The following is a 57,671-nucleotide window of genomic DNA, read 5'->3' on the forward strand; positions in this document are numbered from 1 at the left end:
CACCTTCACCGTTAACCGCCGAAAATAGCTGTGCGGTGTAACCACTTGGACATGAGCATGACCCCGTGAAGGGGTTAGCACCAACGCATCCATACACCCAGTAGTACATTCCCCCAAAACTCTGTGATTGATTCGGAATCACTCCAGCAGGAGCAAGTGGCGTACCGGTCAACCGATTTGTTCGCGTGAAATCCTGAATAACTCGCTCATGAGGAACACCTTGAGCAAATACTGAACTCATTAATGTTGTGAGTGCGAGTGCAATTCCAAATTTATAAAATTTCATGAAAATCTCCTTTGGTGGTTAAAAAATCAATACAAACAATACGTTTGTGCAACAAAATCCCCTGAAATAGCTACGCCTGAACCATTTCGCATATAGGCAATCCAACTTGTCCCAACATCTTGGACATACCTATTCATTGTCTGGATGTTTTGGGTTTCATTCCCTGCTAACAGATACGCAGCTGCACCAGTTGAACCAGATTGACAAATAGGCTTTGGAACTGTTCCACCATCACTAACCGTATAGGCTTCCATAGCAATAAATTTGCCCATTCGGTCTGTCAAATTGACATAGGAACCCCCAGAACAAATTAACTGGGCACCGGCTGACGAAACCGCTGGTGATCCATCGGGTGAGCACGCTGTTCCTAGCGTGGCAACGGCAAGGCCACCTGTAGAAGTCCAAACGCCTCCAGTGCATCGCACTAGCGTGTACCGTGTGCCTTGCAGTGCCCATGACATTGCCGCATCAGTGGGGCAGGCTACCCCAATGCTGGACGTGGCATTCAATGTGGCACCAGACAGAACAGCGTTGCTTGCGAAAACGGTTCCATCTGAACGAACCCCAGCAGTACCGGCGTTATTCGTGACGCTGTCCGCAAAAAACTCTGATTGAGCCGCCCCGTTGTACCGTAAGCCACCTCGGGTGGTACCGGAGGCATCCATGCTGCTCAAACTGCCATTGCTACCGTCCATGAGCACTCGCGTTGTTCCCGATGCATTGGCTACGCCAATTTGACCGGAAGTGCCATCTAACCAGGCTCGACTGACACAATTTGAAGCTCGGCTGATGATTTGGCCACTCGTCAAAATTTCACCTAACGCACAGCTCGTTGAACCACTCGACCCAGCCCCCACTTTTAGTCCACCGGCAATACTCACATTGCCTTGAAAATTTGGGTCCCTTGTATCGTTCATCTTTGCGAACTGGTCATAAAGCGCTGCATCTACCGCGTTTGAACCGCAAAGAACGCCCTCGACATTACCAAGTGGATTAGCCACGCTAAAACTCGCGCCTCTCACGATCGCGCCTGCATTGAGATGACTGCGTCCACCATGGCCACCCATGGATACCATGGCTTGGGTCACTAGGTCATCCCGATAAATGCCTCGGACCGTCATAGGTGCAGTCAGACATGCGGTCGCTGTCAATGTGCAACCAGAACCTGGGCAACTTGTGCGAACAATGTCAAATCGCAATTGCTGTTGATTTGGAGCAAATGACGGAAAAGTGGTTGGCAAGCGCCCCAGCGTTTTTAACTCTGCCATGCTTGGTTGAGTTGCAGTAGCAACACCAGATACGCTGGTGCCGTTTGAAAGCGAGGTGAAATTCATGATAACGAATCGCTCCAACCCCGCTGCTGCGCTGTTTACATAAGTGCCCGTTGCCGCAGCACTGGCATCGTCAGCATCATTGAGTATTTTTTTTGTTGCAATAACACTCAAAACAGCAATGATCAGCAGCGTGATTGATAACTCAATCAAGGTGAAGCCACGCTGCCGAGACACGCTCATCGAGGAGGCTCGCACATTAGTTCTTCGAGTCACAGGTGAACGTGTCTTAAACAACATGGCTATCTCTTAACGGAATGTGAATACGTAGGCGTTGGTGTCGTCAGCCGTACATGCAGCAGCTGCGGTTTGACCGTTGTAGACGGTGCCTGCGGGTACGCTTTTGACAACAGTGCCATTGATTGAGATGATTTCCGCACTGTTTTGCAATGAAGTGGCCAGTTCAGGACACGCTCCACTGTTCACAGTAGGAAATGTCAATGTGAAGCTGTCCCCCGCTGTCGTGATCGTTGCAGGTGCTGCTGTTACTTGAGATCCTGTAGCACCGAGTTTGTGCTGCAACGTTGCCGCATTTCCAACACCCGTTACGGTCAAAGCATTGGTGCGGTCACGCAAGGTATTTGCAATCGTATTCGTTGCAACGCCTGTATATGGCGTGTTGCCAGTACCTTCCGCGTTTGCACGGATTCGTGTCACCGCCAATGTCACATCATCGGCGGTTGGCTTCGTTTTGCCACTAACCAAAAATGTGCGGATCTTTGGATAGCTCAAAGTGCCTAAAACGGCGATGATCAACATCACGATGGAGAGCTCCACTAGGGTGAAGCCGCCTTGTTTTTTGCGAGCTAATTTCTGATTGGTCTTGGTGTTGGTTTCAATTGGTTTTTTCATGATCATTCCTTAAGTTTGAAGTGGGTAAATTTCTGTTTTTGAAGTTGGTAATTTTTTGTTCCATTACCTCCTCATCCGGCCATGTAGTTCATGGCTGCTGCTTTCATTTCGAATGTGGCGGTTTGAATCCATAAAACCATGCCTCCAGTGACAACCACCCCTGTGAATAGCAAGATCCAACGCCAAACAGTCAATCGTTTGATCAAACGTGGCACTAAATGAGCTGCAACATATTTGCTTGTAACGTCAAAGGCGGCAGCAAAACCACTGCCCTCCTCCACATCCCTGAGTCGCCAAAACATTTCTTGAGACAACAATCCAGAGTCAAATACATCACAAGTAGTGGCACCGGTTTCGCCAATTCGATCTAAGACCTGCTCAATTCGCCAGCGCATCCATGGAGAAGCGCTGCTATCAGCAAGGCTGAGCAATGCATCTTCGAGCGTGTGCATCACGTTGCCGCGTTTGCGCGTCAACGTGGACATGGCCATCAAAAATCGAACTGCGGATACTTCACGTAATGTGCGGTATAGGGTGACTGTTCGGTCAGCTGTTTCACGTGAATGCCCCACCCAGTTTTGAGCTGACCATATGAGCCAGGTCGTACCCATCAGCACAACGATTAAGACCGGAATAGCGTAAGCTTTAACCGTCTCATCCCATGCTGCCATTGCTCGACCGAACGGTCCCCAGTAAGACACAGGTATTTCTATTGACTCTTTCATCGTTGAGACGCTGAAGCCAGGCATTACGGTAATTGCCACTGTTGCAACAACAATCGCCAAAAACGCTACCGCTAGTGTGTTGATGGATTCAGAAATCACACGATCGGACAATCGCGCCATCACTGCAAGGTCATTCAGTGCTGAGGGGATGGCATCCTCCCCTGCATCCTGCTGAACGTACAAAATGGCCACTTCATCGGCTGGCAATGTTCCTTGCCACGCGGCAGCAAGGTTGGCACCGTTGTCAATAAATCTCTGTGCCCAAAGGGCAGACAACTGACCACGAGGGGTGTTTACATACCTTAGAGCATCTGCCTCAAGAATTGAGAGCATTTTTCGATTGGTCGTGCTCAACAGTGCGGCCAAATCTTCGTAATATTCCGCACGTTTACTTCGAAATTTTCTTGCCGCCTGCTTTTGGCCAAAAGTTAATTTATCGCTCATGTCGTAGCTCCAACGGTGCGCAAAACAGCGGCCATAGTTGATTTGGCTTTTCTGGTAACACGTTTATGCTCCACCGAGGCAAAGCTTTCAAATTGAAGTTCAATTTCGCGTGGGTCCACTTGGCCAAGAGACGCTTTGTAAATTGCCACATCCATGGCTGATTTACCAGTGAAATCAGGATCATCAAACTTCTGGTTTGACAGCTCACGCCAATAACGATGTAGTCCTACTTGATTGCCTGAGAGCAACAAATCGCACATGGCTTCATCTGGCTCAAGCATTTCTGCTGCAACTGTGCGACCAGCAAAACCATTAAGTTCAGAAAGTTCGGGCTTAACGCACTGGTCACACCCGTTGGAATCTCTCAATCGAAGTAGATTGCGATCAAAACCGTACAGGCGTTCAAAGCGATCAAGGTAATTCTGATGGTCAGTCAGCGCCGCCCCTCTTAAGTTGAAGGCAGACACGTAATCATCAGGAGACTTCGCACAATGTGGGCAGTTCCTTGGCAAGAGTGCTTGGTACACATTCAGCCTGACGTTGCCAGGCGTTGCAAGTACATCGAGTGGGATTCCAATTTGTGGACTGACGTACCTTGAAAAAATTCCTAGAACACCAGGTGCGTGCGTGGTTGTGTAAAGTGAGTGTCCTGATTCCAAAACAGCGCGTGCAACCCGCGCTGTTTCACGATCCCGAATTTCGCCAAGTAAAAATGTATCGAAGGCAGACCGAAATAGTGCACGCGTACCTGATGAAAATGCGGCATCGTCACCATCCCCAGTTTTGAGTAAATCGCGGCTGATTGTTTTTTGATACACATCAGGCATATCAATTTCAACGGGGTCTTCCATGCTCACTTTTTTAATATGAGTAGGAAGCAAGCCCATCAAAATTGCCAATGAAACAGATTTACCGCTACCAACGGTTCCGGCCATGGTTATCATGCCACCGCGTGTTGCGATTACGCGGTTGTAAACCTCCAAGTGCCACGGCAAATATCCAGCCCCCTCCAAGGTCTTCACGACCGATGACGCACCTAATTTTTGCAAACGCATGGTCACTACTGGGCCTGAATCAATAGCCATACCAGACCAGCGCAATCGAACCCGAACATCGTTTGCTAAATCAACCTCAATTCGACACTGTTGCTCGATGCGTTGCTGAAAAGTAGCATCGGAGCCTCCATCGCCCCGTTGCCAAGCAATACCAAGCATTTGAAGCATCGTGTCGGTGGGAAGTCGCCACCTCTGAGGCTTAAGGTATCGGCCATCAATCTTGAAGCAAATTTGCGACATTGAATCATGAATATTGACGGCGTAGTCAATGTCATTGGCCCCTTGATCAAATGCCCATTGAGCAACGTCAACGAAGGACTGCCACAACGCACTCTTGCCACTGTCTCTGTTGATGGATTGAACAGCGCTAATTTGATGGTGGCCAAGATGGCCTTGACTGACAGCGATGATGATGGATGGAGCGGCTCTCCAAACTTGGTAACCCTCACTTGGTAGCGACCAGCCCTGCTTGGTCAAAATCTCTTCGTATTCAGTCAAATCATCCGTTGTCACTGTTGGCGCAACGAGCAAGACAGCGGTTTTACCGGCTTTGGCCGCTTGCACAATCGCGACAGAAACAAATAGATGTGGAGAGAGCGAGAGCTTTGCGTTTATGCATTCGACAAACGGCACACTTGTCAAATCATCACTACGCTCAATAAATTCAGATGAGAACCTGTATCCACGGTCCTCATCCATTGCAATCGCCACGATAGGGATCGTTGCGACAGTTTCAGTAGCACTACTGGTGAGCGTTCGCACCATAGGGCTTGAATGCTTTTGTTTGGGTTTTAAAAAGTCAAACATAGTCACCCTTATCTAGGTGAGCCAGGAGGAACGACTAATGCCGCTGGCAGAGGTGCATTTGGGTAAAAACCTTGCATAGGCGTAGCTGGACTCATCGCCGCCGGTGCCGTGGCTTGTACTGGGGCGATCCAACAAAGCTGCGTCGGCTTGCCTTTGAGCTTTGGCTTGATAAATTCCTCACCTCCAGCAAGACTGGCTTGAATTAACGCGCTACGCGAACGTTCGCGTGCCGATCGCGCAGGATAAAGAGACACGCAGCGCCCCTCAATCAAGCCAATTTCATATTGACCAACCTTGTCACCAACAGACTGGCCTGCTTGCAGCTTGTCACCAATCATCAAATCAACACGCATGTTTGATTCAGAACCGTAAATTGATTGAACTGTCATATCCAATTTTTTCCGAACAGTTTGACGCGGCGGGTTCTCGCGCTCATAGACCGATTTGTTTTCAGCCTGAAGAAGTGCATCAACGGTTTGTGAGCTTGTTGGGGCAGCCTCTTGAGCAAATGCAGTTGCGAATGCACATGCGCCAGTGATACCAATCATTAGCTTTAAAAGATTAGTTTTTTGCATAAAAAATTCCATTAAGTTCGACTTGCAAGGCTGATGTGCGCAGGTTGACGGCCTCAGCTGAAATTTGTCCGAATGACAAAGTAAGACTGCGCCACTCTGCCGCCACACCTCGGTCAATAAGTGCATCAATCGTGCGTAACGGCCCTTTGAGACTGATGGAGGCCTCTGATGGCAAGTCAACATCAGATGGCATGGCGATTGCCGTGCCATCGAATCTACGGGGCGGTGTAACTGTCAACGGTGTAAATGTGATTTTTGGAGCATCAGTCAGTGCAGGCAAAAGCTCTTGAAGCTTTGATGCGGTGACCAACAAGTGATGCGCCCTAGGGGGGAGCGCAGCAACATCCAAGGGGCTAACCTGGCTCTCCACACTCCACTCTAAAGAGAGCGATTGAGTTGGAGCAAATTTGGCCGTAAATCCCTGTGGAATAGATGATTTCAACTCAACGTTTGTCGCCGTGTTGACTTTTCCATCTGACTCATAATTCGCGGAGCAAGACCATGCTTGTTTACCGGCATTGGGAGTTTGAGGCTTACATACAGCCGTTTTCAAATGCCAGCCTCGCCAATTTACAGGTAACTCACCAAGTGATTTACGCAATGGCCGCAAGTTATCAATAGATGGATTTAAACGCCCTCCACCAAGGCGATTTATTGATTCAAGCCAAACCTTCTTAGGGTCTTCATTCTGTTGTCTTTGCGCCATTTCTTCGGCTCTTTTTTGAGCCGTAACAGAGGCATTCCAGGCGTCATATCCCGTGTTGCAGACCCACAGCAACAAAACGGCACCGGCGACCTTTAAAAGCGGCATTGGCACCTTGATTTGTGCCAAGAAATTAGCAGCAGGCAACGCGAGCAACGCATCGGCAGGCATGGCCGGAATCGTCATGAGCGAAGCCAGAGACGACACATGCGACTTTGCGCCAGTGGTACTCACATCAATGTCTGTATAAACAACCGACGAAGAATTTTGAGCAAGTCGTTTAGACAGCCATGCGAGTGCAAGTTTGTCCACTTGGCCATTACGCTCTATGAGCACTTCATCTATGCCACTAGGGCGTCCACTTCGCGTCTGAGCAACCCAAATCTCCGTAGAGCTGAGAGATAAGGCAAAAAGTGCATCACCTGAATGTTGACGACCGGCCAACAGCGCCGCAGGGTATGACTGCTCAGGAAGTGTTTGCGTCTTGTCCTTTGGGACTAGCCCATAGCCGACTGTTTGTCCACCGACAACACAGTAGTGCGTTGCAGCCCCTTCTCTTGCGATCGTGATCGCAGCATTGGTTCCACCAGCTAACAAGATGGTGCGCCAGTTCAAACCTAATACCAATGCTCGACTAGCCGTTGAACTTTGAACGAACTGCAATGGACGAGCTGCATAACGAGTTACCTCGGTACGGCCCGATGACTTGTTGGTCAAGCCTTGTGGTTTTTTGCGGTTAAAAAGAGACATGGTCAACTTCTTAAATGCTGTCTTCTGCAACCGCAGTTACCAACAAAATGATTCGACGCGATGACTGATTGGTGGCATCAGAACCACCAAGAATTAGCGGAGCTTTTTCATCAAATCGACGTGAATTTGAGCCATTTACCGACTCATCAAGGCCACCAATCAGATGCGTGACGCCTGTACGCACAACAGTTCGCCCCGTTAAATTGGCCTCTTGGATGTTGCGTTGCTGAATCGTGGTTCCACTACCCTGCACCTGCACGGTATAGGGGGTAAGCGTGCCTGTACGGTCTGCTAGGTTCAATGCGACCAAAATCTGGCCATCATCTTGGGCTTCCGGTGTCACAGTCAAGAAAACACCATACTTGTCCTCTTTTTGAGTGATCGTGGGCGCACTCACGCTGCCAAGTGAGGATGTGGACGTATTGCTGGCCACGCTGGCCACGTAATCAAATACAGTTGGTAAGCCGATTGTTTGGGCATTTCCATTCAAGGTGGACACAGGGAAAGTTCGCCGTGTCACTGTCAACCCCATCTCATCCAATGCCTGCAAAATTGCCGTTGAACCGGTGTACTGACTAGTGCTCGATGCGCTAAACCCGAGAGAGCCTGGATTCGAGCTTGCAAGAGATTTAGGTGATGTGAACGACTCATTCATGCCATTAGCACGCTTATAAAGAAGGGTCCAGTCAATTGAGACTTCACGACCGTGTTTATTAGTCACGAACAGCTCTTCAACAATCAATGTAATGCGTCGTGTCAACCGTTTGTTTTCAGTCTCTAAATAGCTTTCGATGCGTGCAATTGCATCAGGTGTATCGGTCACAATGACTGACTTAGATTCAGGATTTATTTCAATTGAACCAGCAACAGTTCCCATTGCTAACAAAGAGGCCTTCATGCTTGTGAGCACATCGGTAGCCGTGTTTTCATAGGTAGTCTTTGACTCTTCTTTAAATCCAGAACTTGTAGTAATAACGTTCGGAATTTTTTGAGACAGTGCTTTTAAGCGCAATACACGTGTTTCAAGTCGAAAAATTTCGATTGTTCCGTTTTCCGTAACACGATGACTTACCCCCCACGTTGCATCAGCCATATCCAGCAACGTATTGAGATCCATATCCACAGGGGCAACACTCAACAGCTCTTGGGCTTGATTTTGGTTTTGTGCTGGCTGCGTAGAGGGAGGAGTTCCGCTCGATGCGGAGCGACGCAATGCAAACTGCGATGCTGGCAGCAAGGCATCAGGTTTAACTCGAACGGGAACGCCAATGAGTGCTGTTACGCAGCTGGCAAGACGTTGTAATGTGTAGGTGTTGGGGTTGCACTCTGGTGTGATGGCCGTCACCTTGGTGCGCCCAAGAGCATCCATAGAATTTTCAGACAAGCGCAGGCGTGTTCGCAGCACTGGTGGCAAAGATAAGTCACGTGCCAAAGGCACGCTTTTACCAGCTAACCAAGGCGCTTCAACATCTTGTTGACGAATCGCTTGATCTTTGTAATTTTTTGCGCGATTTTTTGCCACTTGTTGGTACTGATCAACACGATCGCTTGTTTTTTCGCCATCGCTACGAATGTCTCGGTCTGCAAAATACGTTCCGCATCCAGACAATGCAAGTGAGACAGCCAAAAATAATGTGTTGTGAAGTAATTTCATGATGATTGGCCTCGATTAGTTTTCAGAACGTGCGCACAATTCACTTGCTGGAATGACACGCAAGACGTTGTTTGAATAAAAGCATGGTTGAACGGGCAGATCAGTCAGCGTGGTGCTTTTCAGCAAGCGACGAACCGCAGTTTTAAAGTCAGTGATGACAGCATCAGAGCCACTGACTGGGATATCTCGTGCGACGGCCCAATGTTCAGGTTCAAATGTCCATCCAGAGTCCTTTGACCACTTCATCAAGACTTTTCTGAAGTTTTGATCTAAGGGTGAAACCTCAAACTTGGCCCCCTGTGGCTCAATGGCTGGTGCATTAATAGGCGCATTTGCTGCGACAGCCTGCACTGCTGATTCAGCTTGTTGCTTCTCTACCGTAGAAAGACCAGGAGCTTTTTCTGTAGTTTGAACAGCCATCTGTGTTTTTTCAAACTCAACTGGTTCGCTGACAGCGCCATAGGTGCGTGCCGGTGTGGCCATGCCAAAAGCTGCAGGGCGACCTTGGCGCTCAATTTCAATGGACCCGTTGTAACTTGCAACGACTTCACGCTTGCCACTCCAGCGCATCACCAGCTTTGTGTATGTGCCTTGAACTGACAGGTAGGGTGAGTCCTTTTTCAGATCAAGAAGTACATCACCGGCAGGTTCTTGAGACATCACAATTGGAATTGTCATACCTTCCGGCAATTGAATCCGCGTGACCTTCCCATCGTCAAAGACGGAAATTCGTTCATCTGACACGCGGTAATTGAAGTCATACTTTTGGGATGAACCTGTTTGTGCGTTTGCTGACACGGTCAACATCGCGCCCACAAAAACATGCACGATTTGTGAAAAGCATTTTTTAAATTTCATTGACGAACTCCTGTAATTTTTGGATCTAGAACCATGTCGTTTGTGACGACAACGCGAAGACGATCAGCGGGTTTGAGGCGAAGCTCAGGCTTGATGTTGATATTTCGCTCAAGAGACTTCTTAGCTACATCTGCAAGCGCTTGTGTTGCAGCACTGCCTAGAACGGCACCATTACTCACGTTGATAGTCGTACCGGTATTGGATGTATTTCTTTCAGCAAATGTGGCAATCGCGGCCACCATGAAACTGGTGCCAAAGGTCTTCCAAAACCGTGAATTCACCTCTGCTGGTGCCCCAATAGCGCCTTGTGGATCAGATCCAGGCATTCCACCCAAAATCACATGCGCTCCTGAAGGGAAGGTCATTTTTGTAAATGCCAGCAACATCGTTTCTTGGCCGTGAGCAACCTCGGCGTTGTACGTACACAGGATCGTGGTTCCGGCTGGAATTAGTTTTACGCGCTGCGTCACCGTGTCATATACGTCTTCTTCAACTTGCACACGACATGGTCCTGCTTTATCGCTGGAGACAGCGCCACGAACGCCAACAAGAATGGATGCACCTTCTAACAGGCTGTAAGGGCCAGGACCAGATTGAGCACGTAATGGCTGCGCAGGCTCTTTTCCTTTGTTTGCGGCCAAATGGTCCATAAACTGTTTGTCTTTGGCATCAGACGTTGTTGCCCCCTGCCCCTGCCCTTGGGTGCGCATGTAGGCCTCAACCAAGGGGTTGACAGCTGTAGAGGCAGGAGTTTTGGCTGATTCGTCCGCTTGTGGAGTAGTAGGAAGACCAGCGCTATTTCCAGTCATTGCTGCATATGCAGCCAACTGTTGAGTTAGCGCCTGATTAGGATTGGTTGCATTGGTAGTTTTTGCACCAGTATTTTTGAGAGCTTCGGATTCCCAAACACCCATTTTTCGTTGCGCATTGCGCATCATTTCCTGTTTACGAGCGTCGTACTCGCTATCCTTTGCGTCCTGACCAGTTGTGGAGCTGGGCGTGCCTTTGGGATAGCCAGTTTGATCACCGGAACCATTCGTTGCAATCTTGTGACCCACACCGCCCTCGGTGGTATTTTTTGCTTTTGAAGAATCCAATGGGCCGTCTTTTTTCTTGACCCCCTCCTCCTTGGCCATGTCTTCTTCCACTTCTTTACGACGCTGTTCAAGTCGAGTGCTGAATGCACCCGAATCTCCAGGTGTGGCAGCTGCAATCTTTTTGTCGTCTTTGACTTTTTGGGCTGCTATTTTTTGATCTTTGAGTGTGTTACCTGATAAGTTGCGCCAAATCAGAGACACGCCAATCAACAAGATCAGCAAACCTACGCCATAGGTAATCCACTTGCGACTTGCCGCACGTGAACCAACTGGAGACGTTTGAGGTTGACTCATTTGAGTTCACCTCCATCGTTGAAGTTCTTAACTGCTACGCCCCGACATGAGGAATCAAAAACACCGCACGAAGATGTTTTTTGATTGCGGATCTTGATTTCAGCGGCACCAGATTTCAACAATATTCCATGTTGAAAAATCTTTGCAGTAATGAAATATGGCCCGTGCACTGCGTATTCAACGTTTTCGGCCATGCCCTCAGGTGAAACCGCAAACATGATTGGCCGCATCGGTTGAGCGTCTTTGAACTTGATCCAAGTACGCTTGCCATCATCAAAAACCATGATTGGTTTGAAGTCAGCGTCCCCTGTAATGCTGTACTCCATGTTCAAGTTATCCAAGCTGACCAGAGGCATTGCATCTGAAGTTGCTTGCGGCTCACTCTCGCCATCGCCTGTTCGGGTTGCACCATTGCGCTTTTTGCCTGCAAGTTGGGAAATTAGCGCTCGATCTTCGTAAACACCCGAGTCGAATGATCGCCATGAAACACGTTGATGCCTGGCTTCTTTGAACGGGAGAACATCCACCAAATCAATTTGGTAGCGCCTCGCTGTCGTAATGATCAACATAGAACCCGAGGCTCCAGATTGCGTTGGTCGTACCGTTAAATCTGTTCCAGTGCCAAGTACACGGACCTCCCACTCTGATTCATCATTCACAACTGCCGACAAGATTTGTTCGTCAGATGCAAACTCAAAGTGTGTAAATCGTGAGAACCACGTTTTGACAGGGTAAATCGCGTCCTTGTTGTATGGAAAAACAACAAGTCGCGAATCAATTGAAGATGGTTTGGGCACTACCGCACCAGGTCGTGGGCCGATCTCTTTGCTCAACAGCAATAGCTCCTCAAGCGGAGACTTAGATGGTGCGGCTGGACGTCGGCTTGTGGCATCTTGTGCATTGACGTTGAGAGTGCTTGCCAACAAAGCAAACAAGCAAAAACGGTGCACCGACTTCATATGCAATAAATTCATTAACGTGCCTCCACCTGATCGTTCAAAGTCCAATGGGTAATACCCAGTCCCAACGGGTTATCAGGGTCTTGGTCATCATCTTTTGGAGGGGCTGCGCCGTACTCAACCGTGAGAAGTTTTCGGCGGCGCTCACGCTCAACACCAAGAACTTTTTCAATCCAGATGAAATCAATGAATGCCACTGTGCGGTCTTCGTTGAATGACACGTTTGGAACGCCCAAAATTTCACGTGTCAAACCTGGTGTTCTGGCAATACGTTCGGCGGTTTTATCGACCTTTTCAGTCCAGTCGTCCAATTCGCGAACTGCACCACCGCGAGTCCACTTATAGGCGCTTGGCAACCCTTCTTTGAGAGTCGCAGCATTGATGATGGTTAGTCGCGCAGTCCATAGACGCAAGAAGTAAGCGATGTTTTTGTCAGAAACTTTGAGTTCTTCCGCTACGCGATTGGTCATCGTCACACGACCGGTGGACGAGTCCGTTTCAAAGAAGTATGGAATTCGCTTGCGCAGTGGCAGCATGATCAGTACGCCAATGAGCAAAAGCAAGCCGACTAACTGCCAAATCGCTTTGTCACGACGCAAGTCCATAACCTGCTGCTTCAACCCATCAACAAGATCGTTGTAGACACCAGCGGCAGTCAGCCCCTCCTGAGTCCCTTTTGGGGGCATGCTGATTGCTTCTTCACTCATTTGAGACTCCAAGGTAAATTTGTTGTCAACCAACCAGTTGACACTTGCGTTTTAGGTAAAACAGTGCGAACATCTAAAGCGTGAGACTTCTGATTTCTTTTTTGTTGCCATGGTTGACCTTCTTCACGATTGGTCGTCCATTCGCAGGCCTTTTCTGTTTGGTGATGCAGCTCACGCTGATCGGCTGGATTCCAGCTGTCATTTGGTCGGTCTACGCCCTTGGGCAATACAAAACCGACAAGAAAATTGAAAAAGCCTTGGCTCAGGCCAAATAGGAGAACATCATGGAAAGTTTTATGCGTGAGTTTTTTTCGATCATTCTTGGCCTTGGAGCTAATGCTTTGATAATCTGGGTTATCTACAGCGTGTTTTTTCGCCGCCGAGAAGAAGATCCCGATTTGATTGCCTTGAAGCAAATTCAAGATCGTTCTTACCAGCGAGGAAAGCGCTCTGGATATGACGATGGGTTTGCGGATGGACAAGCATCCACTCATTGAGTTCGTCATTTCTTTGCCATCTGTGTAAGTTTCGATAACGCATCGGAGCCAATGGATCGCATCTTTCTTCCCATGAGCCCGTTGCCAAAGTTTTTGCTACTGGCACCACTGCCACCGCTAACCAGCGACTGCGCAATCCCCTGTACTTGCCACATCATGAATGCGGTAAGGGCACTGACCACGGCCATCATGAAAGCTGCAACAAGATCTACGGTGCTATAACCAGATGCACCGTCTACAGTGTTAGCCATGCTGCGAATCACCACAAAAATATCAGCAGTCATTGCAACCATGAGTGCAGCCACAATCTTGGTAAATGCAGCTGCAATCATGAATTTCAGCCAACCATCAAACAAAAACTCAGTGCGTTCCCAAATTAGCCAAGGCACCAAAATTGGTCCGAGTACGACACCAATACCGAACATGACTTGAGCCATCAAGATTGCAAGTACATAAGCAATCAAAGTTAAAGCAAGACAAAAAACTGCGGCAAGCTTCAATAGCATGGCCATGATGATTTTTGGAAAAAACCAAAGCATGTCGCTAACAGATGGCGCTGATTTAGCGCCGCATGGGTCCGCTTGATATCCTGGATCAATGCCTGCTTCAACCTGAATAGGTGCTGACTGTGCGCATTTTGGATCTTGCTCACCTTTGAAAAGTTGTGCAGCTGCTTGGAACAGTAGATTTGATGAAGCTCCTACATCAGAAGTTCCCGCCACTTTTTGAGCGATTTGGTTTATGTTCGATTGAAAAAAACTTGTTGTGAATGTGGCCCAACTTGTGAGCATCAACGCCACGATTGAATACCGCACAAAGGTTTTTGTTACTTGCTGCAATGCGGTCATACCATCGCTAGAAAGCATCCACATCAAGACAGCCCAAGTCACAGTAATGAGCAATAAAACAATTGCCAGGTCTAACCCTTCATCCACAAGCAATGTGGACCTAGAACTCAACGCACCAGTGGCCGCGTTGTACATGCAGGTGAATGCGTCACCGAACGTGACATCTTGGGGATTAATGCAAGTAGCCATGGTTAATCTCTCTCAGGCAAAAAGTCGATACAACCATTTACAGATGGTCAGTAAGAAAACATAAATTGCGAACGGCATTGCGACAAAGCCCAACGAGGTCAAGAACGGTTCTTCAATCAATAGACGAAGTACGGCCAATAAAAATAGCAGTTTGAATGATCTATTCACCAGCCTCGGAATTACGAATTCATCGTCTCGCTCACCCCTAAACCGTTGTCGATAATGTTTTTCGGCTTTAAGTAGCCAACACGTTTCGCGACGGGTCAGAGCTTTGCGATGCAAAAGTGTGATGAGAATTCTTTTCTGAATAGTCATCATGGGGATACTCCATCTGTCCAAGGTGTGGGTGCTTTAACGCTAGAACCACCATTTCTGGTATTCAAAGCTGTACCGACTGCCCCTGCGTTTTGAAGAGTCGTGGCATGAGCAGCATTGGAGTTTTGCTTGTTGATGGAATCTGAATTTCTCTCCGCGCTTTGGGTCAACAATGCGGTTTTGATTTCCACAAGTTCACCGGCCATCATGGTGCTTTGCTGGTTGAGCAATTGAAGACCTTCAACGTTTCCCGTGATGGCCTGTGTTTGCTCTGAAACAGCACGCAACTGTGCTGCACGATCTTGAGCGTTGCTGATCGTCGAAATGTCTTGATCAAGACGCTCTTTGTAATAGCCACCCTTTGTGCTGGCCATCTTTTGCTCGTAGCCCATGTAGGTGGCCACATCCATACCCATTTTTCCGGCCTCTGAAATACGAGCCGTCATTGCTCGTTCAACGTCAGCGGAAGCACTGCCAACCCGTTTAACGCTGCCAAGCAATGTATTGAGCGCATTGAGCTGTCCGAAATACGGTTGCCTAGCCTGTTGCAACATCGTTGCAGGCAAATTTTTCAGATTGGTGAGCATTGCAAGATACTGATTCACCATGGTGATGTTTCCTTGGATTTGCATTGCGACCATGTTGGCTTGCTTGACGTTAGATGCCGCAAGTTCAACGTTGTTCATCAGCTGTGTACCTTCTGATGCCGCAGTACCAGCGGAGCCACTGGCGTATGAGAAGTTACTGAAGAGAACGATGCAAATCAGTACGCACTTTGACCTCATATGGACACCTCCAAGTCTTCGTCTTCATCATCTAAAACGGGGGTATTGACCATCAAATCAATGTATTTAGAGCGCCAATCGCCGCCCTGTTCAATACAGCGATTCAGAGTAACTTGTGCCAATTTGTCAGAGCGCAAATACACCATTTGTCCAGGCGTCAGACTCAAAGAAATTCGTTTGAAATTCCCCTCATCACTTTGAGAGATGAAGAAGTCTTTCTTGGGCACCCCTTCTGCGATGTGCGTGAGTGCCTCTTCAGACAACATGAATTCACGACGCAGGAGGCTTCCTAACGATTCAGAACGTGCCCTGGTATTGGGTGTCAAAACAATCGTTGGAACGTTGTCTCGAATGGCAGAGTAGATTGCTGACTCCACCAATTTATCTGGTGACTGCGTATCCATCCAAATGCAAGCGCCAAGCTTGCGCAAAGTCACTAACCACTCCATGAACTCTGTCATGAATATGGGGTTCTTCAAAAAATACCAAACTTCGGGGATGAATATGAATGTTGGTGCGATTGAGAAATCGCCAACAAGGCTACGCATTTGTGTTGCTATGCGATAAAAGGCGTAGCTCATGTAAGGTGGCGCGACCTCATCGTTTTCAAGAATGCTGCCGTTCTCAATCGCAGTAAGTGACTCAAGATCAATGTCATCATGGTCATTGTCAAAATAGCTACCGAGTGAGTGGCCCTGCGTCCATTGAACGAGTGCCCGTGCAAGCCCCAAGCTCATATCGAGCTTGGACACCAAGGTGGCCAAGCGCAACATGCTCGGATCTGATTTACCCAATTCAGCAGTCGAAATCAAAGCACGTTCAATGCTGCTCAAGTCATCTGTAGTGGGTGTGTACCCAACCATTTGGGCAAGAAGTTTTACCCAGCCTTTTAGGTAGCCAACGTGTTCTAAATTGCCACCTTTGAGAAGCGCAGAAAGCGGTCCCATGCGGTAGCGGTTTGAGCCTTGATTTTGCGTGTCTGGGTTGAGGTCGATGTACTTGCCACCTTGAAGCAACACGGCAGGACGTGTAGAGTAGTTCTTGTCAAAAACGAGTACGCGTGAACTTGGATACTTTCTAAAGTTTGTCCATCCCAAATTTGCAAATGTGGTTTTCCCGCGTCCAGTTGGCCCAAGAATGAGAACGTGCCCCACATCTCCAACATAGCCTGTGAAGTGATAGAGCGTTTTAAACCGTGTAGGCAAAACCATCAAAGCACGGCATGGTTTTTTTAACGCTTCAGACAAATACTTGTTGAAGCGATTTCCTTCATCAATCGTTCTAAGTGGTAGCAGATCTGCGAAATTTTCTGTTTGAATCGTTTGCCATGTTGCGATTTCTTCGTGTGAGCCAGGAATTGTGGCCGTCCAAGTTGAAAGTTTGTGAAGGGTTTCTCGCATTGGCAGCAAGCGAGCGCCACTTAGCAATTCCTCGACACGCTGGCAACTATTTTGAAGTTCAGAGGCGCTTTGTGCATGGACGACAAGACCTCCGTAGTAATAACCGGCACCGTTACTACTCATTTCAATTTGACTTGCGAAATTTTCAGCCTCAGCTTCAGCTTCAACTCGCCCTTCGTTAATTTTTGCACCACTAAAATCGCCGCCATTTAGTAAGCCGAATGCCCATGCCGCAGGTGACATTTTTCTATCACCATGGTGCCTGGCCATCGCTTTGACGACATTCATACCTTTTTTACGCGGTAAGAATTTATAAACATGCGTCAACGTGAATTCAACTCGGTCAGCTAGCAACTTGTCGAACAAGTCCAGTGACAGGCGTTTACGCTTGATTAATCGAAATGAATAACTTGCAGAGAAGATCTTCTCTTGCCCTTCAAAGATCAACTCATCAGACGAAAAATTATTTAAATAGTCAGCGCATAGTGCCGTGTCCCAAAAGTACTCAGGGTCAGGAAATGCAACACGTGAAATCTTGCGAGTTGGATTTGCACACGAACATAAATAACCAGAAAAAGCGTCTCCTGTTAGCTGAGTGATGCCTAGTGCACTTGTTGCAGCTAAAAATTGACTGATGTACTTTTCAAATTGTTTGCCTGCATCAATCAAATCTTCTGAGTTTGTGTGCGGGAAATCGCTACGCCCTTGAAGAATGTCGCCAATACCAGTCATTGAGGCTTTCAATGCGCCCCATAAGCTGTCGTCGCCCAACTCAGATGCACGGCGTAACCGGTTAAGAAAACGAGTACTGTCTGCCGGAGGCAGCATCACAATGGAAAAAGCAGGAACATTTACAAACTGCTTGTTCGCCATTAGTGTTTCACAATGCAATTCGTCAATACGTTGACTTACTGGGTCAGGAAACTTTGAATTTGGATAGCTTGTTGTCTCACGACGACGCATTTGCCAATTCATCATGATTGGCTGCTCTTGCAGTTGATCTAAGGCGTAAAGCACTTGCCTTCTTGCTGAATTGATATCGGCATTCGATGTTGAATCAATGTCCAATCCCTTGAATACAAAAGAAGCCAGCAATGAACCATCTTTCTGCACCACGATTTTGGGTGACAGCGGAAACAACCACGGCAAAAGTTCTGCAATTGGTTGCCCAGCATTCTGAGAGTAGATAGCTGTTTTTTCAGCAATTGAAAGCGTTTTCATATCTGCACGTCTCGTCCATACCCAAGTGGGCGTAAACCTCGTTTTTGTGTGACCATTGGCCACGGCGTGTAGCGGTCTGCTTGTTTCATATGTTTGAGATATTTCTCTAACAATTGAGGGGAGATTTGAGTGACGAGCATCAATACAAAATGCATGATCAATGAAAGAATTAAAAAGCGTGGAAAGCGCAAAATTACTGAGACAAGGATTGCCGTACACAAATTGATCACGAACAACCAGTCATCTACACCTAACGTGGTGAGCTGACTTAACAGTGACTGTTTGACTTCTGAGCTATCTAGTTCTTCCATACCCGAATCCTCAGCAGAAGATGCCAACACCAGTAGCGGTTTGAATGATGTTTTCAATGTTCAAGCCAATGAAAAGTGCAGCCAATAGACCAATGCCACTTTGAATTGCTTTGGAGCCTGTACCAGCCAATTTCCAACCAATGACCAAGACCACAGCCATGATTGCTGAGACAACGACAAACAGTTCGTTATCTACAAGTTGTCGATATGGACGACAGATGCCAGATGACAAAATTCCTGCATTTGCAGTGCTCGGTAGCATCAATAAATAAGCGGCTATTGCAATAGACGCGTTGATTGCGACAATTTTTTCGATGATTTTTTGGATCAATGCTTGGGGTTTTTTCATGGGTAGACCTTCTTGGTTAGTAATATTCAACGGTTCGTTTAAAAAGTGATTTGGTGTGATAGCCATCCTCAGTTGCACCAATGACTTCAATCACCTCATTGAGAGCACGCCATCCATGCAGGACACCTGCATGCACGACAAATGGGAAAGTTAAAGCGATCTGGCGACGTAAATCTGCGAGTGGCCATCCCGAGGCTTCAGGAGCCATTCGGACCATGTTCTCCAAGCGATACAAGCCAGATTCAGCGGAGTCTGAGTGGAATGAGACAGCCGAGCCAGGATGGCCCGTGTTGTATGCATCAAGCATGTCAAACGCTTCACCACCACGTACTTCACCCACAAAAATTCTGTGTGGTCGATATCGCAACGTGTGCTTCACCAATGAGCGAATGTCTACGCCATACGTTGGGTTTGCCTCAAATCCAATGTGGTTTGGCACACTAATTTGCAACTCTGCGGTATCTTCAATCGTTGCAACACGATCGGTGGCGGGTATTTCTTGAGCGATTGCATTTAGCAAGCTGGTTTTACCTGCCGAAGTTGCACCAGTGACCGCTAAGTTTTGGCGAGTGCTAACGATCCAGCGAAACAAATCAGCGATGGCTTGACCGCCTTGGGCGATTGATTCATCACTTGGTCGCTCGACGATCTTTTGAGTTTTTGCTGAGTCAAATCGCCACACGGGATCGAATGCCCCTTGCTCCACGTAGGTATCCAATTTACGCACCTGTGAGCTGTGTCGACGAATACACATTGAGGCACCGGATGTCGCCACTGGCGGCATCGTTGCAGCTACACGTAAGCCAGGTAGTCTTGCATCAAGTAAGGGCGACTTCGTGCTGCTTTTGGTGTTGATGTTTGCAACAGTGGTAATTGCCGAAATCAAAGTTGAGCTTGGAATGCTCAACTCAAGACGTTCAAACTGTCCAGCGCGTTCAATCCAGATGTTTTCAGGTCCATTGATCATGATCTCTTGAACACTTGGATCGTCAAAGTATTGGTACAAGCTACCAAGATCGCCGCGAAGCACCCTCTCGCAATGAGCGAGCATGGCTTTTGATCCATCGAAATGAGCTGATGCACTCATTCCATTGCCACCTGTTCAACTGGACGCTCCCAGACGCCTAAGCGACCACCAGTGGACTTAGGAACAATGCGCTGTTGATCAAGCACGACTGTGCTTGTGGACCTGTTTAAGCGTTGATAAACCGCCCATGCATACTTTGTACGCTTGGCTTCTGATGCTGCGTTGTATGCACCTACGGCAGTCCAGTTCACCCCCAAACGTCGAAAGTTTTGAGAAAGAATCCACGCCCCTACATGAGCGTTTACGCAGGGGTCAAACAGGGAGTGCTTTGTGATGCCCCATGCACTCAACTTAGGCAACCAACTTGAATTGATTTGCATCAGCCCGTAATCAACAGAGCCATCCTTGTTGGTGTTACTGACGGTTGAACTAAACCCAGACTCTTGCTCGGCAATAGCTCGCAGTAGTGGATAGGCAACCCGATGGAATTGCGCGGCTTGCTGCAAGCACTGATCAATGTACGCACTCGGCTGTGCCGCCTGTAAGGGCAGCACGTTTGCGCACAAGCTAAGAAATGCTACTTTGACAAGTAAGCAATGCGGTTTCACACGACACCTTAAAAAGTGGGGTGAGATCCAAGGACCTCACCCCGAGGTCATGGACTGAAAGGAGCTTCAATCCGTGCGGTGGTCAGCCGCACGTATGCATTGCACTAAAAGTCAAGCTTTTTGTCTGATTTCGCTTGAACAACGTGATTTCAAATATTTCAAGCGAAACGAGATTTTTTTCGTGATATAGTGTAAATAGAGCCATTATTTTTCAAAGCTCAAAAACCGCTTAATTAATAAGCACTGTCAACGTTATTTACAACACATCAATAAAATAATCCTTCTGAATCAATAACTTGGAAAAGACCAAGGATTTCAAAGGGGTAATGGGCTTATCAAAAGGATTGAGCCAGCTTTTTACAAACGCTGGCTCCTGCAAATGACTTAAGGGCTAACGGCAAAAAAGCCTAAAAGGGTAATGGAATCAAGGATTTAGAACGGATAAATGACTTTAATTCGCAAGGATGGCTGTTTTGAGAAACAGTATCTCCACTAGCTAATTTACCAGAAAAAATCCGGTTTCGCTTGAAATATTTGAAATCACATTGTTCAAGCGAAACCGCGTGTTGAAGTGTCAATTTCGGCATCCTTGGTGCTATGAACAAATCGCCCTTAAACACGCCAGTCATTGGAATGCCGCGCTTGATAGACCTTCTTTTTGATCGGTACGCCGGTTGGCGAGAGGACTACCTAGGGCTGGAGCAGCTTCCCATGTCTATTGATGCGAAAGTTGCATTAGAGCAACAAGTAGTCGATGTTGGCTTGTCCTCAAGCGTCATGTATGACTTGACTTATGCAGCGCAAAAGCTATCAGCACTAGAGCAATGGAATTGGCAATGCATCAGCGCAGCTGGGGAGCAATGGAAGCCACTGGAGCAAAGCTATTTGGACTTTACCAAGGAGCACGCTGTAGTCATCCCATTTATAAAAGCAGCATCATCTGATCTTTGCGAAGCTTTTATTCATCGGTGCGCTGAATGAACACGACTGAGGCAATCCTAGGTGTGTTCTTAGTTTGTGCTGGTGGTGGTTTGGTTTGTTGGCAAACCAAACGTCAGGATGAAAAAACTGGACCAACAGTAAAGCATACGCTGCCACAAACGGCGGCACCGTCAACGCCCGTTGCACGGCGTCCGGCAAGGCAGATGCCAATTCAAACATCAGCACAGCTACTTGCCCAAGCTGAATGTCAAGGGATGGTTGAACAAATACGCACCCGACTTGGTTTGACACCCGAAAATTATGCGCGGGATGTAGCGCCCCTGATCGCAAATTTTGTCGAATTTGTTCAGCTGTTACCTGCATCTCAGTCTCATCACCACGCACAACCAGGTGGGCTGCTGCAACACACACTGGAAGTCGCCAGTCATAGTTTGGCATTGCGAGAAGGCTACAAACTACCCAAGGGCACAGTCCCTGAAGAACAGATCAGACTTGGTCCAGTTTGGACTTTTGGATTGCTTGTAGCGGCCCTATTGCACGACATTGGCAAACCTGTGGCCGACGTCGTAGTCACGCTGTATGGGTCTGACCCCAATAAACCAATAAAAACTTGGTCAGGGTTGGCAGGCAGCATGAGGCTAACGCAAGACGCGACGCACTACACGGTGGACTTTCCCGATACGTCTGACTATGGAGCGCATCAACGACTGCCTACGAGCCTGCTGCACGCTATGGTGCCTGCTGGAGCATTGCAATGGCTCTCCACCGACCCTTTGCTGTTCAAGGAACTTCTCAATTATCTTGACGGTGGAGCAACTGATGGCGTCCTCAAAGAGATCATCACAAAAGCTGATCAGCTTTCAGTGACTGAAAACCTCAAATCTGGCACACGCATTCGTTTTGCTGCATCTAACAGCACCCCACTGATTGAGCGATTAATGGCGGGTCTACGCGCAGTGCTTGCAGAGGGGCATATGGCCATCAATCGCCCTGGTGCTGCTGCGTTTGTTGACCCCGATGGTCAGCATATTTGGCTTGTTGCTGGAGCAGCCGCAGATCAAGTACGACAACTCTTGAGCAGTCGTGAAGTTAAGCCAGGTAAATCTGCCGGTATTCCAACAGACAACACTCGCTTGTTTGACACCTGGAACGAATACGGAGCTTTGATTCAGCCCCCTAAAGAGTTCGGGAAGGGTTCCGTTTGGTGGGCACGCATTGAAATTGACGACTGGAATCATGTTCTCACGTTACTGAAATTTCCAATTGAGCTGGTTTACCCAGCGGAGGCGAAGCGCCCTGCCCCGTTGGTTGGCTCAATCACCCCTGTAGAGCCAAGCACGCCACGATCAGATCAAGAAGCATCGACGCAAGTGGTTGAGCAGCAAGATCCATTGACTATGGAGCAATCTGTTGCCGGTGCTGCCATTCAAACACCACCTACAGCTGTTGATGATTCTGAATCTTGGATGACCATTGCCTCTGACACGCCGAATGAACAGGTCGGTGCGCCTGAAATCTCCCCTCCTCCATCACCAAGTCCATCGACAGCAACGACCGATGAATCTGAATTTTTAGATGAGGGAGAAAGTGCTGGAGCAGCAATTGAAACAAAGGGCCGTCAGCCGACAAAAGCAGTTCAAGCCCTAACGCCTACGAACAAACAACCCAAGGCGTTGTATCGAATGCCTGGAGCAATTGCACGCCCTAACGCAGACAAATTTGTTGCATGGATTCAGCAAGGCTTAGGCACTGGTAGCCTGAGCTACAACGAGGCTGATTCGTTGGTCCACTTTGTCCCTGAAGGTATGGCGATTTTGACTCCGAAGGCCTTTAAGGTCTATTTGGAAGAAAACAGTTTTGAAGGTTCAACTGGCACCTCCATAGATCCTTTGCGTGCACTTCAAAACGAAATACAAAAAGCTGGCTACCTAGCTGTGAACAAAGAGGTGTCACCGCCTTCAAAGTTTCACTACTACCAAACACAACGTGCCGACGGCAAACGTGGTGCCGTCATCACTACCTACTTAATTCCCAACCCGCAGGCGTATGTGCGTCCTGTACCTGCCCAAAACCCGCTTCTAGCTAAAGCAGATAAACCTGAGGCAAAGTGATATGGCCTACCCTATTGACAATCCGTTTCGCCCCCCTGTTGAGTTCATTTCGTCCATAGCAGCCACTGGTTCAATCGTTGGCATTGCGTTTTATCAACAGTTCTTTGGGCTTGATTTGGCAACATCGTTTGCGATCAGTGCGCCATTGTTAGCGTTGGCTGTTTGGCGCGGTCGTCAAGGCTACAAAATTTTGCTTTTTCACACAAAGCTTCGTTGGCTTCCTAAGTACGAGCTTAAAAGTGAAGAAATCCCCGTGTCCACCAAAGAGTTGTTCTTGGGCATGGGCTTTTGGTGGGGTGAAAAACATTCACAGCGCTTATTCACGGCGCGGTTGCCCAAGTATGAACACTTGAGGGCTCGCAACAAACGCTATGAATGGGCACGTCAGTTTGAACGTGATCACCCTGGGCACTGGCTCAATCGGATTTTCGGCTATGAGCATCCAATAAACCCCGTGTCACCGCTGCCACCAGTTGGAGGTGATCCAGCAATTCACGGCGTTGAACCCGATGAAAGAGAAATTTGGACATCACTAGCAGAACGTGTTGGTCACCTGCTGGTGCTTGGCACAACCCGTGTCGGCAAAACCCGACTGGCTGAGCTGCTAGTGACCCAAGACATTCGCCGTGGCGAAGTTGTTATCGTCTTTGACCCCAAGGGAGACGTTGCTCTCTTGAAGCGCATGTATGCAGAAGCCTCGCGTTGTGGCCGAGAAAAAGACTTTTGGTTTTTCCATCTTGGCTATCCCGAGTTATCTGACCGATACAGCCCAATTTCTTCGATTGGTCGCATCACAGAAGTGGCTACTCGTATTGCAAATCAGCTTCCAGGCGAAGGACAGAGCCAAGCCTTTAAAGAGTTTGTGTGGCTATTCATCAACGTGATATCCCGAGCGATTTCGGCGCTCGGCATGAATCCAACGTACACCTTGATTTATCAATACGCAGTGGACGTTGATGCTTTAGGGGAGAAGTATTTTGAGTATTGGCTCAACAAAGTGCACCCCGAATGGGTTGATGAAATTGAGAACATTTCATCCAAAGAAATTGAAGCCATGCAGAAGAAAACTGGGCGTTCACTCAAAACAGTTGAGTTCATTGCGTTGCTGCGTGAGAAGGACTGGCATGACCCTGTCGCTGATGGCCTTGTGTCCATCTTGTCGAACGACAAGACGCGATTTCAGATGCTCATCAACTCGCTGTACCCGTTGCTGGAAAAACTCACCACCGGCAAGGTGAGTGAGTTGCTATCACCGACTTGGGACAACCCGACTGAGAAGCGACGTGTGTTCGATTGGGACAAGATCATGAACACTGGTGGCATTGTTTATGTGGGTCTTGATTCCCTCAGTGACGCTGAAGTTGCTGCAGCTGTTGGTAATGCGATGTTCGCTGACCTCACCTCCACGGCTGGTCGACGTTACAAATTCGGCACCGCTTTTGGCCAAAGCCAAGGTTTGGACGTTAAAGACTCAAAAAAAGTGGCCATACATGCCGACGAATTCAACGAACTCATTGGCGATGAGTTCGTTCCGCTTCTGAACAAAGCTGGCGGTGCCGGTTACCAAGTCACGGTCTACACGCAGACGTGGAGTGACGTTGAGGCAAAAATTGGTAACCGCGCAAAAGCGGCACAAATCGGCGGCAACCTGAACTCACTCATCATGCTTCGAGTGAAAACGACTGACACCGCAGAAATTTTGACTGAGCAGCTACCAGAAGTCGAGGTTTCAAAAATAGCATCTGATTCGCGCACAACAGACGTTCAAAACCCCGACGACTTTGCTGACTTTGGTTCTTCATCGGGTGATGTTGTCCGAAGCTACAAAGTGCCTATGCTCAGGCCCTCAGACCTCACATCCTTGCCCAAGGGGCAAGCATTTGCATTGCTGGACGGAGGTCAACTAGCTAAGGTGCGTTTGCCATTGGCTGTTGAAAGTGTGGACGATGTTCATTGGCCAGAGAGTTTGTTCAAAGTTTTTGATGGCATGCACGAACAATACAGCCGCTACATCAAATCGGTGGACGAAGGCCAAACCGCCCCACTCCCTATAGATTTTTTAGGCAACACAAGCGATGGGTTGACGGTGGAGGGAAAAGGTCATGGCTTCTGAACCACGCAATGACAATGGAATCGCTGAAACAACCTTCAAGCCGTTTCGATTGGCATGGAACCTATCACTGTCGATCCTGTTGATCTGGTTCGTCTCTGTTGCCATACAAATCACTTGGGTCCGCTACCACCACCTAGATGGCGTAGCTCACGTTGAGGCACTCATTGATGAGTACATGGAAGGCAGTGCATCAGATGGGTTTTCTGAGCAAGTTGCAACAAACATTCATTGGCTAATTTTTGATGTGACTGGCATTAAAAAATTGATGCAACGTCCCAAGCTGAACCCACCTGACAAAAGCAAGGCAACAACGATCGGAGAAGGTGTCAATCGTTTCACTTGGGCGGCCTTCGCACCCGATTTACTGGTTGCCAGCTACGCGACTGTTTTGTTTGGAGTCAGGCTGTCCATCGTTCTTTTGGCCCTGCCAATTTGCCTATTGGTGATTGGCGTATTTGGCATTGATGGATTGGTGCAGCGCGAAATCCGTCGCGAGTGCGGAGGCACTGAATCAGCAGCAATCTACCACCGAGCAAAGCTTTTTGCATTTAGTCTGTTGCCCCCAGCTGCCGGACTGATTTTTTTATGCGCCCCCGTTGTGATTCATGCGGAGTGGGTGTTGCTACCTACAGTTGTAGTTTCCGCAATCCTCATTCGTGTGCAAGCGACTTATTACAAAAAACACCTCTAACTTAGATAGGAATTTTCATGTTTAAAAACTTGTTCGTCTTTAAATTTTCTAACACACACTCTGTCGCGGAGATCGAAAAATCTTTAGATTCAGAACGCTTTGTCCCTTGCGGTAAATCTCAAGAAAAGGCAATTGGCTGGGTTGCGCCCCGTGGTGAGCCTCATGCGCCTTTGGCTGAATCCATTGGTGGACACCTCATCCTGCGACTCAAAATCGAAACCAAATCCGTTCCAGGATCTGTCGTGAGTCGCGAAGCTCAGGAGCGTGCAAATCAAATCGAAAAACAATCGGGGCGTAAGCCAGGAAAAAAAGAAATGCGGGAGATCAAAGAAGATGTGAAGATGTCTCTACTCCCCCATGCATTCAGTAAAGAGTCAACTCATTGGATTTGGATTGACCAAAAGACAGGACTGATGTTGGTTGATGCGTCTGCTCAGTCGGCAGCGGATGATGCAGTCACCATGGTTGTCAAAAGCATTGCAAATATGCAAGTCGCGCCAATTTCTACGAAAACATCACCGCTTTCGGCTATGTCCAACTGGTTGTTCAGCCAAGACGCTCCAGCTGGATTTAGCATTGACAGAGAATGCGAACTGAAGGCTCACGATGAATCTAAGGCTGTGGTGAAGTTTTCTAAACACAACCTTGATCGCGATGATGTTCGCAAGCATATTGAGGAAGGCAAGTTACCCACTCGCTTGGCCATGACTTGGGACAGCCGAGTTTCATTTGCTTTGACCGATAATTTTCAACTCAAAAAAATAGTCTTTCTTGATGTTGTATTCGAGGACAGTGGCGAAAACGATTCAGTCTTTGATTCTGAAGTTGCTATTGCAACTGGTGAGCTGTGCAAGTTATTGCCAGATTTATTTGATGCACTTGGCGGCTTGGTCATGTAATGACCATTCGTACAACAGATGCCCGAAGCTCATTGAGCAACGCTAAAAGCCTACGGGCGATCAGTAGATAGACTTGCCTTTTAAACTGATCCAAAAAGATTGTTTTCTTCGCGAAAACGTGAGAAAAAATCGGCAAATTTTTTCGCATCAAACCATGTTTTTTCATTCAGGTGAGCTATCCAATCAACTAACGCTTCTGGAGACTTAACAATCTCTGATGTCGCAACGTTGTAATCGGCAGATTGATCAGGAGCATCAGCGCTCACAAAAGACCACTCTCCAGTAACTGGATTCGCCACGAAGAACCCATCTATTAGTAGTATTTTTTGTCCTGTACGTTCACAGGTTGCTGTTTTAAATTGCATTTCTTTTCCTTCAGCTCACAAGGATGGCAGCGGTTCGAAATCCACGTAGGTGTTGCCCTTGTGCTGACTAATGGAAAGGACGGGCTTAGCCTTGCAACCTTCGCACCAGAAGAAGATCTTCAATCCATGACGACGTGCGCTCGGGTTACCCTCAAGCGAGGTGTCAACAGTGGCCTTGCCGTCTGCAACTGCGACATGCACCCCACTGGTCGCATCCTCTCCGCACTCAAAAATCTCCACTCGGTCATGATGAAGGTAATTAGAGCCACAAGCAGGACATTCGAGTTCTGCGCCGAAGCCTTTTTGATATTCGCCAAATTTTGGGATCATATTTTTCTTTCTGACTGGATGGTTCAAATTGCAACTCCGAGTAGCTTACTAGATTGATGAGTGACTATTTTTGGTGTCGCTCACACAAAAAAGTTGGGTTTGATCGACACTTTCACCCTCGTGGATGATGCAGCCTATGAAGCTCTTTCAGTCGGTTGATGGCCACATGCGTGTAGATCTGGGTGCTATTCACGGATTCGTGGCCAAGCAGCATTTGAATCGTGCTCAATCCTGCGCCATTGTTGAGCATGTGGGTAGCAAAGCTATGTCGTAATGTATGCGGTGACACTGTTTGTGTGATGCCTGCGTTGATCGCATAGCGCTTGGCCAGCTTCCCTATCCAGCGTTCGCCGATGTGAAGCTTTCGGCCAACGAATTTGGGATTCGTCACAAACAAATATGGATTCGCCGTTCCCGCAATCAACAACGGCCGTACCTCATTCAAATATTGAAGCAGCCACTCATGGGCAATTTCTCCAAAAATTGTGATTCGCTCTTTGTTGCCCTTACCCCAAATTTGAAGCGCTCGGCTTTTCAAATTAACGTTGATTGAGCGAAGGCTAACCAACTCACTCACCCTCATGCCAGAGGCGTAAAGCAGCTCAAACATGGCGCGGTTGCGCAAGCCAAGCACTGTGTCCACCTGAATTGCACTGAGAAGGTCTTGGACCTGCCTCTCACTCAAGCAATTCGGAAAACTCGGGCTGGTCCGAGCCAATAGCACTCGACTCGTTGGGTCAATCAGCACGCATTTTTCTCGAATTGCCCAGCGGAAAAATCTTTTTAGGACGGTGACAGCCAAATTCGAGGTTCTTGGACTGTATGTTCGGTGATTGGTTTTCAAAAAGCCACGAATGGCCTCCAACGTTGTTCGTTCAAGCGGGGGATGCCTGTGTTCTTCGAGCCATCGAGAGAAGTGGCGAAGGTACATTGCGTAGATCCGTACAGATCCATCTGACAATCCATCTTCTATCCAAAGTGAGTCTAGGAAGTTTTGAACTAGCGATGAGTTGTGGTGGGCAAGGTGCATCAGGCGTGCGATTTCAACCTTGACCCACACCCAAAACGTCACTATTTCGTTGACAACCGATATGAAATAATAGCTATATTGCAATCTTATGCTAAATTCCCCTTGACTGCGGGACTCATTAATGGCCTAAATTTGTCAAAGAATTTAGTGTTAAAATTTTGAGCATAGACCTTCTATGAGCAAGTGCAAAAAGAGGCGCCACCTAGCTAACTAGGTCCCACCTGGAGTGGGAGTCCGAGAAATCGGTAGAGAATCTTGCATGTAACGGCCACCATGTGTGGCCGTTAGTTTTTAAGTTGATTGCGCGTGAATCCAATATTTGACAATTCAACGATAGATGCTTTTTTTGCTGATAACGCACAAAATGAGCCTACTTGGATAGGCAATGTCTTTCAGGTGGCAACCAATCGTGAAGTGATTCCATTCACTTTTGAACGCATTCGCTATCTCATGATTCTTGGTGCACCTATCTATGAAGCGGGCGATGAGGAGTCATTTTTAAATTTAAGCTCAGCATGGGCTGACGGCTTCAGCCCTAAAGATCAGTCAAGAGTCATGAAGTTTTGCCGTGCTGATGCCGTGGATGAACACTTTCAGCCCGATCGATGGAAGCTCCTCAACCCACTATCTATCTACAGCTTTTGCCAAACCGTCACCGCTGTTGTTGAACATTACGTAGAATCTTGTCCCGATGTTGAGCAATTTTTCTTCTGGCCAACCACAAGTCAGCTCGAAACGTTTTACAAGCGAGTCTTCCGCCATTTGAACAGGGGTTGCCTGAACGGACAGTTTGTGCCTATACTAGAACCGCTAGGAGTATTCAATGGATACCAAAAACCGTAAACATCATGAAGCAGCAGCTGTTGCCTTGAAGCAAGCTAGTGTCATCAAGACCTTGGCGTTGGCTAGTGCAGCCTTCAAGAATGGAACGATGAAAGTAATCTCTCCTCCTCCATCAAATAAAGACCGAAAAGTCCATCTGCATCAAGCAACGTAACTATCGCTCCAAATGCCCTCCTCGTTGAGGGCATTTTTTATGTATCGATGGAGATTTCTATGACAGTTGTCCAAAAACGCCATGCTGCACAAGCTTCTGTTGTTCGCACAGCAAGCGGTCAATTTATAACAAGTCACAGAATGTCAGACCCTGAGGTAGCAGACCTAGTTCGCGCATACCGAGCCGAGATTGGCGCGTCAAGTCAAACCGCAAGTGCTTTTTTACAAAAAGTCGGCATCTTGACTAAAACAGGCAAGCTTTCGAAGAAGTTTGGCGGTTAATTATTTTCAGCAGATTTGAAGGCGTCTGCCCGTCTTCATTTTTTTCTTGACAACAACCGATGATTTTGATGTATATTTGTATCGGGTGTGTTTGGAGCTACGTTTTCTCCCTTCCCTACCTCATACGCAATGCGGCAACACAGCTATAGGTGTTCCGAAAATATACATCGTATTAACTTATCGGTACGCGAGTTGCGGATGTTTCTGTTTCATGCTCTTGGCAATGAAATCGCCAACAAGCTGAGAACCTGGAATGTTCAGATGGTTGTTGTCTCTGAAATAAATCTGGTCACCAGAGTTCATGCGGCAAACTTGCCCGTCACAAAATAAATCATCCAGACGGATGAAAAGCAAATCAGGATTCTGTTTTTGCGCCGTATCAAATGCAAACGCATATGAGTCACTGATTTGTTGATAGGTATCCATCGATTCGGAGCAATGACTGCTACCCGATAAAGGATGTGTAAATTTGCATCGCTGAGGATCAAATCCAAACTTTGGGGTGTCATTTACCAAAATAACTTGCTTACCTTTGCCTCTCAGCCAAGTGATGGTTGCATGCAAGTCACGCTCAAAAGCAATCTTTTGGTCGGGAAGCAATCGAGCATCAGCCCACATAGATGTCAGCAAAACAAACTTGATGTTTGAGTCTGCAGCAATACCGTCAAAGATTTCTTTGTACTGATTTGAGTTGATAAACGGCAGATCACTTCTGTAGTAACTCGCAATATTTAAATACGGCATAGCCTGTGACATGCCAACCAACAAATGCTCGGCATGACTGTCGCCAATCATGACCAGGTCAATGGGCGCACCCAGTTTGGCCTGATAACAACGAACCATGCTCCCCCACTTTTCTGACTTATCAGAAACACGTTGGTCGGCACATGGGAAGAAGTTTGCAGCGTAATACCCATGGAATGTCTCATGACCTATGTCCCCTGCCTTGCTAGACATTTGGGACTCCATGATGGGCCTAGCCGGATAGCCGCCAGAGTTTTTGGCTGAAGCGCCCAGGTAACTCATGACGGCAAGCAACGCTAACAGTAGAGGAATCTTGAGTGCGCTTTGCCAAGCGAAGCGCATGCGTTTTTCAAGCCAAAGATAAGTCGTCCAAGCCAGTAAAACAGACCCAATGACCATGCTGAGGCGAATCAACAAACTGGGTGTTTCACCTTCCACAATCCTTGCGAATGCCAAAGCAGGCCAATGCCAAAGGTAAAGCGGGTAGCTGATGACACCTATCCATATGGCAACGCGGTTTGAAAGCAAAGTCCTATTGCACCAAGCTGCAGGGCCTGCATAGATCATCAATACTGCACCCAATACCGGAAGCAAAGCCCAGCCACCAGGAAAAGCTTTCTGAGTGTCAATCAGGCAAACAGCAGCAAACAAAAGAACAAGGGACAAGCAACTGATTGCATTTGCATTTCGGGGTGGCGATGGATAGCGCATCAGGTGATATGCCAACCATGCCCCCGCAAACAGCTCCCAAAAACGCGTGAGTGGATGGTAAAAATCACGCGTCAAATCAATTTGCGACTGATACACATTCCAGCCGAATGAACCAAGGGTTAAACCAATAATCAGCGGATACCGAAGCGCTTTCAAGCGCCAAACAGCCCACACGATCAGTGGCCAAATCACGTAAAACTGTTCTTCAATGGCTAACGACCAAAGGTGCAACAAAGGTTTTGTTTCAGCGGCATTGTCAAAATAGCCGGCTTCTCTCATCAAGAGCAGATTGGATAAAAACAGAGTGGCGCGAAAAATATGTGCACCTAAACGGCGAAAGTCATCGCTGAATAAGAAAAACCAGCCAAACACATAGGAAGACGCAAGCACGGTCAATAGCGCAGGAAAAATCCTCTTGATGCGACGCGCATAAAAGTCTGCAAAGCTAAAGGTCGCAGATTCAATTTCTCGAAAAATAATTCCAGAAATCAAAAAACCAGAAATAACGAAGAACACATCAACGCCAACAAAACCACCAGGAATCAGACTTGGAAATGCGTGAAAAATAACAACTGAGGTGACAGCGAAAGCACGAAGCCCATCAATATCTGCACGATACGTTAAATGCATAAAAACCTGATTCTGATTAGTGGTCTGCGTGGGCCCAAAGCAGCAAGGCGTCTCTGCCCTCCACCACCAAATCAATCTTCTGACCGACAGGCAAACAGAGCTTGGTCGGCACATGACCAAACGGCAAATCTGTCAACACCGGCAGTTTGATTTGTGTGCGCAGCCAATCGACAACGCTTTGAAGTTTGAAGCCTTTGTCGTGCGGCGTCAGTTTGTAGTTGCTGAATTGGCCAAAGACGATGGCTTTTTGTTGCGCCAACACACCTGCGTGCAACAGCTGCGTGAGCATGCGTTCAATGCGATAGGGATGCTCTCCCAAATCCTCTAAAAACAACACGCCATTTTTGATTTGTGGGAAATAGGGCGTGCCGAGTAAGGACACCAACACAGCCAAGTTGCCGCCCCAGAGCATGGCATCGTTCGCCCACACACCCGTGCGGCGTTTCTCGTTGGCCATCGCACACGCTTTAGAAAACTGCCAACCCGCGCCCTCACCCTGCCCGCTGACCATGTCGTCAAAACAGGCTTCCATGATGTCGTCTGGGTGTTCTGCACCAAAGTCTTCGCCCAAGGCGGGGCCCGCCCAAGTGACTGCACCCGTTTTGGCTAGCAGAGCGTTTTGGAATGCGGTGAAATCGCTCAAGCCCACAAACTGTGTGCCTTTGGCAATGGCTTTGGCCACTTGTTTGTATTTAATACCGGGCAAGATGCGTGTGAGGCCGTAGCCGCCACGCGATATCAAGGCCACATTGGCGCCGCTGTCTGCCGCGCGATGGATGGCAGCCAAACGGGTGGCGTCATCCCCTGCAAAACGGGTGTAGCTGCTGAGTGCATCGGCATCCAACTCAACCTCGTGACCGAGTTTTTTAAGACGTGCCACGCCACGTTTGAAAGCTGCTTTGTCGCGCACAGCGCCGCTGGGGGAATAGATGTAAATGTGAGCCATGGGCCACATTGTCGCGGCAAATTTAAGCGCGTATATCAGCCGCGTTTGTAATGCAACAAACGCCCACGATAAGTGCTCAAGTCTTGCAGCGGCTCGTTCATCATCAGCTCAGTCACGCCAAATCCCATATTGGCCATGTCTTTGTGAAAAGCGCTGCGGTTGCCACGGTTTGGGTCGACGATGAGCACTTCTGCACCCTCTGCTGCATGCACTTGGATAAAGCCCGACAGCATCGCTGGATGGCTACGCTCGTAAAGCACATCGCTGGCAATGAGCAAATCAAACGCGCCCAGCCCCTTGTTCACCCTGCCCCAGTTGCCAGTTTCGTAATGCAGCGGAGGCAAACCATTGAGCAGCAGATTGGCTTTCAAAAAGATTTCGGTCAGTGGATGGCAATCGCTGGCAATGATGTTGCCTTGGCGTCGGTGCACCACCAAACTGGCCAGCCCCAAACCACAGCCCACTTCCAAGATGCGCTTGTCTTTGAGCACCCATGTTTGCATGAGGTCAGCCAGCTTTTGTGCCGAGGGCCAAAGCAAACCAAACAAGGGCCAAGTGGCCGACGAAATACCTGCAGCCACAGCCAAGCCAAGTGGGTCAAAAAACTGTTGTTTGTCGAGCAACGAGCGAATTTGCAAATCTGCCCCGCCTCCTACACCGACCCTCTGAAACTTGACTTCGTAACCGAGGGTGGGTGTGGCGTTATACATGTTTAACTTCGTTTCGGCGGTGGCGTGGATGCAGCAGCCATCAGCAAGGTGCTCAAAGCACGAGGACCGGCCAAGTGGCCACGGTCTGGATAGGGCGCATCGCGCAAGGCTGTGGGTAACGCGGGTGTTTCCACCCAATGCAGTGGTAATTGCAAATTAGCCAGCAGCGGCGCCATCACGCGCGGGGCATGCAAAGCGACCGGCGCAGGGTGCACGCTAGCCAAAAATTCGCGCAGCACTTGTGCGTGCCAAGCCAAGCGATGTGTGGCGATTTTTTTTGGCTTGTCAGACAACCCGAACCCAGGCAAGTCCAAAGCCATCACAGGTTCATTCGATTGCAGCTGACATGCATATTGCACGCTCCAACCGTCAAGCCCGTGCAAGTACACATGCGGTGCGGCTTGGGCTTGTGTGTTGCTGGTGCGGTTGTCAAACCAATGCAGGCGCAAGCCTTCTAGTGCAGGCAAATCGGCCGTGAAGTGCGACAGCGCTAGTGGCACATCCAAACCCGCAAATAAATCTTCAAACGTTCGCAAAGCGTCTTCACGCAAAGGAACTTTGTTTAGTTGCTGCTGTGCGCGGCGTTGCTCAAAAAAGTCTTGCAGCACTTGCGCACAATCCTCGGCCAATACGCCACCCGTGACTTGGGTTTGATGGTTGAGTTGCTCGTGCGCAAACAAGTTGAGTACCGAACCCGCAGCCCCAGTTTTAGGCTCGGTTGCACCAAAAACCACACGCTTGAAACGTGCATGCAGCGTCGCGCCACTGCACATGGCGCAGGGTTCGAGCGTCACGTACAAGGTGCAATTGTCAAGGCGGTAGTTGCCTAGCGCCAGTGCTGCGGCGCGTATGGCATTGACTTCTGCATGCGCGGTTGGGTCATGGCTGGCTAGCGGTGCGTTGTGGCCCGATGCAATCACCTGCCCTGCCCTCACCACCACTGCACCCACCGGCACTTCACCCGCATGAGCTGCAGCTTGCGCTTGGCGCAGGGCCAACTGCATAAAGCCAATGTCTTCAGGTGAATGCAAATGCTTCATGGCTCAACCATGCCGAGCTTGACCATCCACTCGGCCAAGGCCTGTTCATCAGGGGTGCCCTGCGCATACGCGGCGTGCATGGCGGCGTGGGACTCTGGGCGGTGCTGGTTAAGCTTGATCGCGCATTGCAATTCGGTGATACCCAACTCAAAAGCCACGATGCCATTGAGCATCTTGTGTTGGTAGTCCTCAGCCAAACTGCGCCATTGCGCCGCATAAGGCTGCTCGTGGTCGCCAATCAGTTGCTTGAGTAAGCGGTCTTTGGCTTCGGGTTCTTCCACCAACTTAGCCTCTACCTTGGCGTGCACAGCCAAGTAGCTCCAAGTTGGCACACGCGTGAGATCGGGATACACCTTGGGCGACATATAGGCCTGCGGGCCCATGAAAGTCACCAGTGCTTGGGGGCGCGCTTGTAAATAGCGCCAATGTGGGTTGGATTTTGCGCAGTGGCCCAACAACACATGTTGGCCATTTGGCTGCGTCAAATGAAGAGGGATATGTGTGACAACTGGAAACCCATCGTCATCCACACTGATGAGGCTTGCAAAAGGATGTGCCCGCATGAGAGCGAGCGCATGAGCCTCATCTTTGGCATTGAACTGCGGGGGCAGGTACACGCCAAATAACCGCGCGGCGGTCCGTTTAGAAACGACGCTTAACTGCTGGGCCTGGGCCCTTGCCTTCGATGTGACGGAACGTCACACGGGCTTTGTTCATGTCGTAGGGGGACAGTTCAACCGTCACTTTGTCGCCTTCGATGATGCGGATGCGGTGCAGACGCATTTTGCCGGCGGTGTATGCGATCAATGAGTGACCGTTTTCCAGGGTGACGCGGTAGCGAGAGTCGGGTAAGACCTCGTGTACGACACCCTTCATTTCGATCATTTCTTCTTTTGCCATGTACTCAGTGTTCTCTAATTTAAAAATTCAAACCCAAAACGGGCGCTTTATCTACAGCCTCCGATTGTAGAGGCTTAAACGTGCAGCAGCTCCAACACGGCATCCGCAAAGATTTGTGGATTTTCTTGGGGCAAATTGTGGCCAGCACCCGGAACAATCCGATGCTGTCGCTGCGCTGCAAAACCTTGGGCTTGAGCTTGGGCTGCCTTGGGTGGATTGACGCCATCATCAGCGCCATCCAAAGTGATAGTGGGCACACAAATTTGAGGCTGCGCGGCTAAACGCTGCTCAATGGAGGCGTAGGCGGGGTCGCCATCGATCAAGCCGTAGCGATGTCGGTAAGAATGAATCACCACCTCCACAAAGTCTGGGTTTTCAAACGACGGTGCCGTTTGCTCAAACTCTGCGGACGTGAAACGCCAAGTCGGTGACCATTGTTGCCACAACAAATGTGTCAGCGATTTGCGGTTCGCTTGCAAACCTGCGCGGCCACGTTCGTTATGAAAATAGTATTGGTACCAAAGCAGATGCTCGCGCTCGGGGGGCTCGGGTTGCATGGCGAGCGCAATGTTTTGAATGTTGTAGCTGTTCACGGACACAAGGCCTTGGGAACGCTCAGGCCATAAAGCAGCCACAACACATGCTGCACGACCACCCCAGTCATAACCTGCCAGCACCGCGCGTTCTATTTTTAGCGCGTCCATCAAGGCCAACAAGTCCGCACCGAGTGCAGCTTGTTCACCCGAACGTGGGGTTTGTGCATATTTGAATTTCGTCGAGCCAAACCCACGCAAATAGGGAACGACCACACGGCAACCCGCTTTGACCAACAGCGGTGCGACTTCGGCATAAGCCTGAATATCGTAAGGAAAACCGTGCAACAGAAAAACCGCAGGGCCATCTGTTGGGCCCAGATCAGCGTAGCTGACGCTTAGAGCGCCTGCGTCAATTTGATGCGTCGCCCGCAATTTCTGTCACTCCCACTCGATGGTCGCCGGTGGTTTTGAGGACACGTCGTATGTCACTCGGTTGATGCCACGCACTTCGTTGATGATGCGACCAGACACTTTCTTGAGCAGCGCATAAGGCAACTCAGCCCAATCTGCGGTCATGAAATCGCTGGTTTGCACAGCGCGCAAGGCCACCACATAGTCGTAAGTGCGGCCATCACCCATCACGCCCACGCTCTTGACGGGCAAGAACACGGTGAAGGCTTGGCTGGTCAAGGCATACCAAGATTTGCCAGTGGCTTCGTCTTTGAAGTTGTGCAGCTCTTCAATGAAGATCGCGTCAGCACGGCGCAGCAAGTCGGCGTATTCCTTCTTCACTTCACCCAAGATGCGCACGCCCAAGCCTGGGCCTGGGAATGGGTGGCGGTACACCATGTCGTGTGGCAGCCCCAAAGCCACGCCAAGTTCGCGCACTTCGTCTTTGAACAATTCGCGCAATGGCTCTAACAACTTCAAGCCCAATTGCTCGGGCAAGCCGCCCACGTTGTGGTGGCTCTTGATCGTGACTGCTTTTTTGCTCTTGGCGCCACCGCTTTCGATCACGTCTGGGTAAATCGTGCCTTGGGCGAGGAAGGTTGCGCCCTTATGACCTCCATCACCCGCCTTGAGTTTGGCCGCTTGCTCTTTGAACACATCCACAAACAAGCCGCCGATGATTTTTCGTTTGGCTTCTGGCTCGCTCACACCCGCCAATTTGCCCAAGAACAAATCGCTGGCATCCACGCGAATCACGTGGGCGTGCAACTTGCCCACAAACATGTCCATCACCATGTCGCCTTCGTTCAGACGCAACAAACCGTGGTCTACAAACACGCAGGTGAGTTTGTCGCCAATGGCGCGGTGAATCAGGGCTGCGGCCACGGATGAATCCACACCCCCTGAGAGCCCTAAGATGACTTCTTCGTCACCCACTTGTTGGCGAATGGCGGCCACCGCTTCTTCGATGTAGTCGCCCATGATCCAGTCGGGGCGCGTGCCACAAATATCCAGCACAAAGCGGTTCAACAAGGCCTGGCCTTGCACCGTGTGCGTGACTTCAGGGTGGAACTGCACCGCGTAAAACTTGCGCGCTTCATCCGCCATACCGGCGATCGGGCAAGCAGGCGTTGACGCCATGACCTTGAAGCCTTCAGGCAGCTGGGTCACTTTATCGCCATGGCTCATCCACACTTTCAGCATGCCATGGCCTTCTGGCGTGTTGAAGTCTTCGATACCTTTGAGCAGTTCGGTGTGGCCGTGGGCTCGCACTTCGGCGTAGCCAAACTCACGCGTGGTGCCCGCTTCGACCTTGCCGCCCAACTGGGTGGCCATGGTTTGCATGCCGTAGCAAATGCCCAGCACGGGCAGGCCCAGCTCAAACACAGCGTCAGGCGCGCGGTCGTTCACCTCGTATACGCTGGCGTGGCTGCCTGAGAGGATGATGCCTTTCAGGTTGCCATCTTTGGCGTAGTCGCGCACCCAGTCGCTGGTCACATCGCAAGGATGAACTTCACAAAACACATGGGCTTCGCGCACGCGACGGGCGATGAGTTGGGTGACTTGAGAGCCGAAATCGAGGATGAGGATTTTTTGGTGGGACATAAATAAAAAATGGCCGTCAAGTGGCCTTGGCTCTATTGTCTCAAAAAAACAAAGCCACCCCGAAGGGTGGCCTGCAGTCGAACACTTAAAGCTTATTCAGCTCTTATTCGGCGCGATAGTTCGGCGCTTCTTTGGTGATTTGCACGTCATGCACGTGGCTTTCACGAATACCCGCAGCCGTGATTTCCACAAACTGCGACTCATTGTGCATGGCCTCGATGGTGGCGCAACCGCAGTAACCCATGCTGGCACGCAAGCCACCTGCCATTTGGTAAATGATGGACACGACAGAGCCTTTGTAAGGCACGCGGCCTTCAATGCCCTCGGGCACCAGTTTGTCGGCGTTGGGGTTGCCTGTGCTGGACTCTTGGAAATAGCGGTCTGCACTGCCCTGCTGCATGGCGCCGATGGAGCCCATGCCACGATAGCTTTTGTAGCTACGGCCTTGAAACAACACGATTTCGCCAGGTGCCTCTTCGGTGCCCGCAAACATGCCGCCCATCATCACCGTGCCTGCGCCGGCTGCAATGGCTTTGGCGATGTCGCCGCTGTAGCGAATGCCGCCGTCAGCAATGAGTGGCACGCCTGTGCCTTGGAGGGCCGTGGCCACGCTGTCCACCGCCATGATTTGCGGCACGCCCACACCCGCCACGATGCGGGTGGTGCAAATTGAGCCTGGGCCAATGCCCACTTTCACGCCATCAGCACCCGCTTCGACCAAAGCCAAAGCCGCTGCGCCCGTGGCAATGTTGCCACCGATCACTTCGATATGCGGGTAGTTTTGCTTGACCCAACGCACGCGCTCGATCACACCTTTGCTGTGGCCGTGGGCGGTGTCTACCACGATGGCGTCAACGCCAGCACGGGACAGGGCCTCGACACGTTCTTCTGTGCCCTCGCCCACACCTACAGCAGCACCTACGCGCAGCTTGCCTGCGGCATCGCGTGCAGCATTGGGAAAGTTGAGTTGTTTGGTGATGTCTTTGACGGTGATAAGGCCCTTGAGCTCAAACGCATCGTTCACCACCAGCAAGCGCTCGAGTTTGTGCTTGTTCAGCAGGTGCTTGGCTTGCTCAGGCGTAGTGCCCTCGGGCACAGTGACCAAACGCTCACGTGGCGTCATGATTTCGCTGACTTTTTGGTCGTAGCGGGTCTCGAACCGCAAATCACGGCCAGTGACGATGCCCACCACTTTGCCGCCATCGCACACGGGAAAGCCCGACACTCCCAGCTCTTCCGACAGGGCCATGACTTGGCGCACGGTGGTTTCAGGCGTGATGACCACAGGGTCGCGCAGCACGCCAGACTCGTAACGCTTGACCTTGGCCACTTGAGCGGCTTGCTCTTGTGCGGTGAGGTTTTTGTGCACGATGCCAATGCCGCCCTCTTGCGCAATCGCAATGGCCAAACGCGCTTCCGTCACGGTGTCCATGGCCGCAGAGACCAGGGGCAAGTTCAGACGAATGTTGCGGGTGAATTGGGTCGCAAGCGACGTGTCCTTGGGCAGGACTTGGGAGAACGCAGGGACGAGCAGAACGTCGTCAAAAGTGAGGGCTTTGCCAAGCAGGCGCATGTTGATAGCTCCAAAAGCAGCATTGTACGTATCGGGTAGGCACGGCTTGTATACAGAGTGCCTCCCAACGTATTCCTTAATGAGTAGATGGCATTGGCGCTTCTACGACAATGCACACACTTCATTTGCAAAATTCGCACAAAGGTGATTCGTTTGACATTCCAAGCTAAAAAACAACTGACCACCCTGCTCTTTTGCATCTCTGCTGGTTTTGGCAATTTGGCCTGTGCCGATACCGCCAAACTGAGCTTGCCAGATTTAGAGACCATGATGTTCAGCCAAAGCCCCGCTTTGCGTGGCGCGGCCAGTGCGGTCGATGCCGCACGCGCGGCAGTGGACACCGCACGCACTATTCCCAATCCGCAAATTGAGGTCATGAATGGCAATCGCAATCCACGACCAGGCAATACCAGCCCGACAGGAACGCTGAAAACCGTCAGCCTCACCCAAGACCTCGACATGCCTTGGCACCGCTTCCCGCGTGTCGATGGCGCAATTGCTGGCTACAACGCTGCTCAAGCGAATGAACGCGCATTCAAGTCAGACATATTGGCTCAACTGCGCTTGCGTTATTACGACCTTGTGCGCCGCGTTGCCGAAAACCGTGCGGTCAAAGAGGATGTGTTGCTGATGGAAGGCATACACAAGCGCATCGCCTTGCAGGTGGAGACGGGTGAAAAAGCCAAGTTTGAATTGGTCAAAGCCAACGCCGAGCTCCTGAACGCGCAAAAAATGCACGAATCTTCGGTTCTTCGCGTTCGTCAAGCAAGAGGTGCCTTGCGCGCTTTGGTTGGCATTCAACTGCCAGAAAGCTTTGAAGTACAAGAACAGCACCATGTCTTCGCGCGCCCGACCGCCTTGAACGAAGTGCGTGCCGAAGTGATGAATAACAACCCTGAGCTGCAACGCACACGGGCTGAACGCCAACAGTTTGATCGCAAGTTGAGCGAAGAAAAAGCGCTGCGTTTTCCAAAATTTTCACTGCGTGCCGACCAGGACCTAGACCCCGAGTGGCGCAGCAAACGCGTGGGTTTGGCCATGAGCGTGCCTTTGTGGGACTGGCGTGGCGGCCCTGTGGGTGAAGCAGCGGCCAAACTTTCTCAATCGACAAACGAGCTGGCATACCAAGAACTGTCATTGGTGCAGTCTTTAGAAGCTGCGTATCAGCAATACGACATTGCCAACGCACAGACTGTGGCGCTAGAAAGCGGCATCGTGCGCCACGCGGCTGACGCACTGCGCATTGCCGAGCTGGCCTACAAAGCTGGCGAGAAAAGCTTTTTGGAAGTCATGGATGCCCAGCGCGTCTATCGTGCCGCGCGCAACGAACTCATCACCGCGCAGTTTGAGTTGGCCAGCGCTTGGGCTGAAATCGAACGCATACGTGCCACCACGCCTTGAACGCGCAAAAATGAATTTCAAAACACACAAATTTCACGCATTAACTGCCCTGCTGTTGTGCAGCGTCTTGGCTTTGTCTGCTTGCAAAAAGGCCACGGTTCAAGAAGCCAGTAACACCGAGAGCGATGCCATGCGTGTGTTTGCACCTGAGAGCTTGCAAGCGCAAATCAAGGTCGCTGAGGTGGTCAGCCAAGAAATGTCGGACACCCTGCGCGCGGCCGGTCAAATTGATTTTGACGAACAAGCCCTCACCCGTATCGGCGCCAGTGTGACGGGGCGTGTCACGCAAATTCAAGCCACCTTGGGCCAAATGGTCAACAAGGGTGATACCTTGGCCTTGATCAACAGCAGCGAGCTGTCTGGCTCGCAATTGGCTTACCTCAAAGCCCGCTCAGAAAAAGAGCTGCACCGCCGCAACATGGAGCGTGCCAAAACTTTGTTTGAGGCTGACGTGATCAGTGCTGCCGAACTGAACCGCCGCGAAAGCGAATACGAAATTGCCTCCGCCGAAACCCGCGCTGCACAAGACCAACTTCGGGTGCTGGGCGTGAGCCCCAAATCGATTGAACGTTTGGGCAGCACCGGCACCATCGACTCAGTGGCCAGCGTCATGGCCACTATCAAAGGCGTGGTGGTGGAGCGCAAAATTGCTGCCGGCCAAGTGGTGCAACCTTCAGACGTATTGTTTGCCGTGGCCGACCTGAGCCGCGTCTGGGCTGTGGCCCAAGTGCCAGAACAGCAAGTGGGCCAAGTCAAAGTGGGCCAATCGGTGAGCATTGAAGTGCCTGCACTCGGCCATGAAAAACTCCTAGGCAAGCTGATTTATGTGGGCCAAACCGTCAACCCAGAAACACGCACGGTACTGGTTCGCACCGAACTCGACAACAAGGGTGGCCGCCTCAAGCCATCCATGTTGGCTTCCATGCTGATTGAGTCTGCGCCCGTGCAACGCTTGGTCGTGCCCATCACTGCTGTGGTTCGCCAAGACGATACCGACCATGTGTTTGTAGAACTGTCTGCCAACAATTTCCGCCTGACAGCTGTCAAATTGGCCGCTGAGCAAAACGGCCAGCGCGTGGTGCTAGAAGGTCTCAAGCCCGGTATGCGCATCGTGTCTGATGGTGCGTTTCACCTCAACAACCACCGCAATTTGGCTGAGATGGAAAACGGGAGCTAAGCCATGTTGGAATCTCTCGTTCGTGGTGCGCTCAAGCAGCGCTTGGTGGTGTGCGTCATTGCGGTGGTGCTGCTGTTTTTTGGCTTGCACGCCGCCACCAAACTATCGGTGGATGCTTTTCCAGATGTGACCAACGTGCAGGTGCAAATCGCGACCGAAGCACCTGGCCGCTCACCCGAGGAGGTGGAGCGCTTTGCCACCGTGCCCATCGAAGTGGCCATGACCGGCCTGCCTGGCCTGACAGAGTTGCGCTCGCTCAACAAGCCCGGTTTGTCACTCATCACCCTCGTGTTCACTGACAGTACCAGCGTGTACTTTGCACGCCAGTTGGTGATGGAGCGCTTGATGGAAGTAGGCCAACGCCTGCCCCCTGGCATCACACCGGTACTGGGGCCCGTGTCGTCGGGCTTGGGCGAGGTGTACCAATACACGCTGGAACATGCAGCCGACGGTAACCGCGAGCTGAGCGAAGAAGAACTCACCCAGCGCCGTGTGGTGCAAGACTGGGTGCTGCGCCCGCTGCTGCGCTCTATTCCCGGTGTGGCCGAAATCAACTCTCAAGGTGGCTACGTCAAGCAGTACCACGTGCTGGTCAACCCAGAGCGTTTGCGTCACTACCGCATCAGCCTGTCTGAGGTGTACGACGCCGTCTCTCGCAACAACGCCAACTCAGGCGGCGGCGTGCTGCCCCAAGCGTCTGAGCAATACCTGATTCGTGGCGTCGGCCTGATTCAAGGTGTGGGCGACTTGGGCCAAATCGTGTTGAAAGAAATCAACGGCACGCCGGTGTACATGCGCGATGTAGCAGAAGTCACGCTGGGCCACGATGTGCGCCAAGGCGCAGTCATCAAGAACGGTACCACCGAAGCAGTGGGCGGCATTGTGATGATGATGACGGGCGGCAACGCCAAAGAAGTGGTGAGTCGCATCAAGAAACGTGTGAAAGAAATCAACGACCGCGGCATGCTGCCCAGCGAGCTGAAAGTGGTGCCGTATTACGACCGCTCAGAGCTGGTCGACGCGGCACTGTGGACCGTCACCAAAGTGCTGATTGAAGGCGTGGTGTTGGTGGTGATTGTGTTGTTCTTATTTTTAGGCGATGTGCGCTCGTCGCTCATTGTGGTGGCCACTTTAGTGCTCACGCCGCTGCTCACCTTCATGGCCATGAACAAGCTGGGCATTTCGGCCAACCTCATGTCGCTAGGCGGCTTGGCCATTGCCATTGGTTTGATGGTCGACGGTTCGGTGGTGGTGGTGGAAAACGCTTATGCCCGTTTGGGACGCGCCGCAGAGTTGGGTGAAAGCAAGGTGCGCGGCATTTTGAATGCCGTGCTTGAAGTGGCTACGCCAGTGATTTTTGGTGTGGGCATCATCATCTTGGTGTTCTTGCCCTTGATGACTTTGCAAGGCATGGAGGGCAAGATGTTTGCCCCACTCGCCTACACCATTGCCATTGCTTTGGCTGTGTCGTTGGTGTTGTCGATGACCCTGTCACCCGTGCTGTCCTCCTATTTACTCAAGCCGCCTGTCGGTGACGGTGACCACGACACGCCGCTGATTAAGGCGCTCAAGTCACGCTATTTGAAGCTGCTGGACTTGGCCATGTCTCACCAAAAACGCACAGTGCAGGTGTCGCTGGCCACCTTGGTGCTATCGGTGTTGATCCTGCCGTTTTTGGGGACCGCCTTTATTCCAGAAATGAAAGAAGGCTCGGTGGTGCCGGGTATCAACCGCGTACCTAACATCTCGCTGAACGAATCCATCAAGATGGAAATGCAGGCCATGAAGCTGGTCATGACAGTGCCCGGCGTGAAGTCGGCCATTTCTAGCTTGGGTCGCGGCGAATCACCTGCTGACCCGCAAAGCGTGAACGAATCGACCCCGATTGTCAGCTTGAAGCCCCGCAGCGAATGGCCATCAGGCTGGGACCAAACAGACATCACCCATGCCATGAATGAAAAACTCAAGGCCTTGCCCGGTGTGCAAATTGTGATGGCGCAACCCATCTCAGACCGTGTGGACGAAATGGTCACAGGCGTACGCTCAGACATTGCGGTGAAGGTGTTTGGCGACGATTTGGATGAGCTCAAACGCGTGGCCAACCAAATTGCCAAAGTGGCCCAAACCATCCAAGGCGCACAAGACTTGCGCGTGGAGCGCATCTCGGGCCAGCAGTATTTGCAAATTGACATCGACCGCCAAGCCATTGCACGTATGGGCTTGAACGTGTCGGATGTGAACGACATGATCGAAACCGCCATCGGCGGCAAAGTGGCCTCTGAGGTGTTTGAGGGAGAGCGCCGCTTTTCGGCCGTGGTGCGTTTACCAGAGCGCTTTCGCAACAACATCGAAGCCATCTCCAACATCATCTTGAGTTCTGCCAACGGTGCGCAAGCCCGATTGGACGACGTCGCCAAGATTCATGTTTTGGATGGACCTGCCCAAATTTCACGCGAAATGGCCAAGCGACGCATTGTCGTGGGCATCAACGTGAAAGACCGTGACTTGGGCAGCTTTGTGACGGAGCTGCAAGCCAAGGTGGACGACAAAATCAAACTCCCCGAAGGCTACTATCTTGAATGGGGCGGCCAGTTCCAAAATATGGAACGCGCCTTGGGCCACTTGAAAATCATTGTGCCCATCACCGTCGCAGCGATTTTCTTTTTGCTGTTCTTGCTGTTTAACTCGGTCAAGTTCGCCACGCTCATCATCACGGTGCTGCCGTTTGCATCAGTGGGTGGGGTTTTGGGCTTGTTCATTGCGGGTGAATATTTGTCGGTGCCTGCATCGGTGGGCTTCATTGCGCTGTGGGGCATTGCGGTGCTCAACGGTGTGGTGTTGGTGTCGTACATCCGCAGCTTGCGCGAAGGCGGCATGTCGGTCAAAGAAGCGGTGCTAGAGGGCGCACGCCAGCGCTTCCGCCCCGTCATGATGACCGCCACGGTAGCGATGCTGGGCCTGATTCCGTTCTTGATTTCAGATGGCCCCGGCTCTGAAGTGCAGCGCCCCTTGGCCATTGTGGTGATTGGTGGCTTGATCACCTGCACCTTGCTGACCTTGGTGGTGGTGCCCACGATTTACCACTGGTTTGACGAAAAAGATACCGAAGCTTGAGCGAAAGAAAAACATGAAAGAAATCAAAGCCATCATTCGCCCCTCCAAGCTGCCAACGCTGCGTGAAAAGCTACGCACCCTGCCCGGCTTTCCTGGGATGACGGTGAGCAAAGCTGAAGGCTGCTCAGCCCCCAGCTTGCACACCCCCGCCAACGTGAAAGAAGAGTTGACCGACTACACGCCCAAAGTGCGCATTGAAATTGTGTCGCCCGACGAGCTATGCGACAGCATCGTGGACTTGATTGTTCACACCGCACAGATCGGTCAAATAGGCGACGGGCTGGTGTGGGTGACAGACATCACACGCGCGGTGTTTTTGTATAAGTCGGTGGCAGGGCCAATCGAGCGGTCTTAATTCATGACCGCTTGGCGAGCGGTAAATTCAGCAACAGGTTTTGTGGCTTGAGTTTCAAGCGTTGATTGGCATCGACCGCCATGGCCAAGTAAACAGGTTTGCCACGTACCTCAGCCAACATGTCGTTGGGGTCCACAAACTCCAGTTTGAACAAACACAGCAAGCGCTCCATGCGTTCAGCGTCAACCTCTTTGCCTTGGTAAAGGTCATTCAGCACACCACTGGCTTGGGCATCTAGGCCCACATGCCACACCCAATGGTCGTCGTTGATTTCGCGCTCAGTCTGTATGCGCACCTGCACACCTAAAAAGTGTTGCACCCATTTGGCCATCACCTCGCACAGCGCGTTCAACGCAGGCTGGCCGCGGTTCAAGCTAACCACCCAGTCAAAACTCTCGCTACGGGGCCAATACGCGTCTTGGTTGTCGTCGTTGAGCACATCCAAGTCCACGCTGCGCAATTTGATGCCGCCTTGTTTGAGTAACTCACCAATCGAGCCAAAGCCGCTTTGTGTGGCGTGACGCTCGACGGTTTCATCATCTGCCGCCATGACCGAGCCATCCTCAAGCACGGTCACTTTTTGCGTGTGCATCAACATCTCAGCCGCACGCGCTTGCATAGCCGTGGGTGTTTCGCCCAAGACATGGCGCAACAAGATGTGGGTGATGTGCTGCACCAACAGCGGCGGTACGTCCACGCCCTCACCTTTGAATAAGGCGATGTAGCTGGCTTCCAGCGTTGCAAGCGTGGTGATGCGCTGACGAAAACGCAGCCACACGGCGTAGTTGTCGGCAGCATCTTTGTCTGCCAGCTTTGTCAATTCTTGTGTAGTCACCTCAAGCCGTGGTTGCTCAACCAAGCTGTGATGCAAAGCCACTTCGGCAGCGCACGAGGTGGCGATGGGGGCCAGCTCTGGGCGCTCTAAGAGAAAACGCAAAAAGTCGTCGGTCACCACCAAATGGCCCGCATCGTTATGGGCGAGAAGCGAGTAGCCGCAAGTGGGCCAAAAGTTTTGTGTCATAAGTTAAGCCTGATGAAGGCGCAGATTCAGTTACGAAGGTCAGTAGCCAGGTTTAGCGCCATCGCGGCGCTTAGAAAACAAGCCTGCTCGGTTAGAGCCTTGTTTTTGAAAACGCTCACGACGCGCAACCTTTGGGTCTACGGTGAGTGGGCGGCAAATTTCGATGCGGTCTAAATCACGCAGCACATGGTCGGGGCTTGTCTTCTTGCCCCAAATACAAACGGTGAAGGCTTCGGACTGGCTCAAGTCAATCTCTGGGCATTCGGCCAACAAGCCGCTTTGTTGCAAAGCTTGCATCACCGTCACGCCCGAGCTCAGTGGCAATAGGCGCTCATGCACGACGCGGGGAGCGGGCGAGTACATCACGGTGATGTTGACGCTGGAGGTGCGCATGTTCACGCCACGTACACCTGCTCTGCACGCTTCACAAAGGCATCAACCAAAGTGGCCGCGATTTTGTCGAACACGGGGCCAACCAAGGTGCCAAACATGCTCTCGAAGGCGTAGTTCAAGGTCAGCTCAATGCGACAGGCGCGTTGAGGCTCTTGGGTATTTGGGTCAAGCAGCGGATGAAAATCCCAAGTGCCATCGAGGTGCTTGAACGGGCCGTCGATCAGCTCGAGTTTGACTTGGCGACCTTCGATGTGCACGTTGCGCGTGGTGAAGCTTTTGTGAAAGCCTCCAAAGGTCATGCCCACTTGCGCGGTGGCGCCATCAATGTGCGACTCGACCACGCCCGCACGGTCACACCAAGGTAAGAACTCGGGATATCGGGCTACATCGGTGACCAGCGCAAACATTTCTTCAGCGCTGAACCAGATCAAAACGGACTTGTGTACGGTTTTCATAGAATGGTCCATATTGTAAGAAGCTCTACCGTCCCCACATTCACTCAATGGCTACCAAAAAACCTGCAATTCAAACGCGCATCGCTGATAACAAAAAAGCCGCATACAACTATTTCTTCGAAGAAAAGTTCGAGGCAGGCATGGTGCTAGAAGGCTGGGAAGTTAAATCCGCCCGAGAAGGCAAAGTGCAGCTTACCGACGGTTATGTGGTGGTGCGCAATGGCGAGCTGTTTTTGATCGGTTGCCAAATCAACCCACTGCACACAGCTTCGAGCCACGTCAATCCAGACAATGTGCGTACGAAAAAACTGCTGCTGAAAAAAGACGAGATCAAACGCCTCATCAGCAAGGTCGAGCAAAAAGGCCACACCTTGGTGCCCATTAACTTGCATTGGAAGAATGGCAAGATCAAATGCGAAATTGCGCTGGCCAAAGGCAAGGCCGAGCACGACAAGCGCGACACCATCAAAGACCGTGAAGGCAAGCGTGAGGTGGAGCGTGCGATGAAGTCACGCAGTCGCTAAACACATGTATCTGAGCGGCTCTCGCTCAGACTTCTCTCATCAAGGGTTGGATTTTCGCTTGGCAGCATTGGCGCTGGCTTTACCTGCGCCATTGACACGTGGTGGCAAGCCCGTGTGTTGCGTGAGCACTCGGCCCTTGGTCGGCGTCACTGTGCTGTTCTTACGACGCGCACTGGTATAGCCACCATCTGTCAAGGGCTGGAAGGTGGGGATCAGATGCTGCTTGCCATTCCCAATCAAGTCAGCACGTCCCATGGCTTTCAAGGCTTCGCGCAACAAGGGCCAGTTATTTGCATCGTGATAGCGCAAGAAGGCTTTGTGCAAACGGCGACGGCGTTCGCCACGCACCACATCTACTTTTTCACTGCTGCGTGTCACGCGGCCCAATGGGTTGCGACCTGAGTGATACATGGCTGTGGCCGTGGCCATGGGGCTGGGGTAGAAGGTTTGGACCTGATCTGCACGAAAGCCATTGCGCTTGAGCCACAAGGCCAAGTTCATCATGTCTTCGTCACTGGTGCCGGGGTGAGCAGCGATGAAGTAAGGGATCAGAAACTGCTTCTTACCCACTTCAGCGCTGTACTTGTCAAACATCTGTTTGAACTTGTCGTAGCTGCCAATGCCAGGCTTCATCATCTTGGAGAGTGGACCGCCCTCGGTGTGCTCGGGCGCGATCTTGAGGTAGCCCCCCACATGGTGCTGCACCAACTCTTTCACATACTCGGGCGACTGCACGGCCAAGTCGTAACGCAGGCCGGAACCAATGAGAATTTTCTTCACACCCTTCAATTCACGTGCACGGCGGTACATGTGGATCAACGAGCTGTGGTCAGTGTTCAGGTTTTGGCAAATGCCTGGGTACACGCAGCTCGGCTTGCGACATGCCGACTCAATCTCAGGGCTCTTGCAGCCAATGCGGTACATATTGGCCGTGGGGCCGCCGAGGTCAGAAATGACGCCAGTGAAGCCAGGCACTTTGTCGCGGATGTCTTCAATCTCGCGAATGATGGAGTCTTCGCTGCGGCTCTGAATAATGCGGCCTTCGTGCTCAGTGATGGAACAAAACGTACAGCCGCCAAAGCAGCCGCGCATGATGTTGACACTGAAGCGAATCATCTCCCACGCAGGAATTTTGGTCTCGCCATCGTGGCCGCCTTTGTCATCGGCATAGGTGGGATGGGGGCTACGGGCGTAAGGCAAGTCAAACACCAAATCCATCTCAGCCGTGGTGAGTGGGATGGGCGGTGGGTTGACCCACACATCGCGAGCGGTATGGCCTTCGCCGTGGGCTTGCACCAAAGCGCGGGCGTTGCCGGGGTTGGTTTCTAAATGCAGCACGCGGTTGGCATGCGCGTAGAGCACAGGGTCTGATTTAACTTGCTCGAACGCAGGCAGACGAATCACGCTGCGATCACGCGGTGGCACTTTGAGTTTGCCATTGCCTTGCAAAGGCGGCAAATTTGGATTGGGAACAAAGTTCAACGGCGAAACGGTAAAGCCAGTTTGGGCTTTCGCACCCACTTGTGAGTTAGCTGCATCAGCCACCGCATTGGCCTCGTCTTCGCGCGCGCAAGTCTCACCTTGTGCCTTAGCTTGGTCGCTCACCATCAAATAGGGATTGACATGTGCCTCCACCCTGCCAGGCACATCGATGCTGGAGGAATCGATCTCAAACCAACCTTCAGGTGTCTCGCGGCGCACAAAAGCAGTGCCACGCACGTCCGTGATATCGCGTACGGGCTCTTTGGCTGCCAAACGGTGGGCGATTTCAACAATCGCGCGTTCGGCGTTGCCGTACAGCAGCAAATCGCATTTGCTGTCGACCACGATCGAGCGACGCACTTTGTCGGACCAATAGTCGTAATGCGCAATTCGGCGAAGCGATCCTTCGATGCCTCCCAACACGATGGGCACATCGTTATAAGCTTCTTTGCAGCGTTGGCTGTAAACCAAAGCGGCGCGGTCAGGCCGCTTGCCACCGACGTCGCCTGGGGTGTAGGCGTCGTCGCTGCGAATTTTGTGATCCGCCGTGTAGCGGTTGATCATCGAATCCATATTGCCAGCAGTCACGCCAAAAAACAGGTTCGGTTTACCCAAGGCTTTGAAAGGGTCGGCACTTTGCCAATCGGGCTGGGCAATGATGCCCACACGGAAACCTTGGTTCTCGAGCATGCGGCCGATCACCGCCATACCAAAGCTGGGGTGATCCACATACGCGTCGCCAGTGACGATGATGATGTCGCAGCTGTCCCAGCCGAGTTGTGTCATTTCCTCCCGCGACATTGGCAAAAATGGGGCCGTGCCAAAACGAGCTGCCCAGTACTTGCGGTAACTGTTCAGTGGCTTGGCGTTGCGGGGGAAAAGGGAGACGTCGGCGTAGGCATTCATGAGGTGCCAAGTGTAAGGGTTTGCCCCTTCCCTTGGTGTTTCAGGGGCTATCCCCCGCCGCTTTAAGGCAGCGCCTGCACTGTGAGCGGTGCGTCCCACAGGTGTGACATGACTGCTTGTGCCTGCGCCACATCACCCGAGGTAAAAAACTGCACTCGGCCTTGAACGGCGGCATCAGACAAGCAGCCGTTCTCTGCCAACCGACGGGCCAGCTCACGGGCCACAGCCTCAGCAGGGTCTAGCAGCATCACGCCCTCACCCGCAATGCGCTGAATGGTTTCGCGTAAGAAAGGGTAATGCGTGCAGCCCAAAACCAAGGTGTCGGCGCCCTGCTCTAACAATGGCTTGATGAGCTGGCGCAGCAAGGCTTCGGTTTCAGCGCTGTGCAAATCGGCACGTTCCACCTGCTCCACCAAGCCGGGGCAGCCTTGCAGCAAGATGCGCTTGTCTGAGGCATAAAGATCGACCAGCCTAGCCACCGAAGCGCTTTGTACTGTTTGGCGGGTAGCCAAAACACCCACCACGCCGCTGCGTGTGAGGGCCACAGCGGGTTTGATGGCGGGCTCAATCGCCACCACGGGCAAATGCGTTTGTTCGCGCAGGGTTTTGGCAGCCACCACCGTGGCCGTGTTGCAAGCGATGGTGATGCTCTTCACGCCTTGCTTGGCCAACCAGTTGCCCACGGTGAGGGTGCGCTGAGTGATATGTGCTTCTGATTGATCGCCATAAGGCGCATGGCCAGAATCCGCCACATAGACCAGGTGCTCATGCGGCAGCGCAGCGTGGATGGCGCGCAACACGGAGAGGCCGCCAACGCCTGAATCAAACACGCCGATGGCGCCTTGAAAAGGGCTCGCTGTCGAGGCTGAATCAATGGGCTGGGACATGGTCCGAAGATGCAGAAAATAGGTTTGGGTGAATCAACAATCTGCACATTCTCGCCGACCACAGAGGGCCAACCACACATCTAGTAACTCAACCCTTCAAAGTATGAAACTAAGTTACATTAACACCCATGCTGATACGTATTAAATCCACGCTTTCATCCTTAGCCCCAGCCGAACAGCGCGTGGGCAAGCTTCTTCTCACTGACCCACGCACCTTCTCGACGCTGCCCGTGACCGAACTGGCTGAAAGAGCTAACGTGAGCAAGCCTACCGTGGTGCGCTTTTGTCGCAGCATGGGCTATGAAGGTTTGAGTGACTTCAAACTCAAGCTCGCGGGCAGTTTGAGCGAAGGTGTGCCCTTTATCCATCGCAACGTAGGCGCACAAGACAACAGCAACGATGTGTTGGTCAAAGTGATTGACAACACTGTCACTGCATTTTTGAAATACCGCAACGATGCTTCGTCGGCGCAAATCGACAAAGCGGCTGAAGCCATTGCCCTCACCCACAAAAAAGGCAAACGCCTTGAGTTCTTTGGCGTGGGTAATTCAGGCATCGTGGCGCAAGACGCACAACACAAGTTTTTCCGCCTCGGCTTTCACACCATCTCGCACAGCGATGGCCACATGCAAATCATGAGCGCCTCGCTGCTCGGCCCTGGCGACTGTTTGGTGGTGTTCTCGAACTCGGGTCGCACACGAGATTTACTCGACTCATGCGAGATTGCCAAAAAGAACGGTGCCACCACGATTGTGGTGACGGCCTCTGGCTCCCCGCTGGCGAGTGTTGGAAAAATTCACCTCGCCGCTGATCATCCTGAGAGTTACGAAAAATTCAGCCCCATGGTGTCGCGCTTGCTGCACTTGATGATCGTCGATGTATTGGCCACCGCCGTGGCACTGCGCATTGGCAGCACACAGCTGCAACCCATGCTGCGCAACATGAAACAAAACCTTCTCAACAAACGTTACTCATGACACAGAACAATCCACCAGCAGGCACCCTGGACATCGTGATTTTTGGCGGTGCTGGCGACCTGTCGTTTCGCAAACTTTTGCCCGCGCTCTACATGGCGCACTTGCACGACAAGTTAGACGCGTCTACACGCATCATTGCCGTGGGCCGTCAGGACTGGACGCGCCAAGCGTATTTGGACTTCATCGATAAAAACTCACCCGCTTTCATTGAGCGAGCAGCTTTGACCACCGACGACTGGCAAAGTTTTTTGAATCGCTTGACCTATGTGAGCATGGATGTCACCAACGCCGGCGACTTCAGCAAACTGAAAGACTTGTGCGCCACCCCCGCACTACGCGTGTACTACTTGGCCACGGCGCCTAGCTTGTTCACACAAATTTGTGCGCATCTGTCGGCTTCGGAATTGGTAGATTCACAATCGCGTGTGGTGCTCGAAAAACCATTGGGTACCGACCTCGCCTCTGCGCGTGAAATCAATGTGAATGTGGCACGTTACTTTGACGAGCAACAGATCTACCGAATCGACCACTACCTTGGCAAAGAGACGGTGCAAAACCTCATGGTGCTGCGCTTTGGCAATGCCATTTTCGAGCCGCTGTGGCGTGCGCCTTACATCAAAAGCGTGCAAATCACTGTGGCTGAAAGCGTGGGTGTGGGTAGCCGTGCCGGCTTTTACGACGGTGCAGGCGCGATGCGCGACATGGTCCAAAACCACTTGTTGCAGCTGCTGTGCATCGTGGCCATGGAACCGCCCATTTCGTTGGGTGCTGACGATGTGCGTGATGAAAAGCTCAAGGTCTTGCGCTCGCTGCGCAAAATGGATTTGACCGATATCAAACGCGACACCGTGCGCGGCCAATACACCGCAGGTGCATCAGAAGGTGCGGCCGTCAAAGGCTATTTGGAAGAAGACAACGTGCCTGCCAGCAGTCGCACGGAAACCTTTGTGGCCTTGCGCGCGCACATCAACAACGCACGCTGGGCCAATGTGCCCTTCTTCTTACGCACGGGCAAACGCATGCAGCGTCGTGAGTCGCAGATCATCATTGAGTTTGCAGATCAGCCGTTTTCCATCTTTGGCTCAAGCGCGCAACAAGAACCCAACCGACTCATCATCACGCTGCAACCTGAAGAATCGATTCAGTTAGAGATGATGGTCAAAGAGCCAGGCACGGGCATGAACTTGCATCCCGTGAAACTGGGCCTCGATTTACAACAGTCGTCAGATAAACGTCGCGCCGAAGCGTATGAGCGTTTGTTGATGGACGTCATCAAAGGCCGCCTCACACACTTCATGCGCCGCGACGAATTGGAAGCAGCATGGATGTGGGTGGAGCCCATCATCAACGGCTGGGCTGAACTGGATGACAAACCACGCGCTTATTCAGCCGGCAGCTGGGGCCCTGCAGCTTCGTCGGCCTTGATGGCACGCGAAGAACTGTCGTGGTTTGAGGAAGCTTGATGAGCAGCGCATGGCATCCTGAATCGCGCGGCACGTTGACAGTGCACGCCGTCAGCCAAGAAGAACTGAATGTGCGCTTGGCACAAGACATTGCGCAACGCCTAAGCGCCGCCATTCAAGCGCGCGGCTTTGCCGTGCTGAGTGTGTCTGGTGGCAAATCGCCTGTGGCGCTGTTTGAAGCCTTGCGTGTGATCGACATCGATTGGCCACGCGTGCGTGTGACCTTGGTGGATGAGCGCTGTGTGCCACGCACCCATCCCGACAGCAATGCGCTGTTGGTACAAAACCATTTGCTGCAAGACCTCGCTGCCAAAGCGCAACTGGTGTTCATGGTGGCCAGCGCGGCTGAGCCTTTGCATACGCCTGCAACGCTTGCCAAAGCAGCCAGCCTTGCACTGACCGCTGCGCGCGTTGCCGATGTGCTGGTGCTGGGCATGGGCACAGATGGCCACACCGCTTCGTTGTTTCCAGAGGCGCCAAACTTGGCTGACGCGATGGACCTGCGCAACACGCAAAGCTGCGTGGCCATCGAGCTGAAAAACCCACCCGCCAACGCGCCCTATGCGCGCATCACGCAAACCTTGGCGCAAATTCTGTCGTCGCGACACATCGTGTTGCCGTTGACTGGCACTGACAAGATGAACACCTTGCAGCAAGCTTGGGAACACGCCACACCTGCACTGCCAATCTCCTTTGTCTTGCAACAAACCCAAACGCCAGTGGCGCTTTGGCTTGCGAACTGAAAAAAATGACCACACATCCACACCCCACCCTCGCTGCCGTCACTGCACGCATTGAGCAACGCAGCGCCAAAACACGCCAAGCCTATTTAGGCATGTTGGCCAAAGCCAAAAAGCCTGGTCCTTACCGTGGCGGCATGGGCTGCGCCAATGCCGCACACGCGTATGCAGCCATGCCAGCCAACGACAAGTTGGTGTTGCGCCAAGAACGTCAACCCAACTTGGGGCTCATCACGGCCTACAACGACATGCTCTCGGCCCATCAGCCGTATGAGCACTACCCAGAAAAAATTCGTGCAGCTGCACGTGCTGCAGGTGCCACAGCCCAAGTGGCAGGTGGTGTGCCCGCCATGTGCGACGGTGTGACTCAAGGCGAAGACGGCATGGAGTTGTCGCTGTTCTCGCGCGATGTGATTGCTTTGGCCACCGCCGTAGGCTTGTCGCACAACGTGTTTGATGCCGCGTTGTTCCTGGGCGTGTGCGACAAAATCGTGCCGGGACTCTTCATCGGCGCTTTGCAGTTTGGCCATTTGCCAGCGGTGTTTGTGCCGGCTGGACCCATGACCTCAGGTTTGTCGAATGACGACAAAGCCAAAGTGCGTCAGCAATACGCACAAGGTTTGGTGAGTCGCGAAGTGCTGCTTGAAGCCGAACAAGCGGCCTACCACAGCGCTGGCACCTGCACGTTTTACGGCACAGCCAACTCCAACCAAATGCTCATGGAAATCATGGGCCTGCACTTGCCCGGCTCTTCATTTGTGAACCCAGGCACGGCGCTGCGTGAAGCACTCACTGTAGAAGCTACCAAACGTGCTGTAGCTTTGTCGCAAGCCAAAGAAACGGGCGTGGGCTACCAGATCAATGCAAAAGTCATCGTCAACGGCATCGTGGGTTTGCTGGCCACCGGTGGCTCGACCAACCACACGCTGCACATCGTGGCAATGGCTCGCGCGGCAGGCCTCATCATCAACTGGGATGATTTCTCTGACCTGTCTGCTTGCGTGCCCTTGCTGGCCCGTGTGTACCCCAACGGCAGCGCCGACGTGAACCACTTCCAAGCTGCAGGTGGCATGGGCTATCTCATTGCCCAGTTGCTCAGCGCAGGTTTGTTGCACGACGATGTGCACACCATCATGGGTCAAGGCCTGCACCGCTATACCGTTGAGCCTTGGCTGAATCCCGCTCTAAATGGCCAACTCGATTGGCGCGATGTGCCGACAAAATCTGCTGACGAAGCCGTGTTACGCCCAGTCACACACCCCTTCAGCGCCGACGGCGGATTGCGTTTGCTCAAGGGCAACTTGGGCCGTGCCGTGGTGAAAGTCTCTGCGGTAAAACCTGAGCACCGCCAAGTGCGTGCCCCAGCCATCGTGCTGACCGACCAAAAGCAACTCGGTGTGTTGTTCAAAGAAGGCAAGCTTGAGTGCGACTTTGTGGCCGTGGTGCGCAATCAAGGCCCACAAGCCAACGGCATGCCGGAGTTGCATCGCCTCACGCCTGTGTTGGGTGTGTTGCAAGACAAGGGCTTCAAAGTGGCCTTGGTCACCGATGGCCGCATGTCGGGCGCATCAGGCAAAGTGCCTGCTGCCATTCACTTGAGCCCAGAGTCGGTGAATGGCGGCTTGATTGGCAAAGTGCAAGACGGCGACATGATTGCGCTCGATTGCGACACCCAAACTTTGCAACTCGAGGTCAGCGATGCTGAACTTGCCGCACGCACTGCACCCACCCCTGATTTGTCTGACAACCAACACGGCACCGGCCGCGACATCTTTGCCCTGTTCCGCGCCAACGCTGCGCTGGCCGAAGAAGGCGCATCGCCTTTGTTCACCAGCATCTAAACCCCACATTTGCACATTTGTTATGACACAACTCAACCCGGCTTTCACCCGACCTGCGTTCACCTCACGTGTGGTGCCCGTCATCGTCATCACCCACCCAGACCAAGCGGTGCCGATGGCGCACGCATTGCTCGAAGGTGGTGTGGATGTGATGGAAATCACCTTGCGCCACGCCGCAGGTTTGCCCGCCATTGAGCAAGTGGCCAAGCATGTGCCGCAAATGCATGTGGGCGCAGGCACCGTCACGCGCGCCGAAGAAATGGCCCGCGTGCAAGCTGCAGGTGCAAGCTTTGCGCTCTCACCTGGCATGACCGATGCCCTCGTTCAAGCCGCTATTCAATGCAAGCTGCCTTTCATGCCTGGCGTGATGACACCCGGTGAAGTGATGGCCGCACGTGACTACGGTTTTGGTTTGGTCAAACTCTTCCCCGCTGCGCAAGCCGGTGGTTTGGCCATGCTCAAAGCACTCGGTGGCCCCTTGGGCGATATGCGCTTTTGCCCTACCGGCGGTGTGTCATTGGCCAACATGGGCGAGTTCTTGAAGCAGCCCAACGTGGCGATGGTGGGTGGCTCATGGCTCACGCCCGTCGACGCCGTCGAGCGTGGCGATTGGGCCGAGATCACCCGCTTGGCACGAGAAGCCATTGCGGCTGCAAATGCCAATCCGATGCCCAGTACCAATTA

General features: G+C 51.4%; 55 protein-coding genes and 1 pseudogene (1 of these 56 running past the window's edge). 20 read left to right on the forward strand and 36 right to left on the reverse strand.

Annotated features, from left to right (window positions below; genetic code table 11):
• From RMR24_RS01090 to RMR24_RS01145, 12 genes and pseudogenes are all read right to left on the reverse strand, one after another.
• A pseudogene (locus RMR24_RS01090) lies at positions 1-286 on the reverse strand (hypothetical protein); the annotation flags it as partial.
• Positions 287-312: 26 nt separating this feature from the next.
• Entirely contained in the window at positions 313-1,857 is a 1,545-nt protein-coding gene (locus RMR24_RS01095) for a prepilin-type N-terminal cleavage/methylation domain-containing protein (RefSeq protein WP_310613243.1), read from the reverse strand.
• 9 nt (positions 1,858-1,866) lie between these two features.
• Positions 1,867-2,469: a prepilin-type N-terminal cleavage/methylation domain-containing protein gene (locus RMR24_RS01100; protein WP_310613244.1), complete on the reverse strand. Its 603-nt coding sequence runs from the start codon at positions 2,467-2,469 to the stop codon at positions 1,867-1,869.
• A gap of 71 nt (positions 2,470-2,540) precedes the next feature.
• Positions 2,541-3,638, reverse strand: a complete 1,098-nt coding sequence (locus RMR24_RS01105; RefSeq protein ID WP_310613245.1) for a hypothetical protein — start codon at positions 3,636-3,638, stop codon at positions 2,541-2,543.
• Positions 3,635-5,500 carry an ATPase, T2SS/T4P/T4SS family gene (locus tag RMR24_RS01110; protein ID WP_310613246.1) on the reverse strand — a complete coding sequence of 622 codons (1,866 nt, stop codon included), beginning with the start codon at positions 5,498-5,500 and terminating at the stop codon, positions 3,635-3,637. The genes RMR24_RS01105 and RMR24_RS01110 overlap by 4 nt, the downstream gene beginning before the upstream one ends.
• An 8-nt stretch (positions 5,501-5,508) precedes the next feature.
• On the reverse strand, positions 5,509-6,075 hold the full coding sequence (locus tag RMR24_RS01115) for a hypothetical protein (protein WP_310613247.1): 567 nt from the start codon (positions 6,073-6,075) through the stop codon (positions 5,509-5,511).
• The gene (locus tag RMR24_RS01120) at positions 6,062-7,528 is read right to left on the reverse strand and encodes a hypothetical protein (protein WP_310613248.1); all 1,467 of its coding nucleotides are present in this window, start codon (positions 7,526-7,528) and stop codon (positions 6,062-6,064) included. The genes RMR24_RS01115 and RMR24_RS01120 overlap by 14 nt, the downstream gene beginning before the upstream one ends.
• A gap of 10 nt (positions 7,529-7,538) precedes the next feature.
• A complete protein-coding gene (locus RMR24_RS01125) occupies positions 7,539-9,182 on the reverse strand; it encodes a hypothetical protein (protein ID WP_310613249.1) in 1,644 nt (547 codons plus the stop codon).
• A gap of 15 nt (positions 9,183-9,197) precedes the next feature.
• A complete protein-coding gene (locus RMR24_RS01130) occupies positions 9,198-10,040 on the reverse strand; it encodes a TcpQ domain-containing protein (protein WP_310613250.1) in 843 nt (280 codons plus the stop codon).
• Positions 10,037-11,431 (reverse strand): TrbI/VirB10 family protein, encoded by a 1,395-nt coding sequence (locus RMR24_RS01135; protein ID WP_310613251.1) that lies wholly within the window; start codon positions 11,429-11,431, stop codon positions 10,037-10,039. Before RMR24_RS01135 ends, RMR24_RS01130 begins: the two co-directional genes overlap by 4 nt.
• Positions 11,428-12,405, reverse strand: coding sequence for a TrbG/VirB9 family P-type conjugative transfer protein (locus RMR24_RS01140; RefSeq protein WP_310613252.1), 978 nt, complete (start codon positions 12,403-12,405; stop codon positions 11,428-11,430). Before RMR24_RS01140 ends, RMR24_RS01135 begins: the two co-directional genes overlap by 4 nt.
• Positions 12,405-13,097, reverse strand: a complete 693-nt coding sequence (locus RMR24_RS01145; RefSeq protein WP_310613253.1) for a VirB8/TrbF family protein — start codon at positions 13,095-13,097, stop codon at positions 12,405-12,407. The genes RMR24_RS01140 and RMR24_RS01145 overlap by 1 nt, the downstream gene beginning before the upstream one ends.
• Positions 13,098-13,177: 80 nt before the next feature.
• Here RMR24_RS01145 and RMR24_RS01150 point away from each other — a divergent pair, with 80 nt between their 5' ends.
• Together RMR24_RS01150 and RMR24_RS01155 are read left to right on the forward strand one after the other, a co-directional pair.
• Complete coding sequence (locus tag RMR24_RS01150) at positions 13,178-13,372, forward strand: YqaE/Pmp3 family membrane protein (protein WP_310613254.1); 195 nt, start codon at positions 13,178-13,180, stop codon at positions 13,370-13,372.
• 9 nt (positions 13,373-13,381) lie between these two features.
• A complete protein-coding gene (locus tag RMR24_RS01155) occupies positions 13,382-13,594 on the forward strand; it encodes a hypothetical protein (RefSeq protein WP_310613255.1) in 213 nt (70 codons plus the stop codon).
• 5 nt (positions 13,595-13,599) lie between these two features.
• Here the strand turns inward: RMR24_RS01155 and RMR24_RS01160 are convergent, their stop codons facing one another.
• The 7 genes from RMR24_RS01160 to RMR24_RS01190 form a co-directional block, all read right to left on the reverse strand.
• Positions 13,600-14,631, reverse strand: coding sequence for a type IV secretion system protein (locus RMR24_RS01160; protein ID WP_310613256.1), 1,032 nt, complete (start codon positions 14,629-14,631; stop codon positions 13,600-13,602).
• A 314-nt stretch (positions 14,632-14,945) separates the two neighbouring features.
• Positions 14,946-15,632 carry a hypothetical protein gene (locus tag RMR24_RS01165; protein WP_310613257.1) on the reverse strand — a complete coding sequence of 229 codons (687 nt, stop codon included), beginning with the start codon at positions 15,630-15,632 and terminating at the stop codon, positions 14,946-14,948.
• A gap of 95 nt (positions 15,633-15,727) precedes the next feature.
• Positions 15,728-18,352: a hypothetical protein gene (locus tag RMR24_RS01170; RefSeq protein WP_310613258.1), complete on the reverse strand. Its 2,625-nt coding sequence runs from the start codon at positions 18,350-18,352 to the stop codon at positions 15,728-15,730.
• A complete protein-coding gene (locus RMR24_RS01175; RefSeq protein WP_310613259.1) occupies positions 18,349-18,663 on the reverse strand; it encodes a VirB3 family type IV secretion system protein in 315 nt (104 codons plus the stop codon). The genes RMR24_RS01170 and RMR24_RS01175 overlap by 4 nt, the downstream gene beginning before the upstream one ends.
• Before the next feature lie 10 nt (positions 18,664-18,673).
• Complete coding sequence (locus tag RMR24_RS01180; protein WP_310613260.1) at positions 18,674-19,012, reverse strand: hypothetical protein; 339 nt, start codon at positions 19,010-19,012, stop codon at positions 18,674-18,676.
• Between the two features lie 16 nt (positions 19,013-19,028).
• Positions 19,029-20,099, reverse strand: a complete 1,071-nt coding sequence (locus tag RMR24_RS01185; RefSeq protein WP_310613261.1) for an ATPase, T2SS/T4P/T4SS family — start codon at positions 20,097-20,099, stop codon at positions 19,029-19,031.
• Positions 20,096-20,545, reverse strand: coding sequence for a lytic transglycosylase domain-containing protein (locus RMR24_RS01190; protein WP_310613262.1), 450 nt, complete (start codon positions 20,543-20,545; stop codon positions 20,096-20,098). The genes RMR24_RS01185 and RMR24_RS01190 overlap by 4 nt, the downstream gene beginning before the upstream one ends.
• 699 nt (positions 20,546-21,244) lie before the next feature.
• Here RMR24_RS01190 and RMR24_RS01195 point away from each other — a divergent pair.
• The 5 genes from RMR24_RS01195 to RMR24_RS01215 are packed head-to-tail and all read left to right on the forward strand — an operon-like array spanning position 21,245 to position 27,403.
• On the forward strand, positions 21,245-21,628 hold the full coding sequence (locus RMR24_RS01195; RefSeq protein WP_310613263.1) for a hypothetical protein: 384 nt from the start codon (positions 21,245-21,247) through the stop codon (positions 21,626-21,628).
• Entirely contained in the window at positions 21,625-23,700 is a 2,076-nt protein-coding gene (mobH, locus tag RMR24_RS01200) for a MobH family relaxase (RefSeq protein ID WP_310613264.1), read from the forward strand. The genes RMR24_RS01195 and mobH overlap by 4 nt, the downstream gene beginning before the upstream one ends.
• Position 23,701: 1 nt before the next feature.
• Positions 23,702-25,813, forward strand: coding sequence for a type IV conjugative transfer system coupling protein TraD (traD, locus tag RMR24_RS01205; RefSeq protein WP_310613265.1), 2,112 nt, complete (start codon positions 23,702-23,704; stop codon positions 25,811-25,813).
• The gene (locus RMR24_RS01210; protein WP_310613266.1) at positions 25,803-26,504 is read left to right on the forward strand and encodes a DUF4400 domain-containing protein; all 702 of its coding nucleotides are present in this window, start codon (positions 25,803-25,805) and stop codon (positions 26,502-26,504) included. The genes traD and RMR24_RS01210 overlap by 11 nt, the downstream gene beginning before the upstream one ends.
• Positions 26,505-26,521: 17 nt before the next feature.
• Positions 26,522-27,403 carry a recombination-associated protein RdgC gene (locus RMR24_RS01215; protein WP_310613267.1) on the forward strand — a complete coding sequence of 294 codons (882 nt, stop codon included), beginning with the start codon at positions 26,522-26,524 and terminating at the stop codon, positions 27,401-27,403.
• 80 nt (positions 27,404-27,483) lie between these two features.
• On the opposite strand, the gene RMR24_RS01220 is transcribed toward RMR24_RS01215, so the two are convergent.
• From RMR24_RS01220 to RMR24_RS01230, 3 genes are all read right to left on the reverse strand, one after another.
• Positions 27,484-27,768: a hypothetical protein gene (locus tag RMR24_RS01220; RefSeq protein WP_310613268.1), complete on the reverse strand. Its 285-nt coding sequence runs from the start codon at positions 27,766-27,768 to the stop codon at positions 27,484-27,486.
• Positions 27,769-27,783: 15 nt separating this feature from the next.
• Positions 27,784-28,125: a hypothetical protein gene (locus RMR24_RS01225; RefSeq protein WP_310613269.1), complete on the reverse strand. Its 342-nt coding sequence runs from the start codon at positions 28,123-28,125 to the stop codon at positions 27,784-27,786.
• Positions 28,126-28,210: 85 nt separating this feature from the next.
• Positions 28,211-29,128 (reverse strand): tyrosine recombinase, encoded by a 918-nt coding sequence (locus RMR24_RS01230; protein WP_310613391.1) that lies wholly within the window; start codon positions 29,126-29,128, stop codon positions 28,211-28,213.
• A 306-nt stretch (positions 29,129-29,434) separates the two neighbouring features.
• Here RMR24_RS01230 and RMR24_RS01235 point away from each other — a divergent pair, with 306 nt between their 5' ends.
• The 3 genes from RMR24_RS01235 to RMR24_RS01245 are packed head-to-tail and all read left to right on the forward strand — an operon-like array spanning position 29,435 to position 30,406.
• On the forward strand, positions 29,435-29,971 hold the full coding sequence (locus RMR24_RS01235; protein ID WP_310613270.1) for a hypothetical protein: 537 nt from the start codon (positions 29,435-29,437) through the stop codon (positions 29,969-29,971).
• Positions 29,952-30,125: a hypothetical protein gene (locus tag RMR24_RS01240; protein ID WP_310613271.1), complete on the forward strand. Its 174-nt coding sequence runs from the start codon at positions 29,952-29,954 to the stop codon at positions 30,123-30,125. The genes RMR24_RS01235 and RMR24_RS01240 overlap by 20 nt, the downstream gene beginning before the upstream one ends.
• Before the next feature lie 59 nt (positions 30,126-30,184).
• On the forward strand, positions 30,185-30,406 hold the full coding sequence (locus RMR24_RS01245; protein WP_310613272.1) for a hypothetical protein: 222 nt from the start codon (positions 30,185-30,187) through the stop codon (positions 30,404-30,406).
• Between the two features lie 177 nt (positions 30,407-30,583).
• Here RMR24_RS01245 and RMR24_RS01250 read toward each other — a convergent pair whose 3' ends face one another.
• The 9 genes from RMR24_RS01250 to guaB all read right to left on the reverse strand — a co-directional run bounded on the left by RMR24_RS01250 (position 30,584) and on the right by guaB (position 40,251).
• Entirely contained in the window at positions 30,584-32,491 is a 1,908-nt protein-coding gene (locus RMR24_RS01250; protein WP_310613273.1) for an acyltransferase family protein, read from the reverse strand.
• 16 nt (positions 32,492-32,507) lie between these two features.
• Positions 32,508-33,437, reverse strand: coding sequence for an LD-carboxypeptidase (locus tag RMR24_RS01255; RefSeq protein WP_310613274.1), 930 nt, complete (start codon positions 33,435-33,437; stop codon positions 32,508-32,510).
• Between the two features lie 35 nt (positions 33,438-33,472).
• On the reverse strand, positions 33,473-34,147 hold the full coding sequence (locus tag RMR24_RS01260; protein ID WP_310613275.1) for an SAM-dependent methyltransferase: 675 nt from the start codon (positions 34,145-34,147) through the stop codon (positions 33,473-33,475).
• Between the two features lie 2 nt (positions 34,148-34,149).
• Positions 34,150-35,187, reverse strand: a complete 1,038-nt coding sequence (gene tadA / locus RMR24_RS01265; protein WP_310613276.1) for a tRNA adenosine(34) deaminase TadA — start codon at positions 35,185-35,187, stop codon at positions 34,150-34,152.
• Positions 35,184-35,804 carry an FMN-binding negative transcriptional regulator gene (locus RMR24_RS01270; protein WP_310613277.1) on the reverse strand — a complete coding sequence of 207 codons (621 nt, stop codon included), beginning with the start codon at positions 35,802-35,804 and terminating at the stop codon, positions 35,184-35,186. The genes tadA and RMR24_RS01270 overlap by 4 nt, the downstream gene beginning before the upstream one ends.
• 25 nt (positions 35,805-35,829) lie before the next feature.
• Positions 35,830-36,087, reverse strand: a complete 258-nt coding sequence (gene infA, locus RMR24_RS01275; RefSeq protein ID WP_100133080.1) for a translation initiation factor IF-1 — start codon at positions 36,085-36,087, stop codon at positions 35,830-35,832.
• Between the two features lie 74 nt (positions 36,088-36,161).
• Entirely contained in the window at positions 36,162-37,055 is an 894-nt protein-coding gene (locus RMR24_RS01280) for an alpha/beta hydrolase (RefSeq protein WP_310613278.1), read from the reverse strand.
• A 6-nt stretch (positions 37,056-37,061) separates the two neighbouring features.
• Positions 37,062-38,678 (reverse strand): glutamine-hydrolyzing GMP synthase, encoded by a 1,617-nt coding sequence (guaA, locus tag RMR24_RS01285; RefSeq protein WP_310613279.1) that lies wholly within the window; start codon positions 38,676-38,678, stop codon positions 37,062-37,064.
• A gap of 103 nt (positions 38,679-38,781) precedes the next feature.
• Complete coding sequence (gene guaB, locus RMR24_RS01290) at positions 38,782-40,251, reverse strand: IMP dehydrogenase (RefSeq protein WP_310613280.1); 1,470 nt, start codon at positions 40,249-40,251, stop codon at positions 38,782-38,784.
• 153 nt (positions 40,252-40,404) lie between these two features.
• Between guaB and RMR24_RS01295 the strand changes: the two genes are divergently transcribed.
• The 4 genes from RMR24_RS01295 to RMR24_RS01310 are packed head-to-tail and all read left to right on the forward strand — an operon-like array spanning position 40,405 to position 46,298.
• The gene (locus RMR24_RS01295) at positions 40,405-41,652 is read left to right on the forward strand and encodes a TolC family protein (protein ID WP_310613281.1); all 1,248 of its coding nucleotides are present in this window, start codon (positions 40,405-40,407) and stop codon (positions 41,650-41,652) included.
• Between the two features lie 10 nt (positions 41,653-41,662).
• Positions 41,663-42,829: an efflux RND transporter periplasmic adaptor subunit gene (locus tag RMR24_RS01300; RefSeq protein ID WP_310613282.1), complete on the forward strand. Its 1,167-nt coding sequence runs from the start codon at positions 41,663-41,665 to the stop codon at positions 42,827-42,829.
• Between the two features lie 3 nt (positions 42,830-42,832).
• Positions 42,833-45,943, forward strand: a complete 3,111-nt coding sequence (locus tag RMR24_RS01305) for an efflux RND transporter permease subunit (RefSeq protein ID WP_310613283.1) — start codon at positions 42,833-42,835, stop codon at positions 45,941-45,943.
• 13 nt (positions 45,944-45,956) lie between these two features.
• Complete coding sequence (locus RMR24_RS01310) at positions 45,957-46,298, forward strand: P-II family nitrogen regulator (RefSeq protein ID WP_310613284.1); 342 nt, start codon at positions 45,957-45,959, stop codon at positions 46,296-46,298.
• Between the two features lies 1 nt (position 46,299).
• On the opposite strand, the gene RMR24_RS01315 is transcribed toward RMR24_RS01310, so the two are convergent.
• The 3 genes from RMR24_RS01315 to RMR24_RS01325 are packed head-to-tail and all read right to left on the reverse strand — an operon-like array spanning position 46,300 to position 48,167.
• A complete protein-coding gene (locus RMR24_RS01315; RefSeq protein ID WP_310613285.1) occupies positions 46,300-47,319 on the reverse strand; it encodes a DUF6352 family protein in 1,020 nt (339 codons plus the stop codon).
• A gap of 39 nt (positions 47,320-47,358) precedes the next feature.
• Positions 47,359-47,712, reverse strand: coding sequence for an RnfH family protein (locus RMR24_RS01320; protein ID WP_310613392.1), 354 nt, complete (start codon positions 47,710-47,712; stop codon positions 47,359-47,361).
• 2 nt (positions 47,713-47,714) lie between these two features.
• Positions 47,715-48,167 (reverse strand): type II toxin-antitoxin system RatA family toxin, encoded by a 453-nt coding sequence (locus tag RMR24_RS01325; protein ID WP_310613286.1) that lies wholly within the window; start codon positions 48,165-48,167, stop codon positions 47,715-47,717.
• 47 nt (positions 48,168-48,214) lie between these two features.
• Between RMR24_RS01325 and smpB the strand changes: the two genes are divergently transcribed.
• On the forward strand, positions 48,215-48,691 hold the full coding sequence (smpB, locus tag RMR24_RS01330) for an SsrA-binding protein SmpB (RefSeq protein WP_310613287.1): 477 nt from the start codon (positions 48,215-48,217) through the stop codon (positions 48,689-48,691).
• Between the two features lie 39 nt (positions 48,692-48,730).
• On the opposite strand, the gene RMR24_RS01335 is transcribed toward smpB, so the two are convergent.
• Together RMR24_RS01335 and murI are read right to left on the reverse strand one after the other, a co-directional pair.
• Positions 48,731-51,079 (reverse strand): YgiQ family radical SAM protein, encoded by a 2,349-nt coding sequence (locus RMR24_RS01335; protein ID WP_310613288.1) that lies wholly within the window; start codon positions 51,077-51,079, stop codon positions 48,731-48,733.
• A gap of 62 nt (positions 51,080-51,141) precedes the next feature.
• Positions 51,142-51,966, reverse strand: a complete 825-nt coding sequence (murI, locus tag RMR24_RS01340) for a glutamate racemase (protein WP_310613289.1) — start codon at positions 51,964-51,966, stop codon at positions 51,142-51,144.
• A 128-nt stretch (positions 51,967-52,094) separates the two neighbouring features.
• On the opposite strand from murI, the gene RMR24_RS01345 reads away from it, so the two are divergent.
• The 5 genes in view from RMR24_RS01345 to eda are tightly spaced (at most 22 nt apart) and all read left to right on the forward strand, a layout consistent with a single transcriptional unit that may run on beyond the window.
• Positions 52,095-52,943 (forward strand): SIS domain-containing protein, encoded by an 849-nt coding sequence (locus tag RMR24_RS01345; RefSeq protein WP_310613290.1) that lies wholly within the window; start codon positions 52,095-52,097, stop codon positions 52,941-52,943.
• Complete coding sequence (gene zwf / locus RMR24_RS01350) at positions 52,940-54,406, forward strand: glucose-6-phosphate dehydrogenase (protein ID WP_310613291.1); 1,467 nt, start codon at positions 52,940-52,942, stop codon at positions 54,404-54,406. The genes RMR24_RS01345 and zwf overlap by 4 nt, the downstream gene beginning before the upstream one ends.
• Complete coding sequence (gene pgl, locus RMR24_RS01355) at positions 54,406-55,149, forward strand: 6-phosphogluconolactonase (RefSeq protein WP_310613292.1); 744 nt, start codon at positions 54,406-54,408, stop codon at positions 55,147-55,149. Before zwf ends, pgl begins: the two co-directional genes overlap by 1 nt.
• Positions 55,150-55,154: 5 nt before the next feature.
• Complete coding sequence (edd, locus tag RMR24_RS01360) at positions 55,155-56,987, forward strand: phosphogluconate dehydratase (RefSeq protein ID WP_310613293.1); 1,833 nt, start codon at positions 55,155-55,157, stop codon at positions 56,985-56,987.
• Between the two features lie 22 nt (positions 56,988-57,009).
• A protein-coding gene (eda, locus tag RMR24_RS01365; RefSeq protein ID WP_310613294.1) for a bifunctional 4-hydroxy-2-oxoglutarate aldolase/2-dehydro-3-deoxy-phosphogluconate aldolase crosses the window boundary here: on the forward strand, positions 57,010-57,671 show its 5' portion. 1 nt of this gene lie beyond the right edge of the window; only the first 662 of its 663 coding nucleotides appear in the window; its start codon is at positions 57,010-57,012; only part of the stop codon is in view: it crosses the right edge, with 2 bases visible at positions 57,670-57,671.

It is taken from the genome of Limnohabitans sp., assembly GCF_031539105.1.
Lineage (GTDB): Bacteria > Pseudomonadota > Gammaproteobacteria > Burkholderiales > Burkholderiaceae_C > Limnohabitans.

Excerpts from the sequence above, each read along its gene's own strand:
- RMR24_RS01345 (WP_310613290.1), top strand. The coding sequence starts at position 52,095 with ATGCTGATACGTATTAAATCCACGCTTTCATCCTTAGCCCCAGCCGAA.
- infA (WP_100133080.1), bottom strand. The coding sequence starts at position 36,087 with ATGGCAAAAGAAGAAATGATCGAAATGAAGGGTGTCGTACACGAGGTC.
- RMR24_RS01335 (WP_310613288.1), bottom strand. The coding sequence starts at position 51,079 with ATGAATGCCTACGCCGACGTCTCCCTTTTCCCCCGCAACGCCAAGCCA.
- RMR24_RS01215 (WP_310613267.1), top strand. The coding sequence starts at position 26,522 with ATGTTTAAAAACTTGTTCGTCTTTAAATTTTCTAACACACACTCTGTC.
- RMR24_RS01105 (WP_310613245.1), bottom strand. The coding sequence starts at position 3,638 with ATGAGCGATAAATTAACTTTTGGCCAAAAGCAGGCGGCAAGAAAATTT.
- RMR24_RS01230 (WP_310613391.1), bottom strand. The coding sequence starts at position 29,128 with ATGCACCTTGCCCACCACAACTCATCGCTAGTTCAAAACTTCCTAGAC.
- RMR24_RS01305 (WP_310613283.1), top strand. The coding sequence starts at position 42,833 with ATGTTGGAATCTCTCGTTCGTGGTGCGCTCAAGCAGCGCTTGGTGGTG.
- RMR24_RS01120 (WP_310613248.1), bottom strand. The coding sequence starts at position 7,528 with ATGTCTCTTTTTAACCGCAAAAAACCACAAGGCTTGACCAACAAGTCA.
- RMR24_RS01320 (WP_310613392.1), bottom strand. The coding sequence starts at position 47,712 with ATGCGCACCTCCAGCGTCAACATCACCGTGATGTACTCGCCCGCTCCC.
- RMR24_RS01195 (WP_310613263.1), top strand. The coding sequence starts at position 21,245 with ATGAACAAATCGCCCTTAAACACGCCAGTCATTGGAATGCCGCGCTTG.
- RMR24_RS01260 (WP_310613275.1), bottom strand. The coding sequence starts at position 34,147 with ATGTATAACGCCACACCCACCCTCGGTTACGAAGTCAAGTTTCAGAGG.
- RMR24_RS01135 (WP_310613251.1), bottom strand. The coding sequence starts at position 11,431 with ATGAGTCAACCTCAAACGTCTCCAGTTGGTTCACGTGCGGCAAGTCGC.
- RMR24_RS01165 (WP_310613257.1), bottom strand. The coding sequence starts at position 15,632 with ATGAACAACGTTGAACTTGCGGCATCTAACGTCAAGCAAGCCAACATG.
- RMR24_RS01115 (WP_310613247.1), bottom strand. The coding sequence starts at position 6,075 with ATGCAAAAAACTAATCTTTTAAAGCTAATGATTGGTATCACTGGCGCA.
- RMR24_RS01220 (WP_310613268.1), bottom strand. The coding sequence starts at position 27,768 with ATGCAATTTAAAACAGCAACCTGTGAACGTACAGGACAAAAAATACTA.
- RMR24_RS01170 (WP_310613258.1), bottom strand. The coding sequence starts at position 18,352 with ATGAAAACGCTTTCAATTGCTGAAAAAACAGCTATCTACTCTCAGAAT.
- smpB (WP_310613287.1), top strand. The coding sequence starts at position 48,215 with ATGGCTACCAAAAAACCTGCAATTCAAACGCGCATCGCTGATAACAAA.
- RMR24_RS01210 (WP_310613266.1), top strand. The coding sequence starts at position 25,803 with ATGGCTTCTGAACCACGCAATGACAATGGAATCGCTGAAACAACCTTC.
- RMR24_RS01315 (WP_310613285.1), bottom strand. The coding sequence starts at position 47,319 with ATGACACAAAACTTTTGGCCCACTTGCGGCTACTCGCTTCTCGCCCAT.
- traD (WP_310613265.1), top strand. The coding sequence starts at position 23,702 with ATGGCCTACCCTATTGACAATCCGTTTCGCCCCCCTGTTGAGTTCATT.
- pgl (WP_310613292.1), top strand. The coding sequence starts at position 54,406 with ATGAGCAGCGCATGGCATCCTGAATCGCGCGGCACGTTGACAGTGCAC.
- mobH (WP_310613264.1), top strand. The coding sequence starts at position 21,625 with ATGAACACGACTGAGGCAATCCTAGGTGTGTTCTTAGTTTGTGCTGGT.
- RMR24_RS01255 (WP_310613274.1), bottom strand. The coding sequence starts at position 33,437 with ATGGCTCACATTTACATCTATTCCCCCAGCGGCGCTGTGCGCGACAAA.
- RMR24_RS01180 (WP_310613260.1), bottom strand. The coding sequence starts at position 19,012 with ATGAAAAAACCCCAAGCATTGATCCAAAAAATCATCGAAAAAATTGTC.
- RMR24_RS01095 (WP_310613243.1), bottom strand. The coding sequence starts at position 1,857 with ATGTTGTTTAAGACACGTTCACCTGTGACTCGAAGAACTAATGTGCGA.
- guaA (WP_310613279.1), bottom strand. The coding sequence starts at position 38,678 with ATGTCCCACCAAAAAATCCTCATCCTCGATTTCGGCTCTCAAGTCACC.
- RMR24_RS01155 (WP_310613255.1), top strand. The coding sequence starts at position 13,382 with ATGGAAAGTTTTATGCGTGAGTTTTTTTCGATCATTCTTGGCCTTGGA.
- RMR24_RS01140 (WP_310613252.1), bottom strand. The coding sequence starts at position 12,405 with ATGAATTTATTGCATATGAAGTCGGTGCACCGTTTTTGCTTGTTTGCT.
- RMR24_RS01310 (WP_310613284.1), top strand. The coding sequence starts at position 45,957 with ATGAAAGAAATCAAAGCCATCATTCGCCCCTCCAAGCTGCCAACGCTG.
- RMR24_RS01130 (WP_310613250.1), bottom strand. The coding sequence starts at position 10,040 with ATGAAATTTAAAAAATGCTTTTCACAAATCGTGCATGTTTTTGTGGGC.
- RMR24_RS01175 (WP_310613259.1), bottom strand. The coding sequence starts at position 18,663 with ATGGAAGAACTAGATAGCTCAGAAGTCAAACAGTCACTGTTAAGTCAG.
- murI (WP_310613289.1), bottom strand. The coding sequence starts at position 51,966 with ATGTCCCAGCCCATTGATTCAGCCTCGACAGCGAGCCCTTTTCAAGGC.
- RMR24_RS01245 (WP_310613272.1), top strand. The coding sequence starts at position 30,185 with ATGACAGTTGTCCAAAAACGCCATGCTGCACAAGCTTCTGTTGTTCGC.
- RMR24_RS01300 (WP_310613282.1), top strand. The coding sequence starts at position 41,663 with ATGAATTTCAAAACACACAAATTTCACGCATTAACTGCCCTGCTGTTG.
- zwf (WP_310613291.1), top strand. The coding sequence starts at position 52,940 with ATGACACAGAACAATCCACCAGCAGGCACCCTGGACATCGTGATTTTT.
- RMR24_RS01185 (WP_310613261.1), bottom strand. The coding sequence starts at position 20,099 with ATGAGTGCATCAGCTCATTTCGATGGATCAAAAGCCATGCTCGCTCAT.
- RMR24_RS01100 (WP_310613244.1), bottom strand. The coding sequence starts at position 2,469 with ATGAAAAAACCAATTGAAACCAACACCAAGACCAATCAGAAATTAGCT.
- RMR24_RS01145 (WP_310613253.1), bottom strand. The coding sequence starts at position 13,097 with ATGAGTGAAGAAGCAATCAGCATGCCCCCAAAAGGGACTCAGGAGGGG.
- RMR24_RS01325 (WP_310613286.1), bottom strand. The coding sequence starts at position 48,167 with ATGAAAACCGTACACAAGTCCGTTTTGATCTGGTTCAGCGCTGAAGAA.
- RMR24_RS01125 (WP_310613249.1), bottom strand. The coding sequence starts at position 9,182 with ATGAAATTACTTCACAACACATTATTTTTGGCTGTCTCACTTGCATTG.
- RMR24_RS01250 (WP_310613273.1), bottom strand. The coding sequence starts at position 32,491 with ATGCATTTAACGTATCGTGCAGATATTGATGGGCTTCGTGCTTTCGCT.
- RMR24_RS01240 (WP_310613271.1), top strand. The coding sequence starts at position 29,952 with ATGGATACCAAAAACCGTAAACATCATGAAGCAGCAGCTGTTGCCTTG.
- RMR24_RS01110 (WP_310613246.1), bottom strand. The coding sequence starts at position 5,500 with ATGTTTGACTTTTTAAAACCCAAACAAAAGCATTCAAGCCCTATGGTG.
- edd (WP_310613293.1), top strand. The coding sequence starts at position 55,155 with ATGACCACACATCCACACCCCACCCTCGCTGCCGTCACTGCACGCATT.
- RMR24_RS01160 (WP_310613256.1), bottom strand. The coding sequence starts at position 14,631 with ATGGCTACTTGCATTAATCCCCAAGATGTCACGTTCGGTGACGCATTC.
- tadA (WP_310613276.1), bottom strand. The coding sequence starts at position 35,187 with ATGAAGCATTTGCATTCACCTGAAGACATTGGCTTTATGCAGTTGGCC.
- guaB (WP_310613280.1), bottom strand. The coding sequence starts at position 40,251 with ATGCGCCTGCTTGGCAAAGCCCTCACTTTTGACGACGTTCTGCTCGTC.